At 44.6% G+C, this 57,671-nt stretch carries 41 protein-coding genes, 1 tRNA gene and 1 pseudogene; 28 read left to right on the top strand and 15 right to left on the bottom strand.

Features of this window, described 5'->3' with window-relative positions:
- The first annotated feature begins 6 nt into the window (after positions 1–6).
- On the top strand, positions 7–2,121 hold the full coding sequence (locus DWW91_RS16430; protein ID WP_046145279.1) for a VapE domain-containing protein: 2,115 nt from the start codon (positions 7–9) through the stop codon (positions 2,119–2,121).
- A gap of 278 nt (positions 2,122–2,399) precedes the next feature.
- Here DWW91_RS16430 and DWW91_RS16425 read toward each other — a convergent pair whose 3' ends face one another.
- On the bottom strand, positions 2,400–2,624 hold the full coding sequence (locus tag DWW91_RS16425) for a DUF4248 domain-containing protein (protein ID WP_046145278.1): 225 nt from the start codon (positions 2,622–2,624) through the stop codon (positions 2,400–2,402).
- 97 nt (positions 2,625–2,721) lie between these two features.
- Complete coding sequence (locus DWW91_RS16420; RefSeq protein WP_122328424.1) at positions 2,722–3,663, bottom strand: hypothetical protein; 942 nt, start codon at positions 3,661–3,663, stop codon at positions 2,722–2,724.
- A 218-nt stretch (positions 3,664–3,881) separates the two neighbouring features.
- Here DWW91_RS16420 and DWW91_RS16415 point away from each other — a divergent pair, with 218 nt between their 5' ends.
- The 3 genes from DWW91_RS16415 (at position 3,882) to DWW91_RS28335 (ending at position 5,382) form a co-directional block, all read left to right on the top strand.
- Positions 3,882–4,337 (top strand): HU family DNA-binding protein, encoded by a 456-nt coding sequence (locus DWW91_RS16415; protein WP_122328356.1) that lies wholly within the window; start codon positions 3,882–3,884, stop codon positions 4,335–4,337.
- A 21-nt stretch (positions 4,338–4,358) separates the two neighbouring features.
- On the top strand, positions 4,359–4,832 hold the full coding sequence (locus tag DWW91_RS16410; protein ID WP_122328355.1) for a glucosaminidase domain-containing protein: 474 nt from the start codon (positions 4,359–4,361) through the stop codon (positions 4,830–4,832).
- 424 nt (positions 4,833–5,256) lie between these two features.
- A complete protein-coding gene (locus DWW91_RS28335) occupies positions 5,257–5,382 on the top strand; it encodes a hypothetical protein (protein WP_255420034.1) in 126 nt (41 codons plus the stop codon).
- Positions 5,383–5,442: 60 nt separating this feature from the next.
- On the opposite strand, the gene DWW91_RS16405 is transcribed toward DWW91_RS28335, so the two are convergent.
- Complete coding sequence (locus DWW91_RS16405; RefSeq protein WP_122328354.1) at positions 5,443–6,612, bottom strand: 6-bladed beta-propeller; 1,170 nt, start codon at positions 6,610–6,612, stop codon at positions 5,443–5,445.
- A gap of 107 nt (positions 6,613–6,719) precedes the next feature.
- Positions 6,720–8,924 (bottom strand): sodium-translocating pyrophosphatase, encoded by a 2,205-nt coding sequence (locus DWW91_RS16400; protein ID WP_122328353.1) that lies wholly within the window; start codon positions 8,922–8,924, stop codon positions 6,720–6,722.
- A gap of 160 nt (positions 8,925–9,084) precedes the next feature.
- Here DWW91_RS16400 and DWW91_RS16395 point away from each other — a divergent pair, with 160 nt between their 5' ends.
- From DWW91_RS16395 to DWW91_RS16385, 3 genes are all read left to right on the top strand, one after another.
- Positions 9,085–9,924, top strand: a complete 840-nt coding sequence (locus DWW91_RS16395) for a patatin-like phospholipase family protein (RefSeq protein WP_007654675.1) — start codon at positions 9,085–9,087, stop codon at positions 9,922–9,924.
- 59 nt (positions 9,925–9,983) lie between these two features.
- Positions 9,984–11,678: an alpha-amylase family glycosyl hydrolase gene (locus DWW91_RS16390; protein WP_199722598.1), complete on the top strand. Its 1,695-nt coding sequence runs from the start codon at positions 9,984–9,986 to the stop codon at positions 11,676–11,678.
- 154 nt (positions 11,679–11,832) lie between these two features.
- Complete coding sequence (locus tag DWW91_RS16385) at positions 11,833–12,774, top strand: ribose-phosphate pyrophosphokinase (protein WP_007654670.1); 942 nt, start codon at positions 11,833–11,835, stop codon at positions 12,772–12,774.
- 83 nt (positions 12,775–12,857) lie between these two features.
- Here the strand turns inward: DWW91_RS16385 and DWW91_RS16380 are convergent, their stop codons facing one another.
- From DWW91_RS16380 to mnmA, 7 genes and pseudogenes are all read right to left on the bottom strand, one after another.
- A complete protein-coding gene (locus DWW91_RS16380) occupies positions 12,858–13,145 on the bottom strand; it encodes a transcriptional regulator (protein ID WP_007654669.1) in 288 nt (95 codons plus the stop codon).
- A complete protein-coding gene (locus DWW91_RS16375) occupies positions 13,130–13,759 on the bottom strand; it encodes a hypothetical protein (protein WP_122328423.1) in 630 nt (209 codons plus the stop codon). Before DWW91_RS16375 ends, DWW91_RS16380 begins: the two co-directional genes overlap by 16 nt.
- A gap of 80 nt (positions 13,760–13,839) precedes the next feature.
- Positions 13,840–16,212, bottom strand: a complete 2,373-nt coding sequence (locus DWW91_RS16370) for an outer membrane beta-barrel protein (protein ID WP_122328351.1) — start codon at positions 16,210–16,212, stop codon at positions 13,840–13,842.
- Between the two features lie 8 nt (positions 16,213–16,220).
- Positions 16,221–16,598: a DUF2141 domain-containing protein gene (locus tag DWW91_RS16365; RefSeq protein WP_010802090.1), complete on the bottom strand. Its 378-nt coding sequence runs from the start codon at positions 16,596–16,598 to the stop codon at positions 16,221–16,223.
- A gap of 321 nt (positions 16,599–16,919) precedes the next feature.
- A pseudogene (locus tag DWW91_RS16360) lies at positions 16,920–17,201 on the bottom strand (type II toxin-antitoxin system YafQ family toxin).
- A complete protein-coding gene (locus DWW91_RS16355) occupies positions 17,198–17,407 on the bottom strand; it encodes a hypothetical protein (protein WP_007654662.1) in 210 nt (69 codons plus the stop codon). Before DWW91_RS16355 ends, DWW91_RS16360 begins: the two are co-directional and overlap by 4 nt.
- A 53-nt stretch (positions 17,408–17,460) precedes the next feature.
- Complete coding sequence (mnmA, locus tag DWW91_RS16350) at positions 17,461–18,537, bottom strand: tRNA 2-thiouridine(34) synthase MnmA (RefSeq protein ID WP_007654661.1); 1,077 nt, start codon at positions 18,535–18,537, stop codon at positions 17,461–17,463.
- A 161-nt stretch (positions 18,538–18,698) separates the two neighbouring features.
- Between mnmA and DWW91_RS16345 the strand changes: the two genes are divergently transcribed.
- The 5 genes from DWW91_RS16345 (at position 18,699) to DWW91_RS16325 (ending at position 24,054) form a co-directional block, all read left to right on the top strand.
- Positions 18,699–20,732 carry a dihydrofolate reductase gene (locus DWW91_RS16345; protein WP_370449589.1) on the top strand — a complete coding sequence of 678 codons (2,034 nt, stop codon included), beginning with the start codon at positions 18,699–18,701 and terminating at the stop codon, positions 20,730–20,732.
- Positions 20,733–20,736: 4 nt separating this feature from the next.
- The gene (locus tag DWW91_RS16340) at positions 20,737–21,420 is read left to right on the top strand and encodes a DNA alkylation repair protein (RefSeq protein WP_007654657.1); all 684 of its coding nucleotides are present in this window, start codon (positions 20,737–20,739) and stop codon (positions 21,418–21,420) included.
- Positions 21,421–21,477: 57 nt separating this feature from the next.
- Complete coding sequence (locus tag DWW91_RS16335) at positions 21,478–21,951, top strand: Fur family transcriptional regulator (protein WP_007654655.1); 474 nt, start codon at positions 21,478–21,480, stop codon at positions 21,949–21,951.
- 20 nt (positions 21,952–21,971) lie between these two features.
- Entirely contained in the window at positions 21,972–23,243 is a 1,272-nt protein-coding gene (locus tag DWW91_RS16330; protein WP_007654654.1) for an adenylosuccinate synthase, read from the top strand.
- A gap of 124 nt (positions 23,244–23,367) precedes the next feature.
- Positions 23,368–24,054, top strand: a complete 687-nt coding sequence (locus DWW91_RS16325; protein WP_007654652.1) for a zinc metallopeptidase — start codon at positions 23,368–23,370, stop codon at positions 24,052–24,054.
- A gap of 178 nt (positions 24,055–24,232) precedes the next feature.
- Here DWW91_RS16325 and DWW91_RS16320 read toward each other — a convergent pair whose 3' ends face one another.
- Positions 24,233–24,433, bottom strand: coding sequence for a DUF6722 family protein (locus DWW91_RS16320; protein ID WP_122328349.1), 201 nt, complete (start codon positions 24,431–24,433; stop codon positions 24,233–24,235).
- A 172-nt stretch (positions 24,434–24,605) separates the two neighbouring features.
- On the opposite strand from DWW91_RS16320, the gene hisS reads away from it, so the two are divergent.
- From hisS to DWW91_RS16250, 14 genes are all read left to right on the top strand, one after another.
- Positions 24,606–25,961, top strand: coding sequence for a histidine--tRNA ligase (gene hisS, locus DWW91_RS16315; protein WP_122328422.1), 1,356 nt, complete (start codon positions 24,606–24,608; stop codon positions 25,959–25,961).
- A gap of 140 nt (positions 25,962–26,101) precedes the next feature.
- Positions 26,102–27,532 carry a glycoside hydrolase family 30 beta sandwich domain-containing protein gene (locus tag DWW91_RS16310; RefSeq protein ID WP_122328348.1) on the top strand — a complete coding sequence of 477 codons (1,431 nt, stop codon included), beginning with the start codon at positions 26,102–26,104 and terminating at the stop codon, positions 27,530–27,532.
- A 413-nt stretch (positions 27,533–27,945) separates the two neighbouring features.
- Positions 27,946–28,215 (top strand): co-chaperone GroES, encoded by a 270-nt coding sequence (locus DWW91_RS16305; protein ID WP_007654644.1) that lies wholly within the window; start codon positions 27,946–27,948, stop codon positions 28,213–28,215.
- Between the two features lie 33 nt (positions 28,216–28,248).
- Positions 28,249–29,889, top strand: a complete 1,641-nt coding sequence (groL, locus tag DWW91_RS16300; RefSeq protein ID WP_010802098.1) for a chaperonin GroEL — start codon at positions 28,249–28,251, stop codon at positions 29,887–29,889.
- A gap of 360 nt (positions 29,890–30,249) precedes the next feature.
- The gene (locus DWW91_RS16295; RefSeq protein ID WP_122328347.1) at positions 30,250–34,806 is read left to right on the top strand and encodes a DUF6383 domain-containing protein; all 4,557 of its coding nucleotides are present in this window, start codon (positions 30,250–30,252) and stop codon (positions 34,804–34,806) included.
- Between the two features lie 164 nt (positions 34,807–34,970).
- Positions 34,971–35,879, top strand: a complete 909-nt coding sequence (locus tag DWW91_RS16290; protein WP_044246026.1) for an AraC family transcriptional regulator — start codon at positions 34,971–34,973, stop codon at positions 35,877–35,879.
- Between the two features lie 60 nt (positions 35,880–35,939).
- Entirely contained in the window at positions 35,940–39,083 is a 3,144-nt protein-coding gene (locus tag DWW91_RS16285; protein ID WP_122328346.1) for a GH92 family glycosyl hydrolase, read from the top strand.
- Positions 39,084–39,374: 291 nt separating this feature from the next.
- On the top strand, positions 39,375–42,389 hold the full coding sequence (locus DWW91_RS16280; RefSeq protein ID WP_233584508.1) for a TonB-dependent receptor: 3,015 nt from the start codon (positions 39,375–39,377) through the stop codon (positions 42,387–42,389).
- Positions 42,390–42,405: 16 nt separating this feature from the next.
- Positions 42,406–44,040 carry a RagB/SusD family nutrient uptake outer membrane protein gene (locus DWW91_RS16275; protein WP_046145261.1) on the top strand — a complete coding sequence of 545 codons (1,635 nt, stop codon included), beginning with the start codon at positions 42,406–42,408 and terminating at the stop codon, positions 44,038–44,040.
- Between the two features lie 12 nt (positions 44,041–44,052).
- Entirely contained in the window at positions 44,053–44,982 is a 930-nt protein-coding gene (locus tag DWW91_RS16270) for a LamG domain-containing protein (RefSeq protein ID WP_122328345.1), read from the top strand.
- 170 nt (positions 44,983–45,152) lie between these two features.
- Positions 45,153–45,234: transfer RNA gene (locus DWW91_RS16265), tRNA-Leu, on the top strand.
- An 83-nt stretch (positions 45,235–45,317) separates the two neighbouring features.
- Positions 45,318–45,869 (top strand): RNA polymerase sigma factor, encoded by a 552-nt coding sequence (locus DWW91_RS16260; RefSeq protein WP_044214784.1) that lies wholly within the window; start codon positions 45,318–45,320, stop codon positions 45,867–45,869.
- A 46-nt stretch (positions 45,870–45,915) separates the two neighbouring features.
- Positions 45,916–46,302: a hypothetical protein gene (locus tag DWW91_RS16255; RefSeq protein ID WP_007654632.1), complete on the top strand. Its 387-nt coding sequence runs from the start codon at positions 45,916–45,918 to the stop codon at positions 46,300–46,302.
- 48 nt (positions 46,303–46,350) lie between these two features.
- Complete coding sequence (locus tag DWW91_RS16250; RefSeq protein ID WP_122328344.1) at positions 46,351–46,824, top strand: hypothetical protein; 474 nt, start codon at positions 46,351–46,353, stop codon at positions 46,822–46,824.
- Positions 46,825–46,919: 95 nt separating this feature from the next.
- On the opposite strand, the gene mazG is transcribed toward DWW91_RS16250, so the two are convergent.
- The 3 genes from mazG to DWW91_RS16235 form a co-directional block, all read right to left on the bottom strand.
- Positions 46,920–47,705, bottom strand: coding sequence for a nucleoside triphosphate pyrophosphohydrolase (gene mazG, locus DWW91_RS16245; RefSeq protein WP_044214783.1), 786 nt, complete (start codon positions 47,703–47,705; stop codon positions 46,920–46,922).
- 114 nt (positions 47,706–47,819) lie between these two features.
- Entirely contained in the window at positions 47,820–49,895 is a 2,076-nt protein-coding gene (locus DWW91_RS16240) for a cytochrome c biogenesis protein CcdA (RefSeq protein WP_122328343.1), read from the bottom strand.
- A gap of 25 nt (positions 49,896–49,920) precedes the next feature.
- Complete coding sequence (locus DWW91_RS16235) at positions 49,921–50,832, bottom strand: RluA family pseudouridine synthase (protein WP_007654625.1); 912 nt, start codon at positions 50,830–50,832, stop codon at positions 49,921–49,923.
- A gap of 1,447 nt (positions 50,833–52,279) precedes the next feature.
- Between DWW91_RS16235 and DWW91_RS16230 the strand changes: the two genes are divergently transcribed.
- Together DWW91_RS16230 and DWW91_RS16225 are read left to right on the top strand one after the other, a co-directional pair.
- Positions 52,280–55,480: a TonB-dependent receptor gene (locus DWW91_RS16230; RefSeq protein ID WP_122328342.1), complete on the top strand. Its 3,201-nt coding sequence runs from the start codon at positions 52,280–52,282 to the stop codon at positions 55,478–55,480.
- Positions 55,481–55,492: 12 nt separating this feature from the next.
- Positions 55,493–57,517 (top strand): RagB/SusD family nutrient uptake outer membrane protein, encoded by a 2,025-nt coding sequence (locus DWW91_RS16225; protein ID WP_122328341.1) that lies wholly within the window; start codon positions 55,493–55,495, stop codon positions 57,515–57,517.
- The last annotated feature ends 154 nt before the right edge of the window (positions 57,518–57,671 follow it).

Here is a 57,671-nt window from a genome sequence, read left to right as displayed (position 1 = left end):
CTTATTATGATAAACGTAACCTTATTCGCCGGATTTAAGAGATGTATGGGGGATATTCCCCTGATCGACGCCCTTTACGACATCCGCAATGGCAAGTATGCCACCGAAATTAACCGTATCCGCGCCTTTATGGACGCCGGAAATCAGGATGAAGCCGACATGCAGAAGAAAAAGCTGCCTGCCATAACCGTATCCGCTACCTATCAGAAACAACGGTTGCCGAAATATATGACAGGCTACAATCCGCTTACCATCCTCGATTTCGATGAATTGAACAAAGAAGACTTGCCGCGCCTGCTTGCCCTGGTGCGCGAAGCCGTCTATACGGTGGCCTGCTGGATCAGCCCGCGCGGACGGGGCATCAAGATCATTGTCTATCCGGCTGTCGGGACCGAACTGATCCCCGCAAACCATCTCGCTGTCTACAAGCTGGTGAAAGACTGGTACGAACGCCTGCTGGGTGTCGGGGCGGACACTTCGGGCAGCGATGCCGGACGGCTCTGCATCATGTCGTACGATCAGCAGCTCTATCTCTCTCCCCGTTTCGAACCCTGGCTGAAAGGGGAAGGCACTTTGCCCGCCGATCTGCCGCCGATAGAAGCCATAGGCGGAAAGACTGTGTCACAACTGATCTCTTCCGCCCGTAGAAAGGCCAGCCGCAAGTTCCCTTATGCCGAGGGCAACCGCAACAATTACGTGCACCTTTTTGCCGGCTACTGCAACCGCTTCGGGGTTGCCAGAGAGGAGGTCGAAGCCTATGCCGCAAAATCATTTGACGACCTGCCGGTCGAGGAACGCCGACAGGCAATCGACAGTGCTTATGCGCATACCGAACAATATGCTACGGAGAAGCCGGCGTTCCGTTTGCAGCGCGGAGACAGTTTTGTCAATCAGATACAGGAGTTTCTGACGAAATATTACAAACTTCGTCGCAATATCGTCAGACGTACGGTTGAATACCGGGACCTGAAGAAACACGATGCCTTTCAACCGGTCACCGATTATTGGGAGAATTCCGTCTGGTGTGCATTGCAGAAATCGGGCGTGTTTTGCCGCGTGTCCGACCTGCGTTCGGTGATCTATTCCGATTTCAGTCCCGAGTACAATCCTTTCAAGTCTTACTTCGATAACCTGCCGCGCTGGGACGGGACGACGGACCCTATCGGCCGCCTGGCAGCCACAATCGACACTACCCACCCCGAGTATTGGGAGAAATGCCTGAAGAAATGGCTGGTGGCAGTCGTAGCCTGTGCCATCGACGAGCGGCAGACCAATCATACGGTCTTGTTGCTGAGCGGTGCACAGGGGTTGGGGAAGACCACCTGGCTGCGCAACCTGGTGCCGCCCGTGCTTAGAAACTATGTCTTCTCCGGCAACCTCGATCCTACGGCAAAAGATTCGTCGTTGTTGATGAGCGATTGCTTCCTGATCATCCTCGATGAACTGTCGGGACAGAGCCGCGTGGAGTTGAACCAGTTGAAGGCCCTGATCACAAAAGATTCTATCCTCGAACGCCGCCCGTATGCCCGTAATGCGGAGACGTTCGTGCGCCGTGCTTCGTTTGCCGCCACGGTAAACGACAGCCAGATTCTGACAGATCGCACCGGGTCGCGCCGTTTCCTTTGTTTCGAAACGCTCCGGATCGATTATACTTCTGAAATAGACCATGCCGCCATCTATGCCCAGGCGCTGGCGCTCTACAAACAGAATTTCCGTTATTGGTTTGCCGAAAATGACATAACGGAAATAAACGACAACAACGAGCCTTTCCAGCAATCGTGCCCCGAAGCGGAATTGTTTTATACCTATTTCCGCAAGCCGGTCCGTTTCGAGCTGCCCCTCTTGCTCTCTGCAAGCGAAATCCTGTCTAAAATAGCGGAACGAACACGCTATTCCATGACTACAATGAGTGTTAATTTGCTGGGCAGAGTGTTAAAAAGCGGTGAATTCGAGTCACAAAAGAGACATGGAAAGCGGCTGTATGCCGTCATGGAATTGAGTAATGACCAGGTGGAAGCGCGTCGCAAAGGATTTGGCTATGATCCTTCGGATGAGGGCGAAGGTGGTGATAATAAGGAGGATGACGGTGGTGGACGCCCCGACCCGCAGCTTCCGTTTTAACTGATCGGGGGCAGAAAGGGCAGACAAAAAGGTGTTTTGAAAAACTTCTGTACGGTGTTACTTCTACGAAACATTCATAGAAGTAACAAGTGACATCTTATTATAAAGTTTTCAAAAATGCCTTTTTGTCTGCCCTTTCTGCCCCCGCCCTTTCTTTCTCCACTGGCTGCGGCAGTTGTTTTCAGGGGTTGCCGCAACGACATAAAACGACTGCCGCAGTCCCTGAAAACAGTTGCGGCAGTCCTTTGGGATGACTGCGCCACCCGTTCTCTTCTTTTTCAGGGTTCCCCTAAATGTTCGACGATGCATTCCACCTGGCGGGGTGTGAAACTCCTGACTCCGGGATGATACCCCAGTTCAACCAGTTTGGCTTTCAGTACGCCATGATAATTGATCCACCGCCAAAGTTGCAGGATCGCTCCCCTGCGGCTGAGGTGAGGGCTGTAGAGTGCCGCCAGTTCGCCTACTCCGTAGGCCCGTATCGTGAAGGTCGTTTGTTCCATAAAATGTATGGTTTTATTCTTCTAAGATACTAAAAATCAATGGATGCGGCAAATTATTTGTTCGTTTTTTAGCGAGTCGTGTAATCGAATAACTTCCTTAGAGTAAATTTTTTACATCCTGAAGGGATAAAGATAGTTTTTGTGCAATGTCTTCCGGCGAAATTCCGGCTTGCGTCAGCATTCGGACCATTTCCTGTAACATTTTATCTTTTTGTTCGAGTTCTTGTTTGCTTTGCTCGATCGCTTGTTTGCTTTGTTCGAGTTCCCGTCTTTTCTGTTCGAGTTCCTGTTCTTTCTGCATAATGTCAGTGTCGCGCTTTTCGATTTCGGAGAGGATTTCGTCTTCTACTTCCATGGAGCGGCGCACGTCAGGGGCTACACCGGCTTTAAGTAAGCGGGTAAGGATGACCTGCTCGTTGGCGGTGAAGATGGTTTCGTCTATTTCTAGCAGATGCTCGTCGCCGGGCGTACGGTAATTCTGGTCGAATACATGGAGCAGGCGCTCGAGACGATTGCGGGTACGACCTTGCAGGTAAGGAATCTGTATGATGATGCTGTCGTGGGTCAGACTTTCGATAAAGGGATCTTTCTGATCGATCTCCTGATCATCGTAATCCAGATATCGGCGGCGTACGTAAACGACCGGTTCTTTCAGGTCGCCCAGGATATGACCGAGGATATAAATGGAGATAATGGGCAGGCCGAAGCGTGACTCTCCATTGTCGCGCATGTTGTTTTTATCGAGGTAGTGCGTACCCAGATACTGGCGGAAACGAAGAGTTTCGGTAGCCAGCCATGTTTTTTGCAATTCGATAAGCACAAGGTGTTCTGTGCCGTCGTTGTCACGGATTTTGGCTGAGAAGTCCATACGGAACAGGGAGATACGGGTTTGTTGCATGGCTGTGTATTCATGTTGGCGCATCTGCAACTCGATGATATCTTTTTTCAATAGTGCGGAAAGCAGCAGTTTGGCTACCTTCTCGTCTTCCATCATAAACTTGAAGACGACGTCATAAATGGGATTGGCTATAAATGTCATATCATTCTGTTTTTTAGTACGTTGACAAATATACGATTTCTTTTCGGATTTGTTTCTACATAATACCATCTTCTTTTCATACGATTGCCCGGCGATATCTGAAATTATCTGAAATAAACTGTCGCTTCGTAACGTCCCGTCACCTATGGCTTCAACCTGCCTTTCCTCCGGTCGTATCTTTGATATGTAATTAATAATCAACTAAAAACAGTAAAGTTATGGCAGTACAGTATCATTTGGTTCTCCGGAAGAACCTCAGTAAAAATGTGGAAGCAGGGAAAGAGAAGCTCTATTATGCCCAGACCCGTGCGACGGGGACCTGCACGTTTGATGAGTTGTGTGATGCGGTGGCGGAGAGTTCGACCGCTTCGAGTGGGGATGTGAAGGTGGTGATCGACCGTGTGATCCGTTTCCTTCTGATGTTTCTGGGGCGTGGGGAAGTGGTCCAGTGTGGCGACCTGGGGACGTTCCAGCTGATCCAGACCAGTTCGGGAAGTGTTACGACCGATGATTTCTCGACCAATTTGTTGTACCGTGCCCGTCTCCGTTTCCGTCCCGGCGCCAAACTTCGTAACCTGACCCAGACTACGAAGGGGGAGCGCTTCAAATTGGAGGAGGCGAAACCTTCAACTCCGCCGGAAGGCGGTGGTAGCGACCGTCCCGAAATCGAGTAATCTACCTGAAACGGATATCATATGGATAAGCAATCGTTTACAACAAAGTACCTCCCCGCCGCCCGTATGGCGGGTGAGTTGTACGGCCTGAACCCGGTAGTCATCCTGGCGCAGGCTGCTATCGAAAGCGGGTGGGGAGAGAGCCGCCTGGCTACGTACTACAATAATTTCTTCGGGCTGACCGGCTATGGCGTTTCCAACGCTTACTGGCACGGGGGAAAGACGGACCTGGATAATCCCGGCGGCCTTGTGTTCCGCCGTTACGACCGGGCGGAGAACAGTTTTCTCGATTTTGCCCGCCTGATCGCCACCGCCTACAAACAGGCGGCCGCCGTCAGCAACTATCCCCGGGCTTATGCTCGCGAGATGGCCTACAGCAAATATATCAGTGAAGTAAACGGGGATAACCGCGAGGCGTATTGCAACATGCTGGAAAGCATTGCACGGTCGCTGGTCCCCATAGTGTATAACTTAAATAATAAAGCGTATGAGTGAGAAAGAAAATGGCAGTGGAAACAAGGTAAGAACCATCCTCCAGTTTATCATGGAGTTGTTGGGGTTCCTGTTGGGCAGGAAGAAGCAGTAGGAAGAGTAGGAAAGGTTTGGATATTATCAGATTTGAATGTTACTTTTCTCTTGATAGAAAAGTAACCAAAAGATCAAGGCTCAACCGGCTTCACTACTTCGACGAAAGACTCCACTCGAAAATCCGAAACTCGCTACGCTCAAACAACGGATTTTCTTTACCGTTCCGTCTTTCACCTACGCGGACGTTCACCCGCTTAGGCCTTTCCCAGGAAGCACAGCTTCCTCTTAGGATGGCCGAGACCGATACTTATAGAACAAAAACTTTCGGATTTAACAGGTAGTATCGGCCATCCCAGGAGAACGCAAAGCGTTCTATGAAAGGCCTCAGCTGATGAGCGTAAAGCGAAGCATCCGCAGAGAGCGTCCGGAGGCTGTGCTGTTTGAGCGAAGCGAGTTCACAGACGACAGCGAACGAAGGATGCGCAGTAGCGAGGCAGGTGCAGCCTTGATCTTTTGACTACTTTTCCATCAAGGGAAAAGTAGGTTCAATTATTTCTATAATTATCACATATCCCCTTTACTTCTTCACTTTCCCGACAAATAACACATTATTATCATTCTCATCCAGCGTCGCTGCCAGTTCCTCGAGTTTCTTTCTGTCCTGGCTGGGGCATTTGCCGGAGGCGAGATGTTTTTCTATCTGTTCGGCCAGCTGTCCCGGTTCCATATTCCGGATAAAATATCCCTGGTAGAAATTGTGGCCTGTTCCGGAGATGGGGAGGTTGCCGTAGAAGTCGTTTATCAGACGGAAATGGGAGGAAGCATTCTTCTTTTTATCAATCAGGATATCTCCGCTATTTTCCGGACCGTTTTTCCCCCAGAAATAATAATTGACCATGAAGTGATTCGGGAGCCGGTAGTATAGATGTATCGGTTTCTCTTCCGGATTCGGGAAAGTCATGGTAAATTCAGGTAATAACCGGTTGCCGACAGGATTGTAGATAAAAAGAGTGTCTATGCTGGTGTGGAAGAAATCGAACCCGTTGCCGTTTTTGTAAGAGAAAACTTCTCCGTTGAAGTCCGACACTGTCCTTTTGGCGGTTGCCGGGATCTGTTTCAGGATGTTTCCTTCCATATCCACTTGGAAAGCGAGCGGTTCCCCTTCCTGAAATGGCATGTGTACGACGGATAATGTGCCGTCCGCATTGAGCGATAATTTAGGTTTGTTGATCTGTCCCGGAAGCGGGATGTCTTTGATCCATTTGCCGTTCGTGCCGTACACCATGATCTTCCGGCCATAGAAAGGCGAGAGGAAGATACGGTCGTTCTTTTCGTCGATGACTTCATCGTAAATGGATATGGCATATTCTCCGGCCCCATTGCCTACGGAGCCGATGTCGTGCAGGAATTTACCCTCTTTGTCGAAGAGTTTGAACGGTCCGCCGCTTCGTTGCCGTACCCCGATATACTGGTCGGTGACGAGTGTGAACCAGGCTTTGAACATGGCGGAGTCAGAGTTGTCGAAACGTATGATGCGGCAGTCTTCGACAAATTCGCTGAGCGGCACGTCGATAGTGTCTTTCGCCAGGGCGAAGTCGCACACGGTCAGTTCGTTTCCGCCTGTTTCAACGGTGGTGATACTTCCGTCGTTCGTTTTCAGTGCTTTTTGTTTCTGGGTGAAAATGTTGCAGGCGGATAAACATCCCAGTAACAAGACGGAGGAGAGGAGCAGACAAGTTGTTTTCATACAGGATCTATTTAAAGTTGTTTACTATCAACAAAAATACGAATAGCTCGTAATTACGAACTATTCGTATGGAAGTATTTGATCCCGGTTAGATAATATTAACTGTTTCAGAACAAACTCCACGCTACAGTCAACCCCGCCATCACGATAGCCACCATGCTCATCAGCTTGATCAGGATATTGAGGCTCGGACCGGAAGTGTCTTTGAACGGGTCGCCGACGGTATCGCCGACAACGGTTGCCTTATGGGCTTCGCTGCCTTTGCCGCCGTGGTTGCCTTCTTCGATGTGTTTCTTTGCGTTGTCCCAGGCGCCGCCTGCGTTGGCCATGAAGATGGCCAGTACGAAACCTGTGCTTAGTCCGCCGATCAGCAGGCCGATCACGCCGGTCACACCGAATATCAGTCCGGTCACTATCGGGGCGATGATCGCCAGCAATGAGGGAACAACCATCTCATGTTGTGCCCCTTTCGTCGAAATCTCTACGCAACGGGCGTAATCGGGTTCCGCTTTTCCTGTCAGGATACCCGGTATTTCGCGGAACTGGCGGCGTACTTCTTCTACCATATGTCCGGCGGCGCGTCCTACGGCGTTCATCGTCAGTCCGCAGAACATAAAGGCCATCATCGATCCCAGGAACATGCCCGACAGTACTTTCGGATTCATCAGCGTCACATCGTAGTAGATCATAAAGTCGGAGAAAGAAGCCTTCGATACCTCCATCGTACGCCCGTCGGCAAACGACAAGACGTTTTCTCCCAGGCGCAGCAGGCCGATCTTGATCTCTTCTATATAAGACGCCAGCAACGCCAATCCCGTCAGGGCGGCAGAGCCGATGGCAAATCCTTTACCGGTGGCGGCTGTGGTGTTACCCAGCGAGTCGAGGGCGTCGGTACGTTTGCGTACTTCTTTGCCCAGACCAGACATTTCGGCATTTCCTCCGGCATTGTCGGCAATCGGGCCGTAAGCGTCGGTAGCCAATGTGATACCCAGGGTGGAAAGCATGCCGACGGCAGCGATGCCGATTCCGTAAAGTCCCATTCCTACATTGTTAAAGTCAAATCCCGAGGCAAAGAGGAAAGAGCAGATGATACCTACCACAACAGCCAGCACGGGGATAGCGGTAGAAAGCATTCCCAGTCCTAATCCGGAAATGATAACGGTGGCCGGCCCTGTCAGTCCCGCTTCCGAAACCCGTTTGGTCGGGTTGTAGGATTGTGAGGTGTAATATTCCGTTGCCTGACCGATCACGATACCCACCAGTAAGCCGATCACTACCGAGCAACTGATCCAGAACCAGTTGTCGAGGCCGAGCAGATAAAGTATCCCGAAGGTGGAAACAGCGATCAGCACCGAACTGAGGTTTGTACCGATAGCCAGCGCCTTCAACAACTGCCGGATATTGGCATCCTCTTTCGTCCTGACGGCAAAAATACCCAGGATAGAGAGGACGATGCCGACAGCCGCGATCAGCATCGGTGCGACTACTGCCTTATATTGCATTTCTATATTGCCGGACGAAACGAAAGCGGCGGCGCCCAGAGCGGCGGTCGCCAGTATCGAACCGCAGTAAGATTCGTACAGGTCGGCACCCATACCGGCTACGTCGCCTACATTGTCACCCACGTTATCGGCGATGGTGGCCGGGTTACGTGGGTCGTCTTCCGGAATGCCGGCTTCCACTTTCCCGACAAGGTCGGCTCCTACATCGGCAGCTTTTGTATAGATTCCGCCTCCCACGCGGGCAAAGAGCGCCTGTGTAGAGGCTCCCATGCCAAAGGTTAGCATGGTCGTAGTGATAATGGTCAGTTTATGGGTCGGGTTCAGGGCTTCATCCGGAATGAAAGCGTTCAGCAGGACATACCAGAAAGAGATGTCGAGCAGTCCGAGGCCGACCACCACCAGTCCCATGACGGCACCGCTGCGGAAAGCGACCTGCAATCCCTTGTTGAGTGATGAACGGGCGGCATTGGCTGTACGGGCGGAGGCATAAGTCGCCGTCTTCATCCCCAGGAATCCCGCCAGTCCAGAGAAGAAACCGCCGGTCAGGAAGGCGATCGGCACCCATTCGTTCTGTACGCCGAAGCCGTAAGCCATAATGGAAAACAAGATAACCAGTACAAGGAAAACCGAGGCTACTACCTTGTACTGTTGTTTCAGGTACGACATCGCACCTTCACGCACATAAGAAGCGATTTTAGCCATCGTTTCCGTTCCTTCACTCTCTTTCATCATTTGCCGGAAGAAGAACCAGGCAAATACCAGCGCCAGAACCGACGCTACGGGCACAATCCAGAAAATACTAGTTATCATAGTCGTTAGATTTAAAATGAATAACCACCCCTTAGGATCGTTATTTTGTTTCCCGTAAATGTAAGAAAAATAAAAACGTAGAGAAACTTTTTCGTAAATAATACTGTTTCATTCTAAAAAAAACAGCATATTTGTCACCGTAAAAGAGAGAAAACATACAATGACGCAAGAATCGAACCATAAGACCTATAGATTGGGATTGGCCTTAAGCGGCGGAGGCGCGAAAGGTTTTGCACACCTTGGGGTATTCAAATTACTGGAGGAGTGCGGACTGAAGCCGGATATCATCGTTGGGACGAGTGTCGGTGCGTTAATGGGTACTTTGTTTGCCGACGGCTATTCGGCAGACGAGTTGAAAGAACTCTTTACAGGCCGTGAATTTTCCGAATTTGCACAACTCCAGCTTCCCAAGTCCGGCTTGTTCGACAGCAAACGTTTCCGGTATTTCCTGAAACGCCATCTGAGAGCCAAGACATTTGAAGAACTGAAAATCCCTATGATTGTGGTAGCGACCGATCTGGATAACGGCGAAAGCCATGAGTTCGATAGCGGGCCTATCGTGGAGGCGGTGACTGCTTCGTGCAGTATACCGATCATTTTCAGTCCGGTAGTGATTAACGGGGTACATTATGTGGACGGCGGTTTGTTTCATAACTTCCCGGTTTCCATAATCCGCGACAGGTGCGAGCGGGTGATCGGGGTGAATGTCAGCCCGCTGGTTCCCCAGAAATACAAGCAAACGATATTTCATATTGCAGAACGTTCCTATCATTATATGTTCCGGGCCAATACGCTGGAAGATCGTGAGATGTGCGACGTGTTGATCGAGGCGGAAGAATTCGGCATGTATAAGACTTTTGATTTGGAGAATGTGGAACAGATTGCCCGTATCGGTTATGATGCAGCGATCCGCGCATTCGAATTGGTGATACAAGAGAATAAACATGAAACACTGGTGAAAGCGATTATGGCGCGGAAGAACAATATGCTTCTGCCATAGCTTTGTCCGGCGCTTGCCTGGATAACTTTTACCGATAATATTTAAAGTTGATAAAAGCGATGAAACAAATGGATAAAATGATCATTTATCAGGTATTTCCCCGTTGGTTCGGAAATCTGAAGTCTCCGTTGGCAAAGAACGGTAGTGTAAGGGAAAACGGAGTAGGAAAGTTCTCCGCCTTTTCACCGACGGCCCTGGCAAAGATCAAGGAACTGGGTACGACGCATATCTGGTACACCGGAGTGATAGAACATGCTACCCAGACCGATTATTCCGCTTATCAGATACGCAAAGACCATCCGGACGTGGTGAAAGGCAAAGCCGGTTCCCCTTATGCAATAAAAGATTACTACGATATAGACCCCGACCTGGCAGAGAAGGTGCCGAACCGTATGAAGGAGTTCGAGGCGTTGGTGAAACGTACGCACGATGCCGGGATGAAGGTGATCATTGACTTTGTGCCGAACCATGTGGCACGCGAATATTACTCGGATGCCCGCATGTCGTATGTCGAAGATCTGGGGCAGCATGATGATACGACCAAAGGGTTCGACCGCAATAATAACTTCTATTATATTCCGGGATGCCCGTTGCACCTGTCGTTTGCCGAAGCGCACGGGGATTACGATTATAGCGAGTTCCCCGCTAAAGTGACGGGAAATGACTGTTTTAGTCCGTGTCCGGGAAAGAACGACTGGTACGAAACGGTCAAACTGAATTATGGCGTGGATTATGTGAATGGCCGGATCTGTCATTTCAACCCGGTGCCCGGCACCTGGACGAAGATGCTGGATATCCTGCTTTACTGGGCGGATAAAGGCGTTGACGGTTTCCGTTGCGATATGGCGGAGATGGTACCGGTGGAATTTTGGAACTGGGTGATTCCGAAGGTAAAAGAAAAACATGCTGTTGTTTTCATTGCCGAGGTTTATAATCCGGCAGAATACCGTAACTATATTTTCAACGGTCATTTTGACTATTTGTATGATAAGGTAGGACTGTACGATACCGTGCGTGCGGTGATGTGCAATCAGGCTGCTGCCAACGCGATCTCTTACTGCTGGCAGAGCCTGGAAGGTATCCAGTCACATATGTTGAACTTCCTGGAAAACCATGACGAGCAGCGTATCGCCTCTTATTTCTTTGCCGGCGATCACCGTCCGGGTATCCCCGGCATGATTGTTTCGGCCATGATGAATACGAACCCGGTCATGATCTACAGCGGTCAGGAGTTGGGCGAGCCGGGTATGGACGAGGAAGGTTTCAGCGGACGCGACGGGCGTACGACGATATTCGATTACTGGAGCGTGGAGAGCCTGCGCAAATGGATCAACGACTGGAAGTTCGATGGCGCCGGTTTGACGCACGAGCAGCGTGAATTGCGTGAGAAGTATGCCCGGATACTGAACGTGGCGAAATCGGAGCAGGCCATTACTCAGGGGGCTTTCTTCGACCTGATGTATGCCAACTCGCGGAATCCGTATTTCAATTCGAATAGCCAGTATGCCTTTATGCGCAAATACCGTAACGAGGTCGTACTGATTGTCGTGAATTTCGATAAAAGCGAACAGACGGTGCGGGTAAAGATTCCTTCCGACGCATTTCTTACACTGGGTTTTGACGATAACAAGGCCGCTACGCTGACGGATTTGTTGACGGGAGAGACCAGTATCAGTACGCTGACGGCGGCGTGGCCGTATCAGCTGGTTTTGCCGGCTTATTCGGGTAAGGTTCTGAAGTTTACGTATAAGTGATGAGTCTTTCATTTCGTTAGAAAAAGTAACAGGGGCGGGGTTGACTCGCCCTTATTGTTGAAAGTTTTCCGAAGATAAAGGGATAATTGCAAATAAGTTTTGTACTTTTGCAGCACAATTCAAATCTATTTACTTAAGATAAATATTCGGAATAATGAGTGCACAAACTCCTTTCTTGGTGTTTTCGGGAACCAACTCCCGGTATCTTGCAGAGAAAATTTGCAATAGTCTTGGTTGTCCTCTGGGGCAGATGAACATTCAACATTTTGCTGACGGTGAATTTTCAGTATCTTATGAAGAGTCTATCCGTGGTCGTGACGTGTTCCTTGTTCAATCAACATTTCCTAACTCGGACAATCTGATGGAGTTGCTCCTGATGATTGATGCGGCTAAACGTGCTTCTGCACATTCTGTAATTGCTGTTGTTCCTTATTTCGGTTGGGCCCGTCAGGACAGAAAGGATAAACCCCGTGTGTCTATCGGTGCAAAATTGATCGCAGATATGTTGAGCACTGCCGGTATCGACCGTCTGATTACAATGGATTTACATGCAGACCAGATCCAGGGATTCTTCAATGTTCCTGTCGACCACCTGTATGCTTCTTCTATCTTCCTGGATTATATCAAGGGAGAACTGCCTTTGGATAACTTATGTATCGCAACACCTGACGTGGGTGGTACGAAACGTGCCAGCAGCTATTCCAAATATCTGGGATTGCCGATGGTTATCTGCCACAAGTCACGCCTGCGTGCCAATGAGGTAGCTGAAATGCGTATCATCGGTGACGTGGAAGGCTTGGACGTTCTTTTGGTGGATGATATGGTGGATACAGCCGGTACAATCACCAAGGCCGCTAACCTGATGATTGAAAACGGCGCTAAGTCTGTACGTGCAATCGCCAGCCACGCTGTTATGTCTGACCCGGCTTCTACCCGTGTAGACCAGTCTGCATTGACGGAAATGATCTTTACCGATTCTATTCCTTACGCAAAGAAATGCGAAAAAGTAAAAGTATTGTCTGTTGCCGATATGTTTGCTGAAGCAATCCGCCGTGTTTGCAGTGGCGAATCTATCAGTTCTTTATACGCTATTTAATTAGCAGGGATTAATGATATAAAAAGGCTGCCGTCGTATTGATGGCAGCCTTTTTTATTGGTATACGGTGACTGGCGGAGGGATTAGCTTCCTCCGATATAGTCTTTCAGGGCATTTACGTAATTCTCGAATGCCTGTCGTCCTACGGGTGTTATCCGGCAGGTGGTACGGGGTTTCTTTCCGACAAAGCTCTTTTCGACTTCTATGTAGCCGGCTTCGCTCAGTTTGTCTATCTGTACACTCAGGTTTCCCGCTGTCGCCTGCGTCTTTTCCCGCAGATAGACGAATTCAGCCTCCTCGACCGAAAGGAGGATGGATATCACGGCGAGCCGCAATTGTGAATGAAGTAACGGATCTAATTCTTTAAACATTGCTTCCTGGCTTTATTATTGACGATATGTCCGGGTATGATCATCATAAACACGAACGATAAACCGAAGTAAAGATACCACAAAGTTGTCGCTTTTTCACCCATTATCAGCATGGTTAGCATATAAATCGCTATGACAAAGGCAACCAAAGGGGTATAAATCATCCAGCGCCCCTGTACGATAATACCGGTGATAGATACTCCCAATCCGCAGTATATCAGGGATAACGGCAGCATAAGGATAAAGTCGACGTATCTGCCGAAAATGAACTCAATGGTGCCAGTTGTCAGGAAAGTGATGACAAACATCCAGCCCATTACCTGCCAGACCTGCATGATTACTTTGTCGGTATAGGTGATGACCCTCGGGGGCTGCTGCCTTTGCCGGTAAGACATGACGGGCCACATGACGAACATCAGCATCCATCCCCAGCTCCATATCATGTTGTGGGTAAGAGCGATCAGTGTAAACAGAATGATCGACAGGGCAGTTGTGAAATAACCCCACACCAGGAGGTAATTCCCCTGGCCGATCTCCATATTCTTTTTGCTGGAGTTTATCATCTGTGTGATGAGTTCCAGGCTTTCTTTCTCGTTTAAAAGTCTTTCTTCCATGATTTTATTTGTTTTTATATTGTTCGTACTATGTTTGTTCAAAGATAATGTCATTGTTTTTAACAGTCAATCATTCCGATCTATTTTTCGTTCAACCGGTTTCTTTCAGAGTTTACGCCCCGTTCGATTGTCGGCTTCTTGACTTTCCTGCCGCTGTTGAAGTTCCAGGTCAGTGTCGCTTTGAAGGTACGTCCGAGGTGTCCGCTTTTGAAGTGGCTTTGTGACGTGTAGGCTTCGATATGGCTGGCAAAGTCATTATAGCGGTTGAAGATATTATCGGCCGAAACAGTTATCAGAAAGTGGTTGCCGGCCAGCTTCTTCCGGGCAAACAGGCTGACGATGTGCCGGGGAGCCACTTCGCTGTTTCCTGAATACAGGCGGCTGGCTCCGTTGTATTGTCCTTCGAACGTGATGTCTTTCGGCAGCGTGAAGGTTGCGGTCGCGTTTGCGAATGCCAGGTAATGGTGGGCAAATGCGGCTTTCTCCGTCATACGGATATCCTGGCGTACACCGACGAAATTGGCTGCCAGGTTAAGCCATGGGCCGGGTTGAACCGGGATACTGGCGGCAACGAACCAATGGTTTTCGACGTCATGGTTTTCGTAGGTGATATACGAAACGTCCGGGTCGACGGCATCTACCTTGCAGAATTCGCGGATCAGGTTGCGGTGCAGGCTGCCTCCGATTGTCAGCGTGTAACGGTAATTATAGACAAGGGTCGTGCTGAAACGGTGGATATAGGTCGGTTGCAGGTAGGGGTTGCCTATGTTGTAGCTGTAATCGGAAGTCTGGAGCCGGTTCGGGTTGAGCGTATAGAAGGCCGGACGTTCGATGTTGCGCGTGTATTGTCCGACCAGCATCCAGGTCTTCAGGTTGTTGAAGGCATAGGTGGCGCTCAGGCTCGGGAACAGGTCGAAGTAATCCCGTTTAATCCGGTCGCTCTCGTTCGCGGTCCGGGTATATTCACCCCGCAGTCCGGCTATGAACGCCCAGCGATTGATTTCTGTTGAAAAAGATGCATATACTCCCATGATGTTTTCCTTGTATTTGAGTGCGTAGCCGTAAGCCGGACTGATACTCCATTGTTGGTCGGCCGAGAGATCTTCGTAGCAGGAATTATCGTCCATGAATGTATGCGTGTACTTCAGGCCGGTGTTCAGCGACATTCCTTTCCGGAAGTATTTATTCATTGAAATATCGGTGGTGACGATCTTGTAGGTCGCATCGCTGTTACTTCGGTACGTACTGTCTGTATCCCGGCCTGCTGCCTTTTGTACGACATAGTAGTTGTTTTTCCCCGTTGACTTTTTGTCGGCATAATCGACAATCCATTTGAGCAGGGAGCCTTTGTCGTCGAGTTTATGCAGGTAGTTGGTGGTAGCGGATAAAGTGTTGTAATCATCCTTCTGGTTATAATCGCCGGTGCTGTTTATTAGCCATTCCTGCTTGGTCAGTTCCGTTTCGCTGTAAGAGTTGCCCTTAGACAGCTGTCCGACATATTCTATCTCCGCTCCGATGCTGTTGACGGTATCGATTTCGAAGATGGCTCCGATGTGTCCCGTACCATAGTCCGATCGTGTGTCGAACCTGGAGAGGCTGGAAAAGCGGTTGTCGTTGTCCGGATATTGCCTGACGGATGTCATCATGCTCTCATTCTTCGGTGTGAAATTGCCGGAGGCGGCAGCGTTTACGGTCCATTTCCCGAGACGTGCATTGAGTGTTCCGGAAGGCATGTAACGGGTAAGGGTAGAAGATAAGGCGGTCCCGGCCGTGACACTCCCCTGGATACCGTTCGTTTGCCGCCGACGGAGTGAGATTAGGATGATTCCGCCCCGTGAGCTGGCTTCATATTCTGCTCCGGCTATCGGGATGACTTCTATTCGCCTGATATCTTCCGATTTCAGCGAACGAAGGTAGGTGAGAAGTTCTTCGCCGGTAAGTTTTATTTCGCGGTTATCGACGAATACCTTTGTGCCCTGTGCTCCGTTGATGGAGATATTATCTTCTGCCAGCCATACGCCGGGAGCCTGCGACAATAACTCGGTTCCGTCTTTCCCGGTGGAAGGGGAGACGGACAGGACGAAGCGGTCTGCTTTGCGTTCGATATTTTTTGCCTGTACCACAACCTCTTTCAAGGCATAGGAAGAAGCCTTCAACGAAAGGGTGTCGTGCATGGATGCGGGCAGCAATAATTCTTTTTGCAGCGGCTCATATCCGATACACCGGACGATTACTTTATATGTTCCTGCTTTTGCTTCCATAGTGAAATTGCCCTTGTTGTCGGTTGTCGTACCTGCTTTTTGAATCTCATCCTGCAAGAGGACGATTGTCGCGTATTCAACTCCGTTTCCCTGCCCGTCGGTAATGTGGCCGGAGTAAATCCTGCCGTTGCCGGCTTCCGGGCCATAGCCGGAAAGCCGGTAGCAAAGAAGAGTGTAAAGAATAACAGCCATTTCATGTCTTACTCGTTTGCCGGGTAATATAATTTCAGTTTGACCGTCTCTTCTTCCTGTTGCGTTTTACACTTTTTCATGGCATATCCTTCAGCCGGCTTTTTGTCTTCGGTGAAGTCCATTTGGTAATTGCCGTTTTCGTCATGGAAGACTGAGATATCGAACTGTTCCCATTCGACGTTTTTAAGCGTGATAGTTGCTTCTCCTTTCTCCGGTTTGGCCATGCCGTATACCGGTTTTGTCTCTTTTCCTGATTGAGCCATGACGAGGATTGTTCCGTTTTCTCCGCGTATGTTACTCACTTTGACGATGATTGTCCGTGCTTCGGCAAGATTGCAAGTAAAGAATATTGCCAGAATAAATAGTATGATTCGTTTCGTTTCCATGTTTTGTTTACTTTAAAAGTAAATGTAAATAAGTTTATAATATAAACCATATATGGATTAAAAAAGTGCAAGGAGCTGCGCATGTCTCACCTACACGCTGCAAATATAAAATGGTTTATGTTATAAACCAAATTAAAGGCGAAAAAAATGAAACAATAGGGTGAAATAGTTGAAATAAAGGCGGTATACCGGGAAAATGGTTGCGGCAATTGTAAGAAATAGCTGCCGCAGTGGTAAAAAACAGGTGCTACAATCATATAAAACGACTGCGGCAACCATTCGAGATAGTTGCCGCAGTCATTCTAATTTTGAATTTTTCTATTAAAACAGATCGGCATGAGTGCCGGTATCTGTAAACAGAAGCATAAGTTCCGTATCATTTTGATTCCAAACCAGTAATCAGTCGGATTGAATATGACATTCCCATAAGCCTTCGTATTTGCCGCTTAATTTATGCGGGTGATATTCGGGTGGGAGGGTACCAGTTGTTTCAAGGAGTTTAGAGACTTTTTCAAATAAAGAAATATTGTATCCTCTTTTCTTACAGAGTTTCAAATCTTTCTTGAACTTACCCGTATAATTGAGTGTATATTTCTTATTCATCCGAAGATTTGTTTCATCATATCTTCTGTGCTTTCAGCATGATATACTCTTCCGGCCTTCACATCTTCCAATGCTTCATCCAGGCCGCATTTCTTTTCTTTGCGGACTTTGATGCTTCCTCCCATACTTTTAACCAGTGAGCGTATGGCGGATGCGTATTTTTCGGGAATGGATATCTCGAATGTTTTTAATGTTGTTGCTTCCATAGTCGTATATATTATAGTCTGATACAAAGATAAATATAATTATTGACAAAGACTTATTTTTCTTCGTCAATAATCATGCCGCTACCCAGGCAGAGATGATGATCCTTGTCGTAGACAACACCGTACTGGCCGGGAGCGATACCCTGTATTTTGTTTTCCGATTCGATACGGTAAAGGTCACCAATACGGCGGATACGTCCCGGTGTGAAATCGGGGGTATGGCGTATCTTGAAGGTGATTTCTTTTTCATCGGTAAATTCTCCCCACGGATCTTCGGTGATGAAGTCGAAACCATGCAGGTTGATTGTCTTCCCGTATTGCGTTTCCGGGTCGTAGCCGTTGGAGACATAGATGATGTTGCGCTTGATATCCTTCTTGATGACGAACCACGGACCGCCACTCAGGCCCAGTCCTTTCCGCTGGCCGATGGTATGGAACCAGTAGCCGTTGTGCTTGCCTAGTACCTTGCCCGTTTCCAGTTCGACGATTTTTCCGACACGTTTGCCCAGGTAACGCTCGATAAAGTCGTTGTAATTGATTTTACCGAGGAAGCAGATACCCTGGCTGTCCTTGCGCATGGCGCTGGGGAGCTTTTGTTCGGCGGCGATGGCACGGACTTCCGCTTTCATCAGGTGGCCGATCGGGAACATCAGCTTCTGGATTTGCAGGCGCGTGATTTGTCCCAGGAAATCGGTCTGGTCCTTCACCGGGTCTTTGGCGGTGGAGAGCCATACTTTTCCGTCTATCTCGGTCGTTGTGGCATAATGGCCGGTGGCGATTTTATCGAAGTCTTTCCCCCATTTCTCTTCGAAGCAGCCGAACTTGATGAATTTGTTGCACATCATGTCCGGGTTGGGGGTGAGGCCGCGCTTCACCGAGTCGATCGTGTAGCTGACCACTTTGTCCCAGTATTCGTCATGCAGGGATACCACTTCCATGCGACAACCGTATTTGCGTGCTATGTAAGATGTAATTTCTATATCCTCTTCGGCGGGGCAGTCGATATATCCGTCTTTATCTTCCATACCGATACGGATATAGAAGATGGTAGGATCATATCCCGCCTCCTTCAACTGATGGACAACTACGGAGCTGTCCACACCTCCTGATACTAATGCTGCTATTTCCATTCTTTAATAAATATATCGGTTGCAAAGGTACAAAATATTAGGGTGATATTCCTATGGCTTCGATTTATTCGTTACCTTTGCGGGAGAGCCTTTCGTTGTAATACTTCAGAAAAAACAAAAGAATTAGTATAAATAAAATGAGAAATACAATTGTATCGCTTATGACAGCAGTGGCATTAACTGCCTGTGCAGGCCCGAAAGAAAAGAATGTTCAGGCGCCGCAGGAGGATTTTAATTATGTGGTAGACCAGTTCGCAGACCTTCAGATATTTCGGTACCAGGTTCCGGGATTCGAGTCTCTTTCGTTGAAACAAAAACAGTTATTATATCATCTGTCGCAGGCTGCGCTGATGGGGCGCGACATATTCTTTGACCAGAATTGTCGTTATAACCTGCCGGTTCGCCGCGCATTGGAAACGGTTTACAAGGAATATAAAGGAAATCGCGAGGATGAGCAGTTCAAGGCCCTGGAGACGTACCTGAAACGGGTATGGTTCTCAAGCGGCATCCATCACCATTATGCAGAGGATAAGTTTGTTCCCGGCTTTACCCCCGAATTCTTTCAGAGCTGTCTGGAGCAGGTGAATGTTTCTGAACTTCCTTTGCGTGAAGGACAGACTCTGGAGCAGTTTGTTGCAGAAATCTCTCCGGTGATCTTTGATCCGGCTGTATTGGCTAAACGTACCGTACAGAGCGGCGACCGGGATCTGATCCTGGCGTCTGCCAATAACTACTATGGCGGCGGTATTACCCAGAAAGAGGTGGAAGATTATTATGCCGCTATGAAAACGGGTAAAGACACCATCACCCCGATCTCTTACGGACTCAATAGCCGGCTGGTGAAGGAGAACGGAAAGATTGTCGAGAAGGTATGGAAAGTAGGAGGCCTTTATTCGGCCGCTATCGAACAGATTGCAGGCGAATTGCAGAAAGCCGTTCCTTTTGCCGAAAACGATACCCAGAAGGCTATTATCGAAAAACTGGTTGAATACTATCAGACCGGTGACTTGAAGACATTCGATGCCTACTCCATCCTTTGGGTAGAGGATACGACTTCGGAAGTGGATTTCGTGAACGGTTTTATCGAAACGTACGGTGATCCGCTGGGTATGAAAGCCAGCTGGGAGTCGACCGTAAACTTTATCAATAAGGAAGCGACCAAGCGCACGAAGATTATCAGCGATAACGCGCAATGGTTTGAAGATCATTCTCCGGTCGACAAACGCTTCAAGAAGGAAAAGGTAAAAGGGGTGAGTGCCAAAGTGATCACCGTATCCATGTTGGGAGGCGATTGTTATCCGGCAACGCCGATCGGCATCAATCTGCCGAATGCGGATTGGATTCGCCGCGACCACGGCTCAAAGTCCGTTACGATTGAGAATATAACCGAGGCTTACGACAAGGCGTCGCAGGGCAATGGCTTTAATGAAGAATTTATCTGGAGTGATGCGGAGCGTGAAGCCCTTGCAAAATACGGCTTCCTGACTGGCAATCTGCATACCGACCTGCATGAATGCCTGGGACATGGTTCCGGCAAACTTCTGCCCGATACCGAATCGGGCGCACTGAAAGCCTACGATTCCACTTTGGAAGAAGCACGTGCCGACCTCTTCGGCCTTTATTACCTGGCCGACCCGAAGCTGGTTGAATTAGGTCTGGTTCCGGATGGCGAAGCCTATAAGGCCGAGTATTATAAGTATATCATGAATGGCCTGATGACACAGCTTGTCCGTATCGAAGCCGGCAAAGATGTAGAAGAAGCTCACATGCGTAACCGTCAGTTGATCGCCCGGTGGGCCTATGAGAACGGTAAAGCCGATAACGTTATCGAATATAAGAAGCGTGACGGCAAGACATATGTCGTTGTAAACGATTATGCCAAACTCCGCAACTTGTTCGGCACCTTATTGGCAGAAGTGCAGCGCATCAAGAGCGAAGGCGATTTCGCCGCCGGAAAGAAACTGGTGGAAGACTACGGTGTGAAAGTAGACCAGACCTTACACGACGAAGTGCTTGCCCGCTATGCCAAACTGAACCTGGCTCCATACAAAGGTTTTGTGAACCCGGTGATGAAAGAGGTAAGGAACGACAAAGGCGAAGTGACCGATATCGTTCTCGATTATACTGAAGGATACGCAGACCAGATGCTTCGTTACAGCCAGGATTATTCATTCCTGCCATCTTATAACGATTAAAGATATGTTACAGGACGAACTAAAAGAAATACGTACCCAACTGCGCATGGCAATGAACGGTGTCATATCCACCAGCATGCGCGAAAAGGGCATCGATTATAAGCTGAACTTCGGTGTCCCTCTGCCCGAAATAAAGCAGATAGCCGCTCGGCACGAACCTGGTTCGGATCTGGCAGCCGCTTTGTGGAAAGAGGATATCCGCGAGTTTAAGATACTGGCATCCCTGTTGCAACCTGTGGATGATTTTCCTTTTAAACAGGCGGAACAGTGGGTGAAAGAAATACCCTATCTGGAAATAGCGGAACAATGCAGCCGTAATTTGTTCTGCAAATTGCCGTATGTCGATAACCTTCTGCTCGGGCTGATTTTTAATGTGGAAGACGAATATGCCCGTACGGTGGCTTACCTTATCTGGATGGAACTGTTCAGGGTAGGGAAGACGGTGGTTGCGCCGGTGAGAGCCGCATTCATTGTGGAATGTATGCGGACGATTGCCTGGCCCGACTTCGGCGCTTCCTGGAAAGAGAAGCAGGCAGCGATAAAAGCAATGAAATTTTACGGTCGCCAGTCGGCCGATCATGCGAAACAAATGTTGAGTGGTTTCGATGACTTTCCGGAGTTTATGAAGACACCGGAAGGGCAGGAAATCTATAATGATTTAAAATTTGAATTTGAATATTATAGCTAAGGCTTTGCGTTTAAAATAAATGCGCTAACTTTGTCGGTCGCGTAGAGTCGCAACGAAATGGATGAGAAGAAGTACATAGAGATGAAGCAGTCGTTTACGGAGTATCTGACTGAGAAAAAACTACGAAAGACGGAGGAAAGATATGCGATCTTTGAATGCATCTGTCGCTTCGCCGGTCATTTCGATATGTACTCCCTTCAGGAAAAGTTGGAAGAGGCGAACTTCCATGTGAGTAGGGCAACGCTTTACAACACGTTGGATGTGCTGGAAGACGGCGGCCTGATCGTGCGGCATCAACTCAACGCCCAGTCGGTTCAGTACGAACTGCGGGCATTGGCAGAAACGCACCTGCACCTGGTTTGCATGAAGTGCGGGGCCATTCGGGAAATGAAAGACAGCGTGCTGAAAAAGGAGGTCAACAATCTGAAGATATCCCGTTTCACACAGGAATTTCATGCGCTGTATATCTACGGGATATGCAGTAAATGCAAGTTCAAGCTTCAGCAGAAGAATAGTAAAAAAGAATATTAACAGCCTATTATAAAGATAAAATGAAAGTAGATGTTTTATTAGGATTGCAATGGGGTGACGAAGGCAAAGGAAAAGTTGTCGACGTGCTGACTCCTAACTACGATGTGATCACTCGTTTTCAAGGAGGTCCCAACGCAGGACACACACTGGAATTTAACGGAGAAAAGTATATCCTGCGTTCTATTCCGTCAGGTATTTTCCAGGGTGGAAAAGTGAATGTTATCGGTAATGGAGTCGTTCTCGACCCGTTATTGTTCAAACAGGAAGCCGAAGCGCTTGCTGCCAGTGGTCACGACCTGACCAAACAACTTTGTATTTCCAAGAAGGCACACCTGATCCTGCCTACCCACCGTATGCTGGATGCTGCCTACGAAGCTGCCAAAGGTTCCGGTAAGATCGGTACGACTGGTAAAGGTATCGGCCCGACATATACAGACAAGATCAGCCGTAACGGTCTCCGTGTAGGTGACTTGCTGCACAACTTCGATGAAAAGTATGCTGCCGCCAAGGCACGCCACGAAGCAATCCTGAAATCACTGAACTATTCGTATGATATCAAGGAACTCGAAGCCCAGTGGTTTGAAGCATTGGAATACTTGAAGCAATTCAACCTGATCGACAGCGAACATGTGGTAAACAACTTCCTGAAAGACGGTAAGTCTGTCCTGGCGGAAGGTGCACAGGGCACTATGCTGGACATCGACTTCGGTTCTTATCCGTTCGTGACATCTTCCAACACGATCTGTGCCGGATGCTGTACGGGACTGGGTGTCTCTCCGCGTAATATCGGTGAGGTATACGGTATCTTCAAGGCATATTGTACACGTGTCGGTAGCGGTCCGTTCCCGACAGAGTTGTTCGATGAAACAGGCGATCAGCTTTGTACGTTAGGACATGAGTTCGGCTCTGTAACAGGACGTAAACGTCGTTGCGGCTGGATCGACCTGGTTGCCTTGAAATATGCTGTTATGATCAACGGTGTAAGCCAGCTGATCATGATGAAGAGTGACGTGCTCGACAGCTTCGAGACCATCAAGGCTTGCGTAGCCTACAAGATCAATGGCGAAGAAGTGACGGAATTCCCGTTCGAGATCGACGATACGATCGAACCTGTATACGTTGAACTGCCGGGTTGGAAGACTGACATGACAAAGATGCAGAGCGAAGACGAATTCCCCGAAGAGTTTAACGCATATCTTTCATTCCTTGAAGAAGAGCTGGGAGTACCTGTTAAAATCGTATCGGTAGGACCTGACCGCGAACAGACAATCATCCGGTATACAGAAGAATAAACCTCACATACTAATACAAAATGGCAGAAGACCACCTCTAATCAGGCTAATCTTCTGCCATTTTTGTTTTTGGCAGACTTTTTGTAAGAGATATCTTGTATAACAATTAATTATTTGGAACATTATGAGCATGTATTGGATCATATTTATTGGTTTTGCCTTGTTAAGCTGGCTGGTATCTTCCCGACTGAAGAACAAGTTTGAGAAGTATTCTAAGATTCCTATGCCTAACGGTATGACCGGAAAGGATGTGGCTGAAAAGATGTTGCGCGATAACGGCATCTACGACGTGAAGGTGATCTCTACTCCCGGACATTTGACAGACCATTACAATCCTGCCAATCAAACGGTGAATCTGAGCGAATCTGTATATTATAGTAATAGTATCGCTGCCGCCGCTGTAGCCGCCCATGAATGTGGTCACGCAGTACAGCATGCAACGTCTTATGCCCCGCTGAAGATGCGGTCGGCGTTGGTACCGGTGGTTAGCTTTGCTTCGAATATCATGACCTGGGTATTGCTGGGCGGTATGTTGCTGATCCACCAGTTCCCGCAGTTGCTGTTGTTCGGTATCATCCTGTTCGCATCGACAACGTTGTTTAGTTTCATTACGTTGCCGGTCGAAATCAATGCCAGCCAGCGTGCGTTGGTATGGTTGAGTCGTGCCGGGATAACGAATGTCTCTACGCATGGTATGGCCGAAGATGCTTTGCGCTCTGCCGCTTATACTTATGTGGTGGCTGCCTTAGGTTCGCTGGCTACATTATTATATTATATAATGATCTTCCTGGGAGGAAGAAGCCGCGACTAAGCGAGTACCGTATCAGATAAAAAAAGCAGCCCGGGTCGTTCTGAATGACTTGGGCTGCTTTTTTATTTCTTCTTTTTCTTCGTTCTGTGAAATTTGCCTTCCATATAAAGTGCCCAGATTAAAAATCCGAGTCCCATTCCCATAAACAGTAAACAAACAAATATAAAATCAGGCATAACTAATCCTCCTTCAGTTTAATGAATAATAAGCCTAAAACTAAAACAAATCCACCCGAATAAATAAGCGCATTATGTCCCTCAAGATCTTTTAATAATGTTGTGATGACAACTCCTGTTGCCATGTATTTGGCGAAGTCGATGCAAAAACTACCAAGTTCACCGTACAATACTTTCTTTTGTCTTGTCTTTTTCTTTCTCATAGCTATACGTTTTGTTAAATATGTTGCAAACATAACAAAAAGAAACAGACAAAACAATGAACCTATCCAATAAATAACGAATTTGAAACAAAATACCTACCTTTGCATTCCGAATAATAATTTAATATATAAAAGTCGGTTAGCTCCGACGATAAAGAAGAGCAAACAGTATATGCAGAAGCCGTCTATACCAAAAGGTACCAGAGATTTTTCGCCCGAAGAAATGGCGAAACGTAATTATATATTCAATACGATTCGTGAAGTATATCATCTGTACGGATTTCAGCAAATAGAAACTCCGGCCATGGAGAACCTGTCGACCCTGATGGGCAAGTATGGCGAAGAAGGTGATAAATTACTTTTCAAGATATTAAACTCGGGAGATTGTTTCTCAGGCATTACCGATGAAGAACTGCTGGAACGTAATCCGGTAAGATTCGGCGTGAAAGCCTGTGAGAAAGGATTGCGTTACGACCTGACCGTTCCTTTTGCCCGTTATGTGGTGCAGCACCGCAACGATATAACATTCCCTTTCAAACGTTATCAGATACAACCCGTATGGCGTGCCGACCGTCCGCAGAAAGGACGTTACCGTGAGTTCTACCAGTGTGACGGTGACGTGGTAGGCTCCGATTCACTGATTAACGAAGTGGAACTGATTCAGATTATGGATGAGGTGTTCCATCGTTTCGGTATCCGCGTTTGCATCAAGATGAACAACCGTAAGATATTGTCGGGTATTGCCGAAATTATTGGTGAAGCGGATAAGATTGTTGATATAACAGTGGCTATCGATAAATTGGATAAGATCGGCCTGAATAATGTAAATGAAGAGTTGCGTTCCAAAGGCCTTTCCGAAGAGGCGATTGCCCGCTTGCAACCGATCATCATGCTGTCGGGTAGCAATCGTGAAAAACTGGCCGTCCTGAAAGAACAGTTGGCAACTTCCGAAATAGCCGTGAAGGGTATCGAAGAAATGACCTTCATCCTCGACCGTATCGACCAGCTGCCTATGCATGCGGAACTGGAACTCGACCTGACACTGGCCCGCGGTCTGAACTATTATACCGGTGCCATCTTCGAAGTAAAAGCGCTGGATGTCCAGATAGGAAGTATCACCGGTGGCGGACGATATGACAACTTGACCGGCGTATTTGGCATGGATGGCGTTTCGGGTGTCGGTATCTCTTTTGGGGCAGACCGTATCTTTGATGTGCTGAATCAGTTGGACCTGTATCCGGCCGATTCGTTGAAGACAACACAGTTACTGTTTGTCAACTTCGGTGAGAAGGAAGAAAGTTATCTGTTACCGATTATCGCCCGGGTTCGTGCCGCCGGTATCCGTACCGAACTTTTCCCCGAATCAGCCAAGATGAAGAAGCAGATGGGGTATGCCGATACGAAGAAAATCCCGTATGTCGCTATCGTTGGCGAAACGGAGATGAGCGAAGGCAAGATCAACCTGAAGAATATGATTACAGGCGAACAAACACCTGTCACTGTAGAAGAACTGATTGCAAAGTTCTGATATAAATAAGCAGCCTTGTCCCCGTGCTTGACACGGGGCTGCAAAGGTGCTGCCTGAATAAATAGGCATATGACCTGTTCTTTTGCAATCCCGTGTCAAGCACGGGAACGGGTTTATGCTATCCTTAATATTACTGTCTCATGAAAACATCTCTTTTAATTCTCGCATTCGCTTTAGTCCTCTCTTCCTGTTCTGTTCAGCCAAGAGCATCCTGGATAACAACTACGGAAAACGAACCGTGGCAGGAGCAATCCGACCTGGTCTCTACCTCTTCGGATACGATTCCGACGATCGACGCGGTTATCCATACCCATAAGAAAGGACAGAAGATAGACGGTTTCGGTGCCTGCTTCAACGAGCTGGGCTGGATTTCCCTGAGCAAACTCGATCCGACAGTCCGCGAAGAGATCATGGAAGAACTCTTCTTTCCGGAGATAGGGGCGAATTTCACCATCTGCCGTATGCCGGTGGGTGCCAACGATTTCTCCCGCGACTGGTATTCCTATAATGAGACCGAAGGCGATTTCGAAATGGAATACTTCACCATCGCCAACGACCAGCAGACATTGATCCCCTTTATTAAAGGCGCACAGAAATACAATTCCGACCTGCGTATCTGGGCCTCTCCCTGGTGTCCTCCTGCCTGGATGAAATATAATAAGCATTATGCCTCCGCCTATACCGGCGAAGCCTACAACGAGAAGTACCGCAACGGCCTGCCTGCCGATAAGGTCGGTTATGAAGGAACGGATATGTTTATCCAGGACTCCCTTTACCTGCAATCGTATGCCCTTTACTTCTCCAAATTTATCGAAGCCTATCGTGAACAGGGCATCGACATTTTTGCCGTCATGCCGCAGAATGAGTTCAATTCGGCACAGATATTCCCTAGTTGTTGCTGGACGGCTGCTTCGCTGGCTAACTTCGTCGGCAACTATCTAGGTCCGGCTATGAAGGAACTGGACGTGAAAGTGATGTTCGGCACCATGGAACGTGCCAACGAAGCATTGGTGGATACCATCCTGACCGACCCGGTAAGCGGCAAGTATATCAGCGCAGTCGGTTTCCAATGGGCGGGAAAAGGAGCGATCAAAGGTATACACGAACGTTATCCCGATATGAAACTCTATCAGACCGAGCAGGAATGCGGCGACGGAAAGAATGACTGGAGCGGTGCCGTTTACTCCTGGAACCTGATGCGTCATTACCTGGATAACGGTGCGTCGGCCTATATGTATTGGAATATCTCGCTGGATAAAGGCGGTATCAGCCGTTGGGGATGGGCGCAAAACTCCCTTGTGGTTGTCGATCCCGATACAAAAACCTTCCATTACACTCCCGAATATTATGTAATGAAACATTTGAGCCATTACGTCCAGCCCGGTGCCCGTAAACTGGAAACCTCCGGCCAGTTCAGCAATCTCATGGCCTTCGTCAACCCCGACAAAAGTATTGTTGTCGCTTTGGCAAACGAAGGAAATGAGGACCGCCAGGTATCTGTTGAAATCGACGGTCGCGTCTACCAGCCTGTACTACCGGCTCATTCCATCGCAACACTGCTGATAGACTAATTTGAAATATACTATATATTAATGTAAGGGACGGCAGATTCTAACTCTTTCGTCCCTTATTTTTTTACTTTTGAGCATGCTCGGAATTGATTTTTAGCATGGTCGAAATCTATTTTTAGCTAGCTGAAAATTAAATTAAGGCATGCTCAAAAGAATAAAAGTTTAGGACTTATCAGTTAAAAGACCGTGACTTATGAACTACTTTCCCGTTACTTTTGTTCTAGTCGGGAAGCATGTGAGGCGGAATGTATAGTCATCCTGTCAGTCATGTCGGCGCATCTAAACGTCTGTTTATGCAAAATTGGCAGTCTTTTCCCTGCCAATTAATTTGGCACAGATTTCGCATAGGAATAAGCGTGAATTAGAAAAACACATGTAAACATAATATTATTAACAATTAAAAATATAGTAAGATGAACATTAGACCATTAGCAGACAGAGTGCTTATTAAGCCGGCTGCAGCAGAAGAAAAGACACTTGGCGGAATCATTATCCCGGATTCAGCAAAAGAAAAACCTTTAAAAGGTGAAGTTGTTGCCGTGGGTAACGGAACAAAGGATGAAGAAATGGTTGTGAAGGGTGGCGATACTGTACTGTACGGAAAATATGCAGGAACAGAAATCGAACTGGATGGTGAGAAATATCTTATCATGCGTCAGTCTGACATTTTAGCTATTATCTAATTCATTAAACGGAAATAATAAAACAATATAATCATGGCAAAAGAAATTAAGTACGATATGGATGCCCGCGACCTTTTGAAGAAAGGTGTGGACGAATTGGCAAATGCTGTAAAAGTAACATTAGGCCCGAAAGGCCGTAACGTGATCATCGAAAAGAAATTCGGTGCTCCTCACATCACAAAAGACGGTGTAACGGTAGCTAAAGAAGTAGAACTGGCTTGCCCGTTCGAAAACATGGGTGCTCAGTTGGTGAAAGAAGTTGCTTCCAAAACAAACGACAATGCAGGTGACGGTACAACTACTGCTACTGTATTGGCACAGTCTATCATCGGTGTAGGTTTGAAGAACGTTACAGCAGGTGCTAACCCGATGGACCTGAAACGCGGTATCGACAAAGCCGTTGCCAAAGTGGTTGAAAAGATCGCTGACCAGGCTGAAGAAGTAGGCGACCAGTTCGAAAAGATCGAACACGTGGCTAAGATTTCTGCTAACGGTGACGAAATGATCGGTAAACTGATTGCTGAAGCTATGCAGAAAGTGAAGAAAGAAGGCGTTATCACAGTGGAAGAAGCAAAAGGTACTGAAACTACAGTTGACGTAGTAGAAGGTATGCAGTTCGACCGTGGTTACATCTCTCCGTACTTCGTAACCAACACAGAAAAGATGGAATGCGAGATGGAAAATCCGTATATCCTGATCTACGACAAGAAGATCTCTGTATTGAAAGACTTGCTTCCTATCCTGGAACCGGCTGTTCAGAGCGGTCGTCCTCTGTTGATCATTGCTGAAGATATCGACAGCGAAGCATTGGCTACATTGGTTGTAAACCGTCTGCGTGGTTCTTTGAAGATCTGTGCAGTGAAGGCTCCGGGCTTCGGCGACCGTCGTAAAGCTATGTTGGAAGATATCGCAGTGCTGACTGGCGGTGTTGTTATCTCTGAAGAAAAAGGCTTGAAGCTGGAAGGTGCTACAATGGATATGCTGGGTACTGCCGAAAAGATCACTGTAGACAAAGATACTACAACTATCGTTAACGGTGCCGGTGACAAAGCAGCTATCCAGGCTCGTATCGGTCAGATCAAAACTCAGATCGAAAACACTACTTCTGACTACGACAAAGAAAAACTACAGGAACGTCTGGCTAAGATGGCAGGTGGCGTAGCTGTTCTTTACGTAGGTGCTCCTTCTGAAGTGGAAATGAAAGAAAAGAAAGACCGTGTGGATGATGCTTTGCATGCAACTCGTGCTGCTATCGAAGAAGGTACAGTTCCTGGTGGTGGTGTAGCTTACATCCGTGCTATCGAAGTACTGGAAGGCATGAAGGGTGAAAACGAAGACGAAACAACTGGTATCGAAATCGTAAAACGCGCTATCGAAGAACCGTTGCGTCAGATCGTTGCTAACGCAGGTAAGGAAGGTGCCGTTATCGTTCAGAAAGTAAAAGAAGGTAAAGGTGACTTCGGTTACAATGCCCGTACAGACAAGTATGAAAACCTGTGCGCTGCCGGTGTAATCGACCCTGCTAAGGTAACTCGTGTTGCTTTGGAAAACGCAGCTTCTATCGCTGGTATGTTCCTGACAACAGAATGTGTAATCGCAGAGAAGAAAGAAGATACTCCTGCTATGCCTCCGATGAACCCGGGTATGGGTGGCGGCATGGGTGGCATGATGTAATATCTTCCCATCAAGATAAAACCGGAAACGGCTGCTTCCCGAAAAGGAGGTGGCCGTTTTTTTGTTATATATAATAATGTATAGGGAATATTGCAGGAAATGAAGTGCTAATGGTTGGATATGTCCTTAAAACCGTCCCCTTTGTACGATTTAAGGTAAGAATCGGATAAGAAAGCATGGTTAAAGGGAAAAAAATATAACAAAAAAATAGTGCAACAAAAAAAGATATGTATATTTGCATAAGAATTTAGGTGCAAGGTATGCACAGATGAATGCGACGGTAAGTAGTCGTCAGAACTTTATTTTGATAGAAAGATTTATTTGAACTTTATATTTTATTACTAATTAAATTATTTGATTATGAACAAAAAGTTTTCTACTTTGTTCGCCGCGTTCCTTGTGGCAAGCAGTAGTTTTTCAATTTTTGCTCAAAATGCGGTCCCAGCCTGGTACAAGACAGGTGATGCTTATAAGGCTGCATTTGAAGATCCTACTGAAGCACAATTGAAAGCCGCTGCGAAATTTAACCTTCTCGATGGAGATGCGTTAGTAAATAAAACTCATCCGGTTAATATTTGGAAGTATACTTTACCTTTGAATAAGGTGGCTGATGCTACTCTTCTTCCTGGTATGTTTGTTTCTTTCGATTCTGAGGCTAGCCCTGTTGCAGGAGGTGATTTCCTGTCAACTGGTGAGTTTTATGACAATGTCAATAAACCTCATTACGGTATTACAACAGTAAAGGATTTTAACTATCTGGGTGTTAGACCAACCAGAGAAGTTAAGAGTCGTGTTGAATTCGTATTTGATACAAGAGGCTTAACAGATGCAACAAGTTTCCATTTCTGGATTAGCCGTTTAGAAAACGCTAATGTAAACCGTAATCTGTTATGGAAGATTGAAACAGCTGAAGTTTTAGAACTGGATGGAACTACTCGTGGTGAACTTCCTTATGACGAAGTTTATGACGATGGTTTTAAAATTGACAAGAATGGTGTAACTGTAGGTGCTAATACAACACCGGAAGCTTACCAAGTTATGTTCAATGCAACTGGTGCAGGTAAAATTAATATTGATAATGCTATTATCCGTGTTGTTCTTGAATCAGAATACTCTAAAGCTGATGACAGCGAAACATCTGATACTTTGGAACCTGTAACTTTGTTCGGTGACATTAATCTTGATTTCATTCGTCCTCACGTAGAAATAGATTATGAAACAGAAAAAGAATTCCGTGTAGGTGTTAACCGTTCTACTGAATGCGAAGCATCTGAAATGGATGTTAAGATCTGGAAGTTCAATGATAAGATGGCTGGTGCTGAAACTCCTCATCATGTTCAGGCTACTTATTTGAAGCTGAATGTGAAAGCTCCTATCGTTCTTGAAAAGATTGGTAATGTTGCTGTAACTGAAGGTAACTTCTCTCAGGCAACAGAAGCTGACGGAAGTAGAAGTTTCTATGTACGTGCAGGTTTGTTCAATGAATACAATCCGGTTGACTGGTCAAATGTAAAGGTTGTTTATCATGTAGAGCCGGGTACTGTGAAAGACCAGTGGGCTTTGGCTGACTATGTATTTGCTACGACTACTGCATCCAGTACGGATACAGCGTTTGTAAGACATAGCGTAGATGCTCGCGGTACATTCAAATTCGGTGACGACTTAGTCTTTACAAAATACGAAGAAGTTCTTGAAACATCTATTGATTTCACATATCTGCCTAAGTTTATTTTAGATTGTGCAGAAGGTCCTGGCCCTGCACCTGCGAATGCTGTAAGAATGGCAATTGATAACTCTTGTGATGGTGGTGCATTAAATCTTGAATTATTAACTCCGGCTGATCCGGGTTCTACCGACAGATGGGAAGATAAGATTGAATTCTTGGGATTCAACTGGTACTTCGAAGGTGAATTAGTTGAAGGATTTAAACATACAAGATGTATTCCGGAAGCTGCTATCGATTGTTTAGGTAATCTGAATGAAGGTTGGACAGTGAAAGCTGCTTTCCACTTTGCATCAGGTAACATGAACATCGATCAGGATGGAGCTTATAATATTGAAGAAAAATGGGGCTTGTCAGCAACATTGAATACTCAGGATGATTGCGAAGGTTATTCAGGACAGGATTTGATCAATCTGGGTGAAGCTTATTATCCGGGTGTTCTGACTACATCTGCTCGTACTCAGCACGTATGGACTAACTGGAGAGGTATTGAAACAGATAAGGGTGTTGTTGGTTCTGTAACCGGAACATTGGCAAACATTATGAATATTTCTGCTGGTTTGATCTCTGCTGCTCAGGATTGCGAATGTCCTGTAGGTGAAGCTGTAAAGGGTGGTGCTGAAGTATTTGCAGCTCCTTACTTTACTAATAAGGATTCTTATGTATGGGGTATCGGTGGCTCTTCTCGTAACCATGTTGTTCATGTTTACGCAACAGGTTTGAAACCGGATGCTGACGACGCTAACTATACAACTATCCGTCTGTACAAACAGTCTATGAGAATTGGTGAAGCGAAAGTAAAACAGGATAAGAACTTCTATTTCTCAACAGAATATGCAAACGCTGTTTGGAATCGTGGTGATGTTGGTGGTCTTGAACCGCAACCTGGTTCTGTATGGCGTGGTGAAAGTGCTGGTGACACATTGTATATTCGTGTTCCCTACAAACAAGCTAATCTGGATGACCTGAAAAATAACGGTATTCCTGTTAAGGTTAGATATACACCTCAGTCCAGAACCGATTGGGTTCCGACAGAAGAAATCCTTACAGATATGGCTCAGTTCGGCCTGTTGACAAATGATTCAGGTGATGGTAAAGCTACTCACGAAGATTGGGAAAAAGAATTGACAGGTTTCAACCAATTCAACGTAGTTGGTACTGTATTCAAAGGTCTTATCTCTACATTGACAGGTGACAAACCGGTAGGTGCTTATACCAGCTTCCTGGGTAATATCCAGAATCTTGACCAATTTGAATGGGGCGAATATGACTCTAACGTATTCCGTGATCTGTATACTAAGAACTATGGTACTTATTATCTGGGCCAGGATCAGTGTTATGAAGTGAAAGACGGTACTTTCGTTATCGCAGGTTTGAACCTTGTTGCTCCGGTAACTGTAGAAGCAAGCAAATCTAACAAGATTGGTGCATTCGATCACGATACAACTGTTGTTATCGGTACTTTGGACGGTGGCAAATTGATTCCTAACAAATACGGTGAGTTACTTGCTTACGTTAAGTCTACATTCAAACCGTCTGACAAGGCTGGTATCGTTCCTGATACAATTCATTCAGCAGTTGATAACAAAGACTTCATCTATAATTATGTAAATGACACGGTTCGTCTGTATCCGATGCAGATCAAAGACCAGATCAGCTGGACTTATGTATACGGTTTGGATGAAAAGTATGCTTACAAAGAAGTAGAAAACAATAATGGTCAGAGCAATGGTTATATCAGCTTGTTCGATATCTACGGAGCTTACCGTAATGATACAGTAGCTGCTAATATCTATGGTGATGTTAAACAACCTGAACTGTATTTCGCAACTACAGCTGATACAAAAGCTGCTAAGTTGGCTAAGTTAGACTTCGGCGCTGTTACATTCATTGAAGATGACATTGCTGCAACTAAACAAATTTATCTGATCGGTAAAGATCTGCCTTCAATCGATCCTACTGAAGAGGTATCTAAAGTAATTGCTATTTCTCCTGCTGGTGCATTGATCGCTTCTACTGAAGGTAAGAACCAGGCTGAATATGTAAGCGAAGCTATTATTCCGGTTTCTGTTGATCTGTTGGCTGATAAGAGCGATCATGATTTGGTTGCAGACGTATTAGCAGCAAGCACATTGTGCAACTGTACAGTAGATCTTCCGGTTAATTATTCTCCGGTTCTGGCTGCTCCTGTAGTTGATACTAAATATTTGTCTGACAACATTAACGGTAGCAAGGCTGAATTCAGATGGTCTGCAGTTCCGGGTGCTCACTACTACAAAGTAGAACTTGGTCAGTACGAAAAGCAGAACACTTCTAAGAATATCTTTATCTCTGAAGTGAAAGCTGAAGAAGGTACAATCATGGTTGAATTGTTCAACGGAACAGGTGAGGTTATTAATCCGTTGCTGCACCACAACTATAAGCTGACTATCATGAAGAATGGTGTTGAATATAAGACAATGGATGTTATTTCAACAAATACTCAGTTGAATGAGGCTTATAAGGCAGAAGCATTTAGCGTTGACGCTGATTTGAGCCCGGCTAACACTTATACAGTTCTGTTGAAAGAAGGTGGCAAGCAGATCGATATCTTCGAATTCACTAACACAACTCGTTTGTCTCGTGACGAAAAAGACGGTCTTGAAGAAAACACTGGTGCATTCAATAAGAATGACTGGAATCCTGACTTCGGTTCTCTGCCGGTAGCTAGCTACATGGAAGAATCTGACAAATGGGACTTCCTCTTTGTTCAGGGTATTGAATCAGAAGAAGTAGGTCCTACTTCAACTTCAATCAGAGCAATCAACTTGCAGCCGAAGACTGAATATGCAGTACGCGTAACAGCTTATAGCTATTCTCCTTCAATTGTAAAATCTGCTTCATCTGACATCGCTGAGTTCGGTACTTCAATCTTTACTGAACCTGTTACAGGTGACATGCAGTTTGACGAAGATTCTTACAGCCCGCCAGTAGGCAACGAAGACATCACAGTTGATGGATTCAACGTATTCGGTGGCGTAGGTTCTGTAACAATCCAGGGTGCAGCTAATAAGACAGTTGTTGTAACAAATGTATTAGGACAGACAATCGCAAGAACAGTTCTTTCTTCTGACAATGCTACAATCTCTGCTCCGGCAGGTATCGTTGTAGTAGCTGTTGAAGGCGAAAGCGCAGTTAAAACTGTTGTTAAGTAAATAAGATACCCGAAAGACTGAAAAGTCCGAAAGTATTAAAGATAGAAACTCCGTCGGGAAACCGGCGGAGTTTTTTTGTATCTTCGCATCGTAAACCGACCGTAAGTTCCCGGTTAGAGAAAGCGAAGGTTTTCTTTATTGGAACAGGTCTTATGATTAAAGCCATGATAAAGATTAAGGAAGGATTCAAAGGAGAACGTTTTGTTTCCCTGCCGGACGAATTACTGGATTCGTACAGCAGCGAACCGCTTATCGGAAATTTGTATGTTAGGAAAATCGGTTTCTTTCCGAAGGTAAAGTATCATTATGTACAAAAGGACCAGGGCTCTAAATATGCGATGCTGATCTATTGTACGGAAGGAAAGGGTTGGTATACTATTTATGGAAAGACTTATACGGTCGTTGAAAACCAGTATATCATTATCCCACCCGATGTCCCTTATTCATTTGGAGCGGACGAGCATGATCCCTGGACCATCTATTTCCTTCATTTTAAAGGAAAACTGTGTAAAGAGTTTGTCCCGTCCTACAACATGCCCAAAGATATTTTGCCGGGAGAACATTCGCGACTTCAGGACAGGATACGGTTATTCGAGGAGATATACAGTTGTTTCTCTATGGGATACACAAAGGAATATATGATCTATTCCAGTATGTGCCTTTATATGTTCCTGAGTTCGTTCATATATCTGGAACAGTTCCGTTATTATAATTTACCTACTCATAAAGAATATTCATTCTCATCGAAAGTGATCCACTATATGCAGGAAAATGTGGAACGAAATCTGACGCTGGAACAATTAGCTACTTACTTTAAATATTCTCCATCACATTTCTCAATGCTTTTCCAAAAAGAGACGAGAATGTCACCGATTAATTATTTTATTCGGTTGAAGATTCAGAAAGCCTGTCAGTATATAGTGCTTACTAATCTTAAATTGAATGAGATATCTATTAAACTGGGATTTGAGGAACCAGCCTATTTCTCGCGTATCTTTACAAGAGTGATGGGAGTCTCTCCTTCCGTATATCGAAAGAAAGAATCAGAACATAGTATAACTCAATCAGAATAATATGACTTGCGGGACTCGCTGAAGATCGCTTCTTTTGCTGCATAAATAATCTTTGCAGTTATGAGAAAAAGAATACTTTTGGCAAGTTGTCTGTGTGTACTGGCTGTAACCTCTTGTACAATACCTGACAATAAGGGACAGATTTGGAATATAGGTGTCCCTGATAGTTCTACTGTTGAATTGGCATTGGGACCAGATCGGTATAAAGATTTTCTGGCTAATGACTTTGGTTTTGAGGATCGATATTTCTTGGTCGGGAAGAGTGATGTAAAAAAATCATTCCCTTATGTTTTGCCCGGTCCGGCCGATCAATGGGGCGGAACTTGGTCTACCGCAGGTTTAAGGACACATGACGTGAATATTCTTTTCGGATTGGAAAATATTCCGGAAAAAGGGGAGTGGTCGTTGATCGTTGATTTGGCTGATAATTCTCCTCATAAACCTCCTTTGTTAAAAGTCTTGATTAATAATAGTCAGGAAGAGAAGATTCAATTGACTTCAGGAGGAAGCGATGCTTCTATTACAGGGAATATGAGTCAGGCGAAACCTATTCATCTGTCTATTCCGGTGAAGAAAGGAGTATTACGTGAGGGAGGAAACAGCATCACGCTTTCCGTATTGGAAGGTTCGTGGCTTTTGTTTGATCATGTCGGTTTGCAAGGTCCTTCACGTGTGCGGTTGGTGAATCCGGAAAAAGCATTCGTTCGTTCTGTAAAGGCTGCCGATTATGAAGTGGCTACCGATAGTGGAAATAAGCAGCCCTTGCTCGTTGATGTGGAACATTTGGAAGGACAGCCGGCTCTTGCTGTCGAATTGGATGGAAAAGAGATATTTTCAACTGTGCTGGATACAGCACGTTATTGCCTGGAAGTTCCGATGCCGGCTGTTGCATCTTCGCAGATCAGTACTTTCGAGGTTCGGGCAGATGGTAAATTATTACAGAAAGGAAAGGTGGAACGTAAGCCTCAGCCTCTTCAGACTTTAGCCCGGTATGTAGATACTCGTATTGGCACAGCCCATTCCCGTTGGATGATTGCACCTGGTCCCTGGATGCCTTTCGGAATGGTAAAACTGAGTCCTGATAATCAGAATGCCGGTTGGCAGGCCGGATATCAGCCTACTTTCGAGAGCGTAGGATGTTTTAGCCATATACACGAATGGACGATGGGAGGGCTGGGTATGATGCCGACGAATGGACCGTTACAAACGATTGTCGGTGATGAAACTGACCCGGATTCAGGCTATCGTTCCCGGATAGATAAACTGACGGAAGAAGCTCCTTTGGGTTATTATAAGGTAGACCTTACGGATTATGGTATTAGAGCTGAGTTGACTGCCACGACTCATTGCGGTTTTCAGCGATATACTTTTCCTTCCGATAAGGATAGTGCCCGGGTCTTGGTTGATCTGCATATCCCGGCTGAATATGATTACCAATTAGAGGATGTTGAAATAAAAAAAGTCAGCGATACTCGTATCGAGGGTTACAGTCATCAGTTGTCTAAATATGTATGGAGTTCTGATGCAGATCAGGAATATACCCTTCATTTTGTGATTGAGTTTGACCAGCCTATAGAATCGATGGGTGGTTGGATCAATGAGAAGAGGGAAAAGACGGAACATCTGGCAACCCAAAATATAAAGAATGCCGGTGTCTGGTTACAGTTTGATGCCAAAAAATCACCGGTAGTACAGGCGCGTTCAGGTATTTCTCTGGTCAGTATAGCAAATGCTGCTGAAAATCTGGAGAAAGAAATCAGTTCACCTTTTGGCTGGCAGTTTGATCTGGTCCGGAATAATCAGGTAAATGTATGGAACGATTTGTTTGACCGTGTGTTGATCTCGACAAATGACCGTTTGGAGAAGGTGCGTTTTTATACTAATATGTATCGGGCATTGTGTAGCCGTAATATCTGGAGCGATGTAAACGGAGAATGGGTATCTGCCGATGAAAAGGTCCGTCGGTTTTCAGATCCGGATGATGTGGCTTTGGGATGTGATGCTTTTTGGAATACGTTCTGGAATCTGAATCAGTTTTGGAATCTGGTGACGCCGGAGTGGAGTAATCGTTGGGTAAAGTCACAATTGGCGATGTATGATGCGAATGGTTGGTTGGCTAAAGGTCCTGCTGGCATGGAATATATTCCGGTAATGGTCGCAGAACATGAAATACCTTTGATTATCAGTGCTTGGCAAATGGGTGTTCGTGGTTTTGACGGAGAAAAAGCTTTTGCTGCTGTTAAAAAGATGCAGACTACCCCGAGTCAGAAAGTCTGTGGTGGTTATGCGGGAAATCGTGATTTGATGCCCTATCTGAAACACCGGTATGTTCCGGCAGACCTCGGACGTTTTTCTAATACACTGGAATATGCTTATGACGATTGGACAGTATCTCAACTGGCTGAGGCATTGGGGAAAGAGGAGGATGCTAAACTATTTGCAGAACGGGGTTCGTGGTGGAAAAATGCGATAAATCCGGAAACCGGTTATGCTCAAATGCGGAATAGTGATGGAAGTTGGAGTAAAGATTTTGATCCTTTCCATTCAGGTGCGAACCATCATTATGTGGAGGGAAATGCCTGGCAATTGACTTATTTTGTTCCCCAAAATGTTCCGGCTTTGGCTGAAATGATAGGAAAAGACCGTTTTGTTGAACGTCTTCAATGGGGATTCGGAGCGAGTGAACCTTGGCGTTACAATGCACCCAACGATCAGTACTGGGATTATCCGGTAGTCCAGGGAAATCAACAGTCCATGCATTTTGCCTTTTTGTTTAACTGGGTGGGACAACCTTGGTTAACTCAGAAATGGAGTCGTTCTATAATTGAACGTTATTACGGGGGCGGAATGGCAAATGCTTATCTGGGAGATGAAGATCAGGGACAAATGAGTGCCTGGTTTGTGATGGCTGCTCTAGGGCTCTTCCAGACAGATGGTGGTTGTAGCATCGAGCCTGTTTATGAGATCGCTAGTCCGTTATATGAAAAGGTTGTCATTGATTTGGGTGAACGTTTTGGCAGAGGGCAAACATTTACGATAGAAGCACATAATGCTTCCCGTGTCAATAAATATGTTCAGAGTGCTGTTCTGAATGGCAAGCAACTCCAGTCTTTCCGTTTTCCGGCTTCCGAATTGTTAAAAGGAGGTACTCTCACATTAGAAATGGGACCGACACCGGATTATTCCTGGGGAATAGAGCGGTAGTCTGATTTATTTAACTAAATTCTAATTAATAATATAGTAAGATAATATAAGAATATCGGAGTATTTTATTATGAATTTGTAAAATGGAATCTTTTACTTTGTCTTTAAATAAAAGGGGAGAGCACTCGTAGTAGGCTTTAATCCCGGATAAATATTATGACAGATATAAAAGGTTTGAATATGTTGTTATATGTTTGTATTTGTTGCCTTGTGTTAATATGCGTGGTTTGTGATATAAATAATATAATCTTCTTATCTAACAATATTTATTGCTAATTAAAAATAAAGAGTATGAAACAAGTTAATCAATTGTCTAAACTTTTCGTTCAGGATTTGAATCGAAGAATGAAAATTCCAATGATTCTAGTCATGTCGGTTTTGGTTCTGCCGGTTGCTGCGGAATCAAAACATATGTTAACCCCCCCCCCCGTGTTAAAAACAGACAATTATGTGTCTGGAATCGTAAAAGATATTAATGGGGAGCCCTTGTTTGGTGTCAATGTTAGTGTAAAAGGGAGTACAACCGGAACCATTACTGATGAGGAAGGCGCTTACTCTTTTGCTAATCTGAATCCCAAAGACATACTAGTCTTTTCCTATTTAGGAATGTTATCCCAGGAGGTAACAATTGGAAGTCGTACTGAGATCAACATTGTGATGGCGGAAGACGTTATCGGATTGGAAGATGTTGTTGTCACAGGTTATACTTCTATGAAACGTAAAGATATAACAGGTTCGGTGGCCTCTATCAGTTCAGAAAAGATTGGCAGAATACCAGCCAACGATATTACGACCAGCCTTGTAGGAGTTCCGGGTATACGAATGGATGGTAGTTCCATTCGAATCCGTGGAACACGTTCCCGAAATGCCAGTAATGACCCGTTGATTGTGTTGGACGGGATACCTTATAATGAAACGCTGGCTTCAATAAATCCCGGTGATATTGAATCGATTGATGTATTAAAGGATGCTTCTTCTACCGCTATATACGGGGCAAGAGGTGCTAATGGCGTAATTCTGGTTACAACCCGGCAGGCGAAGAAAGGTAAAACGATTGTTTCTTATGATGGGTTTGCCGGAGTCGGAGTAAATGATTGGGGCTCTTTCGAAGTGATGGATGCAGATGAATATATTGCATTCAAACGTGAAGCATACCGAGCTGCCGGAACATGGAACAGCGAAGCTGATGATGCTAAAGCTTTTTCCGGAGCAGAACTGTCCAATATGGGAAAAATGAATACGGACTGGACGGGCGAATACTTTAACCGGAAACGTTTCTGGACCAACCATCTGGTTACTATTTCTTCAGGAAATGACAAAACTCAGTATAAAATCTCATTTAATTACCGGAATGACGATAGTCGTTATAAAAATAATAACTACAATAATTTTTACCTGACTACCGATTTATCTCATCAGGTATTGCCTTTTATGAAAGTCGGAATCTCTAACCGTGCTTATTATACAATTAAAAATGATAAACCGGATGTGTTCGGTACGGTAATCAGGATGTCTCCGTTGACGTCGGTGAGGGATGCTGATGGTTCTTACAATACCTACCCGTTTGGCGATCCTTTTGTAAAGAATCCGTATCTGAATGAAAGCGATGAAGTCTACAAGGATAAAACGGAAGAATGGAAGATCTTTTTCAGGATTTTTGCAGAGATCAATCTGGCAAAAAACTTTACTTATAATACGAATTTTGCCTATAATCCGGCTTTCTCTTCCAGAGGATATTATTATGATGAAAGAAGCGTTTCTTATCAGGATACACGGAATGTGGCCAGTATGACTAATAATCGGCAAGCCGACTGGGTGTGGAATAATATTCTGAATTATAAGCTGGACATAAAGAAACATACGATTAATTTATCCGGAGTACTGGAGATGCAGAACAGGCAAACTGTTAACTCGAGTATGTCGGGTAAAGAACAGGAATCTCCTGCTTATTTGTGGTATAACATGGGGCGTCTGGTTGATTCGAAAACATTGTCTTCAAGTTTTACCCGCTCCCAGATGGTATCTTATATTGGACGTGTACAGTACGATTATAATGATCGTTATATGTTGACATTTTCAGTCAGAGGAGATGGGGCTTCCCAGCTTTCAGAAGGGCATAAATGGGCAACTTTCCCGTCAGGAGCCCTCGCCTGGAGAATTTCTGAGGAAGATTTCATTAAGCCGATCGATTGGATCACTAACCTGAAACTGAGAGCAAGTTATGGTTTGACAGGCAATTATGCAATTGCTGCTTATGCGACAGCCGGAACTCTTTATGGTACATATGCCAACTTTAAAACAGAATCCGGTGAAATTAATTATCCGGGTCTGGAACCTGATACCCGTCCGACTCCCGACTTGAAATGGGAAAAGAATAAGATGCTTGATATCGGATTGGATTTCGGTTTTCTGGATGGGCGTATTTACGGATCTGTTGACTGGTATGACTCCAGAAGTTTTGATTTGCTTTATTTGAAAACACTTCCTTATACGACAGGATTTAACCGTGCCTGGGATAATGTGGGAGATACCCGTAACCGGGGATTGGAGATTTCTTTGTCGGGGATTGCTGTTAAGAAAAAAGATTTAGAATTGGGGGCGACGCTTACTTATTATAGAAATAAGGAAGAATTGGTTCGCCTTCAGGATCCTGAGATGAAAGAGGATATCAATAACGGACTTTTTGTTGGCTATCCGGTAAATGGTGTATTCTACGATTATAAGCAAGTGGGTATTTGGCAACAAGAAGAAGCGGGCCTTGCAGCACTTTACGGACAGAAACCGGGTGAAGTGAAAGTGGCTGATTTGGATGGAAATGGGAAGATTGATGGGAATGACCGTATGATTCTGGGTACGAACAGACCTGACTGGGTTGGCGGACTTCAGATCAATGGACGATGGAAAGACCTGGATTTCTCAGTAGATTGTTATGGTGAATTCGGAGCTTTGGCGAGAGATACTTATAGTACAGATTTCTGGTCATCAGAAATGGGACGTTGGAATACGGTGAAAGTTGATTACTGGACTCCGGAAAATCCGACTAATTGTAATCCTCGTCCGGTAGCCGGTCAAAGTGTTAAATATCTGAGTGCAGTGGGCTATCATAAAAATAACTATGTTAATATCAGGAATATTACAGTCGGTTATACATTACCGAAAACATTGTTCAATGATAAAAGTGTAGTAAAAAAACTACGTGTTTATGCAACGGCAAATGATCCTGTTCATTATAGCAAGTTCATAAATTCCGGTGGTATTTCCTGGTGGGAAGCATTTTATATTTTTGGCGTAAATCTTCAGTTCTAATAATAAACGAATAAGTATGAAAAGAATATTTATATTGGGTTTGGTAGCCATATGTATGTCTACAATAGGGTGCTCAGACTTTTTAAAAGAAGAATCGTACGGATCTACAACTGATATTTTTGGTGAGGAGAATGGTATTAAAGCATTGGTGTATCAGTCCTATACAAAGATAAACAATCTGTATGGCGGTGGTGGGCAATGGCCTGCTTTTACAGAACATGGGGCAGACCTGTTCCTTCGGGGAGGGAATTTTACGGATATGGGAGTCTGTGATTATTATGGTTTGGATGCAACAAACGGAAATGTGTCCTGGTTGTGGAACCACTGCTATAAGGCGATGGCAAATATCAATCTTTTTTTTGAAACGATAGACAGTACGCCTTTTGCCGATGAAGCGGAAAAAGATCAGTATAAAGCGGAAATGATGGTTATGCGTTCTATGTTCCTTTGGATAATAACTGAAACATGGGGAGATACATATCTGCCTCGTACGACGGATGTGGATGAAGGGATGACGGCTAGTCGTTCGCCCCGTGCGGATTTTTACAAAGAAATTATTTCGGGATTGGAAGAGGCTGTCAAGCTGTTACCGGATCGGCGGACTTCCGAATATGGACGTATAGATATGCCTTCTGCTAAAGCATTTTTAGCTCGTATGTATCTTTATAATGAACAGCTGGATGAGGCAGCCGATATGGCGTCGCAGGTTATTGATGGTTCTTATGGTTTGGAACTTTCATCTTCCCTGAAAGATTTATGGGATGACAGTAAACGAAATAAAGAGTTTATCTGGACAACAGAGTTTGTGGAAGACGAGTCTTTTAAACAACCAAGCTATTACTGGCAACATTTTGCCATGTTTATCGACCGTTTTGCCGGTGTGAAAACAGAATGCGGTTGGACTGGTTATGGTGGCTGTGGTGCAGTTCCTACATTATATTATATATCATTATTTAATCATGAGGCTGATTTGCGCTGGTCCGACTTACATCAGTGGGTATGGTTGTATAATGATCCGACTGATGATACTTCGGCATTTCCCAATATGCAGACCTTGTATAAGGATACGGCATTATATCTGAGTATTGATCCGATCTCTGCAGAGGAAAAAGTACGTATGGCAAAATGTTATACTGCTTTCGATGTAAATGACTTGTATGATGCAAAAGGTATTCCGACCGATCGTAAAACATTTATCGGTATGACAAAATTCGATGATCAGACACGTCCGGGTGATATGTCGACCAATTCAGATAGAAATTATCCTGTATTACGCTTAGCTGAAATGTATTTGATCCGTGCAGAAGCGAAAATCAGAAGTACAACGAAAAAAGATTTGCAGGGTGCTGCTCGGGATATCATGACAATTAGAAGCCGCGCTACGAAATCCGGTCATGAAAAGGAAATGGAAGTAACGGAAAAAGATATGACTGTCGATTTCATTCTGGATGAACGTGGAAGGGAGCTGGCTGGAGAGTTTCAGCGTTGGTTTGATCTGAAGCGCCTAGGTAAGCTGGTTGATCATATTAAGCTTTACAATCCGGATGCAGCAGGTAATATAAAAGATTTTCATAAGGTTCGTCCGATACCACAGACTCAATTTGATGGTATGCCCGATTGGACGACGCTGGGTCAGAATGATGGTTATTAAAAATGTATTTATATGAGAACAAAGTATATATCAATGATATTTTTGGCAAGCCTTATGTTGATTTGCTTGTCGTGTAAGGATGAGGATGACTCTTTAGCCCGAAGTGGTTTGATCGAATGTATTCAAAAAGCGGAAACTTCTATCTCTGAGTCGGTGGAAGGAAATGAGGAAGGTTGTATAGCTCCGGGTTCTAAAGACATTTTACAAACCCGTATTGATTGGGCCTATTTTATCCTTCAGAATTCATCATCGGATGAAGCCTATACCAATGCATTGAAGATATTGGATGATGCTATTGCTGCCTTTTATGCTAATACGGTAAAAGCAGGTGTTCCTCTTTTCGGATTAGGTTCTAAAATGAATTTGGGACCAGTCGGCGATTGGAATGTGACGGAAAGTTTTTCTATAGAGTGTCGGGTGAAATATAACGAATTTGCCGGTGGTGATCAGAATGTTATTTCTTGTGAGAGTGGTAACTCGGGTTGGATGCTCAGAAGTAGTGGAAATGTTATACAGTTTTATATTAACGATGGTAACTGGACTGGTTGTCAGACTTCTTCTTTAGAGTTGAACCGTTGGTATCATGTGGCTGCAACTTACCAGAAGGGTGGCGGAATAGCTTTGTATCTGGATGGGAAAAAGGTTGGTAACTCATCTTGTGGTACTTTACAGGTAACTCCGAACGCTGATTTGCAGGCAGGTACGGCTCCATCTTATTCTGATCGTTATATGAGAGGATATATTCAGGATTTAAGTCTATGGAAAGATGTACGTACGGCAGAAGAAGTTGCTGCGGATATTAATTGTGATTTTAGTGGGACAGAAGACGGTTTGAATGCTTATTGGCCGTTAAATCTGAATCTTGGAACTTCCATAACTGATAAAACTGGTAATCATACGGTTAATTTAGTAGATGTCGTTTGGGAGAATCCGGAAGAATAAACGAAGATTGTCTGTGTTCCTATCATGGGAACACGGACAATGAATATTGACTATAAAAACTGAAAATTCAAATAATAGGAAAAAAACAGCATAGATATTTTGCAGTATAAAAAAAAACACTACCTTTGCACCGCAATCACGAGAGATTGCTTACCTGAAAGTAATGAAATGCCCAGGTGGCGGAATTGGTAGACGCGCACGTTTCAGGTGCGTGTGTCGCGAGGCGTGCAGGTTCGAGTCCTGTTCTGGGCACTTCCGAAAAGCGGACAACTGTAAAGTTGCCCGCTTTTTTTATATCCGTACTTTTTTGTATATTTGAGCCAAATATGGAGAGGATGCAGCAATATACGGAAGATGAAATCGTAGAACAACTACGGGATCCGGCCCGGCAAAGGGATGCTTTTGCCTGGGTGGTGAATCTTTATGGGGAAAAGTTATATTGGCAGATACGAAAGATGGTACTGAGCCATGACGATGCAAATGATCTTTTGCAGAATACTTTTCTGAAGGCCTGGACGAATATCGATTATTTCCGGGGAGAGGCGAAGTTGTCTACCTGGCTGTATAAGATTGCCATCAATGAATGTATTACTTTCCTGAACCGCCAGCGGAATATGAATAACGTCTCGATCGACGATACCGATGTCTTTTTGCTGGAACGTCTGAAGGGAGATGACTATTTTGACGGTGACGAGGCACAGCTGAAATTGCAGAATGCCATCCTCACTTTACCGGAGAAACAACGTTTGGTGTTTACCATGAAATACTTTGACGAGATGAAGTATGAAGATATGTCGGATATTCTGGGAACCTCTGTCGGCGCCCTCAAAGCCTCTTATCATCATGCAGTCAAAAAAGTCGAGGAGTTTTTAACAAAAGACATTTAAACCTTTTGGGGCGAAGCTCGTCAAAGGTGTATTAAAACGGAAGTGTATGGAAAAAGAACAAAACAATCTGGAACGTTTTAAAGGAAAGAATCCTTTTACTGTGCCCGACGGGTATATGAAGGATCTCACGGCTAATATAATGAGCCAGTTACCTGATAAACCGAAGGCTGAGGCGAAAAAGGTCTCCATGATGGACCGTGCCCGTCCGTGGTTGTATATGGCTGCTGTATTTGCCGGACTGGGGTTGTTCTTTAAAGCAATAGTCGGTTTCGACGGTGAAAAGAGCCAGTCTGATACATTGTTAGTACAGTCTAAAGATGCATCGGAAGTAAAAACTGCTATCATGGAAGCAGAGAATGAAGAATACCTGGAGTATCTGGAGGCCCAATATACGGATTATCTTTTAGCAGAAGAATTGGGCAATTACGAATAAATTGACGAAAAAAAGAAGTTATTAGCATATTTTTGTAATAATAGTTGTATGAGCAAAATATTTTTTATTACATTTGTGGCGATTTCAGTTTTGTTCTCTTCGAAAGTGTTGGCGCAGGGAGAAAAACAACAACATCGACATTTTGATAAGGAGGCCTTTCTGGCAAAGCGAAATGCTTTCATTACAGCTGAAGTAGGCTTGACACCGGAAGAAGCAGCAGCTTTTATACCGTTGTGTAATGAGTTACAACAAAAAATGTTCGAAGTTGGCCGTGAATGCCGTAAGCTGACGAAGGATCTGAAGCATAAGAATCCACCGACTGAATCCGATTATTCGAAAGTGAATGATGAATGTCTCGGAGTGAAGATGAAGGAAGCGGCTTTGGAAAAAGAATATTACGAGAAATTCAAAAAGATATTATCGCCTGAGAAACTTTATAAATACCGGCGGGCAGAATATAAGTTTGCACGGAATTTTATGAAAGGACCGGACGATAGGAAAGATGAAAACAAGAAAAAATAAAATATTATCATTATTTGTGTTTTTTGTTTAGATTTAGTTTTGGCGTTTAAGTTAAGGGAGGGGTGGCGACGTGATGTCGGTTCCCCTTTTGTTTTTTATAAACCTTTCGATTTGGCTTCATCCCATATCTTATCCATCTCTTCCAAAGACATTTCTTTCAGTGAACGTCCTTCTTTGATGGTATGATCTTCCAGATAGTTGAAACGGCGGATAAACTTCTGGTTCGTGCGTTCCAATGCGTTATCCGGGTTGATCTTATATAAGCGGGCGGCATTAATAAGGCTGAAGAACAGGTCTCCGAATTCACCTTCCATCTTATCTGCATCCATTTTGTCGATCTCGGCCTTCAGTTCGGTAAACTCTTCATGAACTTTATCCCATACCTGGTCGCGCTGTTCCCAATCGAAACCTACGTTGCGGGCTTTATCCTGGATACGGTGGGCTTTTACGACAGACGGGAGGGAAGCGGGGACACCTTCCAGTACGGTTTTGTTGCCACCTTTTTCTTTCAGTTTTATCTGTTCCCAACTCTGTTCTACTTTCTGGGCCGTATCGGCGGATGCGTCACCAAATACATGCGGATGGCGGAAGATGAGCTTCTGGCAAAGGCTGTCGCATACGTCTTTGATGTCGAAGGCTTCTTTCTCTTCGCCTATTTTTGCATAGAAGACGATATGCAGGAGCAGGTCGCCCAACTCTTTTTTGATATTGTTATTATCGTCTTTCATGATTGCGTCGCACAATTCGTATGTTTCTTCGATTGTGTTGGTACGCAGACTCTCGTTTGTTTGCTTCCTGTCCCAGGGACATTTCACCCGAAGCTCATCCAGAATGTCGAGCAGTTGCCCGAAGGCTTCCATTTTTTCTTGTTTCGTAGACATTGTAATAATATGCCAATAAGTTAATGTGCCGATATGCCAATGTGAAAATGAAGAAACTCTGTCGGTACAGGAGCTTTCTTAATTGGCACATTGGCATATCGGCACATTGATTAATTATTTATTTTGTTCTTTGAACGTTTTCAATCCGTTTTCAAGGAATTGTATGTATTTCGATACATCTTCGTTGAAGGCATAAGACGGGCCGAGCGGTTTGCCTTCGTCATTCAGCAGAATGTAGAAAGGCTGTGCGTTGGCTCCGAACTTACTGCGCTGGAGATAACTCCATTTATCGCCGATTGTTTTCAGTTTGCGGACTTTGCCATGTTCTTCGATTTCGATCGGATGCGGCAGTTTAGTCTTGTCGTCTACCATCAAGGTGATTAGTACATAATCGTTTTCGAGTATCTGTTTCACCTTCGGATCTGTCCAGACGGATGCTTCCATCTTGCGGCAGTTTACACAACCGAAGCCGGAAAAGTCGATCATCACCGGTTTATTTAGGAGTTTGGCTTTGGCCATGCCGCTTTCATAATCGTCGTAGGCTGCATGGACTTCATCATCATACAGGCTGAAATCCTGTGTGTACAAAGGAGGAGCGAAGGCGCTGATCGATTTCAGCGGAGCACCCCAAAGTCCGGGTACCATATAAACTGCGAATGCGAATGAAATGATTGCCATAAACAGACGCGGAACAGATACATATTTCACATCGCTGTCGTGGCTGAATTTGATTTTGCCCAGCAGATAGAAACCTAACAGAACGAATATCACAATCCATAACACGATAAATACTTCACGATCCAGCAAACGCCAGCCGTAAGCCAGGTCGGCTACGGAAAGGAACTTCAAAGCCAAAGCCAGTTCAAGGAAACCAAGTACTACTTTTACGGAGTTCAGCCAACCGCCTGATTTAGGCATACTTTGCAACATATTCGGGAAGATGGCGAACAGACTGAACGGAATAGAGAGTGCCAATGCAAACCCGAACATTCCGATAGCCGGACCGACTGCCGTTCCCATAGATGCAGCCTGAACCAACAATGTTCCGATAATCGGACCGGTACAGGAGAAAGATACCAGTACCAGGGTGAACGACATAAAGAAGATACTCAATATACCAGTGGTAGAATCCGCTTTGCTATCCAGTTTCGTTGTCCATGAAGCAGGTAGAACCATTTCAAATGCTCCGAAGAACGAAATGGCAAATACAACCAGCAACAGGAAGAATATAATATTGAATATAGCGTTCGTCGATAAGTCATTCAGTGCGCTAGCCCCGAAAATACCCGTGATAAGTAATCCCATCACCAGGTAGATTACAATAATGGACAAGCCGTATGTCAGTGCATCGCGAATCGCTTTCTTCCGGTCTTTCGTACGTTTCAGGAAGAAACTAACCGTCATCGGGATCATCGGCCACACGCAAGGTGTCAGCAAGGCAATCAATCCGCCGAGGAATCCGGCGAAGAAGATGAACAGCCAGGAGGTATCGGTTGCCGTAACGGTCGTATCGCCAAAGGCTTTCAACTCGTCGATAACCGGTGTCCATAAAGCAGCATCGTTCGTTAATGCGTTGGTTATCTTTTCCGGATTGACGATTACTTTTTCTTCTTTTGCAATCGGGTCGGGTGTTGTCAGGGTTTTTCCTTCTTCCACTACGAGGTTTGTATCCGGCTGTTCTTTTGTAACATCTTCTTTCTCCACGACAGGCGCTTCGGCAGGCAATGTCAGTTTCGTGTTTTTACTGTCGAAAGCAAAACTCTCACGGTCGGGTGGCAAACAGGTTTCGTCGTTGCAGACCATGAATTCGACTTCCCCTTCGATTTTAAACTTCTTCGGGTCGAGTATTTTTACCTTTTGTGTAAAGGTTACGGCACCGGGGAACCAACGGAGGTCCATGGCAAACTGTTCGTCGTAAACGACAGTCGGCTTAATGTTGGATACCGGTTGTCCGATCAGTTCGGCCCCCTGGAGTGTCTCAAAAGTAAACGAGGTTGAAACAGGTCCCCCCTCGGGCAGGTTCATATCGTACAGATGCCAGCCTTTTTCAATGGTGGCGGTGAATACGATTTCTTTTTCGGCAGTTTTGGAGTCCTCCAGTTTTATTTTCCACTTGACAGGCTGATGAATTTGAGCCTGTACGGCCAGTGTTACGAACACCAGCAATAAGATACTAAAGAGTTTCTTCATACTATGTCTATATTTCTGTCTTAGTTTATTTAGCTAATGAAACGAAAGCATCCGGGATACGTGTTTCGAAACGCATTTCTTCCCCTGTCTCCGGATGAATAAAGAAGAGCCGTCGGGCATGAAGCATCAGCCGTCCGGCGGGATCAGTATCTGCGCCGTACTTATAATCGCCGGCGATGGGATGTCCGATAGATTCCATCTGGACACGTATCTGGTTTTTACGTCCTGTCTCCAGGTCGAGTTCCAGTAAAGAATAATGGCCGTTGCTGTGCAGCACATGGTAACGGGTGATGGCTTCCTTTCCGTCGCCTTCGGCTGTTACATATACCTGCATCTTGGCATTTTCAACTAGGTTCGAGACGATCAGGTCATGGTCTTTCTCTGGGCGGCCTTCTACTACGGCAACGTAAGAACGTTGGGTGATGGCCGAGTTCCAGTTCGACTGCAATGCTTTCTGCACCCGTTGGTTCTTGGCAAACATCATCAGTCCCGAAGTATCCCGGTCGAGCCGGTGGAGGACAAAAATCTTGCTCCGGGGATCATTCTTCTTGACGTAATCGCTGAGCAGATGATAAGCGGTACGTTCCTTTACACGGTCGCTGGAAACGGACATGAGCCCGCTTTTCTTATTGACAACGATCAGGTCGTCATCTTCCCAGACAATATGTAACAAGGGGTTGCTGAATTCCACCTTTCCCCGTTCGTAACTGATCTCGACTTCGTCTCCCGGCACTAAAGGAGCGTTGAACTGGGAGGTAACCTTCCCGTTTATCAAGATTTGTCCGTGGCTGAGTAAAGCCTTGACGGAACTTTTGCTCTGTTCACTTAGCAATGCGAACAGGAAAGGGAGCAATGTATTCTCTTCCTTCACCGTTACTTTGCGTCCGCGAGGGGCTTTTTTGAGATTTGTGTCTTTGTAACCTGAGCGTCTTCCCATTTTATTTAATAAATAATTTACAAAGATACTGGCATTTGCGGAATGTTGCAAGCCGTGTTTGTATATCTTAGTTATTAATATGTAAGGGATACCTTATTTTGTGATTTTTTTCACAGTCAGCACGTGTTTGTTCGCGTCTTTCCTCCCGTCCTAAAATAAGTTGACAAAAAGATAAATAAGGCTGGACTTCTCTATTATAATACCAGATTTCCATTATTTGTGAATTTAATTTTAAAATATGTACATTTGTTTCACCAAACAAAATATTGACAATGATTACAAATGATGTTATTGGGATTTTTATAGAAGATACTAGTTTATGTTAACTTTATGAATATTATCTTTTCTACTGCGATAGCTAGGAAAGAATACCATGAATGCTAATTAGTTTGTAGTAAATAGAATGTAATTTGTTTCTACAGGTTAGTTATATAAAGAAAGGCGTTGCTTGTGAAAGCAGTGCCTTTTTTTAATAAAGAAGTGATAATAACTGAATGTTTGTAATGCTTAAAAATCAATATTTATGTGATGTGGTTGTTGTAATAATAATTTTACATATCTTAAATGTCGGGTTATGTATTATATTAAGATAGTATTAGTTTTTATTTTTATTGGAAGGGATGTTTGCCCCTCTTATGTCGTAAGGTGTGGAACATGATGTATTGCTGGATAAGTTAGAGATTTCCCCACTATAGTGGGGACTTTTCCCCATATTGGTGGGGCATATTCCCCATGCTTGTGGGGAAAAATCCCCATAGGCATGGGAAAAGTGGGGAAATGCATATTTTCCACTCCTTTCTTTCGTAATCGTGCAATATATTCTCGCCTGGATAGCCAGGAACTCATCCCTCCTAAACTGGTATGATGCTCGTGACAAACATCTCCGTTTTTTCACCCCTCACTCTTTCTTCACTGCAATTACCTGCTTTATAATATGTTATAGACGGTGAAAGGTGAAAGTAAATTTATAAAACTCCATTGGGAGATAGATTTTTCTAAAAACGAGGGCTTTTTGGATCTCCAAAAGTCTTTGCTGTTGGCTTTTCAAACAATTTGGTGCGGTTGCCCTGAAATTTCAAGAGATAGAATATAATAAGGAATACCATAGTTCTGGTAGAACTATTTTTGTTTTCGGTGCAAATATATATATTATTTTTAAATATATCACATTTTAACCTTTCAAATATTTAAAAAATAAAATAGCAACAGAAGGTATATTTAAAAAACAAAAAGAAAATCAGCTTTTATAATAAAATCTAATCATACGTTTTTAAAGTAAATGAAACAGGCTTGTAAACTTTGTGGGTATTGAAAAATAAGGACTGAGTTCTACCAGAACTAATATAAAAACAAATATAAATATGATTGGCGTCAAAGTTTATAATCTTTTGATTAACATAAGTTATTCCTTATAGTTAACCTAGTTTTAATAATTAAAAGTAATGCTATGCTAAAAAAAATGCAAACCGTTGGTGTTTTGTTGCTTTCGTTAGCCTTTTCTTATGGAGGGCAACTTCATGCTATGGAAGTGAGTGCAGCAACAACTATTACTCAACAAACAGACAAACTTACAGGGACTATTGAAGATGAGTTTGGGCCTGTAACCGGTGCTTCTGTTGTCGTAAAAGGAACTACAAATGGAACTGTTACGGACATGAATGGTAATTTTGAACTATCTCATGTTAAAAAAGGGGATTTGATCCAAATTTCTTTTATCGGTTATGTTACCCAAGAAGTGAAGTACACAGGACAAAGCCCTATTAAAATTGTACTTAAGGAAGATACACAAACACTTGATGAAGTGGTAGTTGTAGGTTTTGGTACACAGAAAAAGGTTAATTTAACTGGGTCGGTCAGTATGGTGGATGCAGAAGTGCTCGAATCTCGTCCGGTTCAGAATGTTTCGCAAGCTTTGCAAGGTGTAGTTCCCGGTTTGAACTTTTCTGTAAATTCAGGTGGTGGTACGCTTGATAATGAAATGAATTTCAATATTCGTGGTGCTGGTACTATCGGTGACGGTTCCGGTTCGAAACCATTAGTATTGATTGATGGTATTGAAGGTAATATGAATACTGTCAATCCGAATGATATCGAATCGGTTTCTGTTTTGAAAGACGCTGCAGCGTCTTCTATTTATGGTTCGCGTGCATCGTTTGGTGTGATTTTGATTAAGACAAAAGGTGGAAAAGCAGGTAAAACCAACGTAAGTTATTCTGGTAATGTTCGTTTCACAGATGCTTTGCAGATACCGGAAATGATGGATTCTTATCAGTTTGCACAATATTTTAATGCAGCAGCTGCCAATGCTGGTCAGAGTCCGGTATTTAGTGCTGATGTCATGCAGCGTATTCAGGATTATCAGGCTGGTAAGATAACAACCGTTTCTACTCCCAATTCTCAAAATAAGTGGGAAATGTATAGTGGGGCTAATGCTAATACAGACTGGTTTGCTGAAGTATATCGTAATTGGGCGCCTTCACACGAGCATAATTTAAGTGTAAGTGGCGGTACGGAAAAACTGACTTACCGTGTCAGTGGTAGCTTCTTGGATCAGAATGGTTTGATACGCCATGGATCGGATAATTTCCAGCGATACACATTGGATGCTAAAATAACAGCTCAATTGGCAAAATGGGTTACTTTAAATTATACAAGTAAATGGACACGTGAAGATTACGATCGTCCGACTTATATGACGGGATTGTTCTTCCATAATATTGCTCGCCGCTGGCCGACCTGTCCGGTATATGATGATAATGGACATTTAACCGAAGGTATGGAGTTGACCCAGATGGAAGAAGGTGGTGTACAGACACAGCAAAAGAATTATTACACTCAACAAATGGGTTTAAGATTCGAACCGATCAAAGATTGGACAATCAATATTGATGGGAATATGCGTACGCATACAAACAATCAGCACTGGGCAGTGTTGCCAGTTTATGCATACGATGCTAATAACCAACCTTATGCCATAAGCTGGGATGGCGGAGCTTCTTATTCACCGGGAGCCAGTCGCATTTCGGAAAGCAGGTATACAGAAGATTATTTTACAACAAATATTTATACGGATTACCAGAAAACAATCAATGATCACTTCTTCAAAGTGATGGTTGGGTTTAATGCCGAATTAACGAGAACAGATAATCTTTATGGACAAGGAGATAAGATCATCTCTCCGGAAGTACCTACAATAAATCAAACTACATCTGAACAAAAAGTGGGTGGCGGTAAAGCCGAAAATTCAGTTGCCGGTTTCTTCGGACGTATCAACTACAATTACAAAGATCGTTACATGGTTGAGTTGAACGGGCGTTATGACGGATCTTCCCGTTTTATCGGTGATCAGCGCTGGGGATTCTTCCCTTCTGTATCAGCCGGATGGAATATTGCCCGTGAAGAATTCTTTGGTAGTCTGTCTGATATTTTCAGCACATTAAAAGTAAGAGGTTCTTGGGGACAGTTGGGTAATACGGATACAAATGATGCTTGGTACCCATTCTATCAGACTATGCCGGTAGGAACAGCTAATGGCCGTTGGTTGGTAAATGGTTTGAAACCGAATGTAGCCGGATTACCATCAATCGTAAGTTCATTGAAGACCTGGGAAACAGTTGAAACCTGGGACGTTGGTTTGGATTGGTCTTTATTGAATAACCGTTTGACCGGATCATTTGATTACTTTACACGTTATACGTATGATATGATCGGACCGGCTCCTGAATTACCAAGTGTTTTAGGGACAACTCCTCCGAAAATCAATAACTCAGATATGAAATCATACGGTTTTGAGTTGGAACTCTCATGGAGAGATCGTATAGGTGATGTTAGTTATGGAGCTAAATTTGTTTTGTCTGATGCAAGACAGAAGATAACTAGATATCCGAATGAATCAAGATCATTAGATATCGCTCATTACAGCGGTAAAATGTTGAATGAAATCTGGGGATATACGACTGTGGGTATTGCTCAGACTCAGGAACAGATGGATGCTCATTTGGCTAACAATAAACCGAGTTGGGGATCGAGCTGGAGCCCAGGTGATGTGATGTATAAAGATTTAAACGGTGATGGCGTTGTTAACACAGGCGGTAATACGGTAGATAATCCGGGTGACCGTTCTATCATCGGTAATAGTACACCACGTTACAATTTCGGTTTAACTTTGGATGCAGCTTGGAAAGGTTTTGACTTTTCTGTATTCTTCCAAGGTATCGGTAAACGTGATTATTGGTTGGATGGTCCGTATTTCTGGGGGGCAAACGGTGGTATGTGGCAATCAGCCGGTTTCAAAGAACACTGGGATTTCTGGCGTGGTGAAAATGATCCGTTGGGTGCTAATTTGAACGCTTATTATCCGCGTGCCAGCTTTGATGGAGGTAAGAACCAACAACGTCAAAGTGGATACTTACAGAATGCGGCTTATATCCGTATGAAAAATATACAGTTAGGTTATACATTACCTCAACAGTGGATTTCTAAGGCCGGTATGTCTTCTGTCAGATTATATATTTCAGGAGATAACTTACTGACTATTTCTGATATTACCGGTGTATTTGACCCTGAAACATTAGGTGGAGATTGGGGAGACGGTAAATTGTATCCGCTGTGTAAAACGATTTCTGTAGGTCTGAATGTTAATTTCTAAATAATGAGGATTATGAAACTGAATTTAAAAAAAATATATATTTTTCCTATAGTGGCAGCTTGCGGTATACTGACATCGTCATGTAACGATTTTTTGGATAGGGAACCGATTTCAAGCATTACTCCTGCACAATATTTTAATTCTGCTGAAGAATTGGGAGCTTATGCTATCAATTATTACACCTCTCTTATTGCAACAAATGATGCAGCCTATAATGCCGGGCCTTTGAATGTTGACGGTGATACGGACAATATGGTAGTAGGTGAAGCCAACACAGGCTATTTTGCAGCAGATCGTTGGTTGGTTCCTTCTTCTGGTGGCCCTGATTTTAGTCTGATCCGTGCTATGAATTACTTCCTTGAACAAGTATTGCCGAAGAAGGAAGCTGGTGTTATCTCCGGTGCAACGGAAGATATTAACCATTATATAGGTGAAATTTATTTCTTGCGAGCTACTGCTTATTTCGACCGTCTGTGCACCTATGGTGACTTCCCCATCGTTACAACTGTACCGGAAGATAAAACAGAAGAACTGGTGGAATTCAGCAAACGTGCCCCCCGCAATGAAGTAGCCCGTTTTATTCTGGAAGATTTGGACAGAGCCATCTCTTTGTTAAAACCGGGTACGGCATTCAACAAGGTGCGTATCGGTAAAGAAATGGCACTTTTGGTGAAATCGCGCGTAGCTTTATACGAAGCGACATTCGAGAAATACCACAAAGGTACGCCGCGTGTACCGGGTGAATCCGGATGGCCGGGAGCGAACATGGCTTACAATGCAGGCAAAACATTTAACATCGACAGTGAAATCGACTTCTTCCTGACTGAAGCAATGAGTGCAGCGAAAGAAGTAGCAGACAATCATAGTCTGGTACAAAATACAAAAGTGTTGAATCCGGCAATCAACCAGATTTACGGTTGGAATCCTTATTTTGAAATGTTTTCAATGCCTGATCCAAGTTCTTTAGATGAAGTCTTGATGTGGCGTCAGTTTGATTCAGACTTAAGTATAACACATGGTTTCATGGCTTATATCATGGAAGGTGGTAATAACGGTATGACAAAAAGTTATGTAGATGCATTCCTGATGGAAAACGGTTTACCGATCTATGCTGCCAATTCCGGATATAAAGGTGACGTAACAATTGATTTGCAAAAAGAAGGACGCGACGGACGTTTACAGTTGTTCGTGTTTGGTGAATCAACTGTTGTAGTCAATGAAGATTCATTAAATCTTTTTGAAGCACCGACAGTTGTGGCATTGACCGAACACCGCGACCGTACTGGGTTCCGTCAGCGTAAACACTATTGCTATGATTTTTCACAGATTCGTAATGGCGTACGCGGAACTAACGGTATTGTAGTAGCCCGTGCCGCTGAAGCGTATTTGAACTATCTGGAAGCTTCTTATTTGAAAAACGGATCAATTGATGGGACGGCAGCATCTTATTGGAGACAGTTGCGTGAACGTGCTGGTATAGATCCTGATTTTAATAAGACTATTGCAGCAACCGATCTTTCAAAAGAACCGGACTGGGCAGTTTATTCCGGTTCCGAAAAAGTGGATGCGACTATGTATAACATTCGCCGTGAACGTCGTTGTGAATTTATCGGCGAAGGAAGAAGAAAGGGCGACTTGATCCGTTGGAGAGCATTTGATGCCTTATTCCCTGAAAATATGGGTAAATATATTCCTGAAGGTGTCAATTTCTGGACGCAAATGTATAAGGATGAAGCTTATTTGAAAGTCGATGAGAAAGGTAACGTGACTGACGAATCCGCCTTGATCGAACAGGCTGAAGGCAAGGGGGATGCCAATATCTCAAACAGAAAGGATAGCAAATACATCCGCCCATACCGTGTAATCAAAGAAAACAATGAAGTTTGGGATGGATATCAGTGGAGAAAAGCTTATTACTTATCACCATATTCTGTTCTTGAGTTGACATTAGCTTCTCCTGATTCAAAATTGGAAACGTCTAATTTGTATCAGAATCCTTACTGGCCGACAAAGGCAAGTGCACCGGCTTTGGAATAGTATATTCAACATAATTTAAATAGACCTTAATTACCCTGCAAGTATTCGGGAGAACTCTTGCAGGGTTTTCTTGCATTTAATTTAATCTTGATTTTAAAACTATATATCATGAAACATCCATGAAATAAATTTCGTCCAAGAGAATGTAAATAGG

The sequence above is a fragment of the Parabacteroides sp. AF17-3 genome, assembly GCF_003635445.1.
Taxonomy (GTDB): Bacteria; Bacteroidota; Bacteroidia; order Bacteroidales; family Tannerellaceae; genus Parabacteroides; species Parabacteroides goldsteinii.
The sequence above is the reverse complement of the archived record's forward strand: the minus strand, read 5'-3'. Positions and strand labels throughout refer to the sequence as shown.

Excerpts from the sequence above, each read along its gene's own strand:
- DWW91_RS16430 (WP_046145279.1), top strand. The coding sequence starts at position 7 with ATGATAAACGTAACCTTATTCGCCGGATTTAAGAGATGTATGGGGGAT.
- DWW91_RS16425 (WP_046145278.1), bottom strand. The coding sequence starts at position 2,624 with ATGGAACAAACGACCTTCACGATACGGGCCTACGGAGTAGGCGAACTG.
- DWW91_RS16420 (WP_122328424.1), bottom strand. The coding sequence starts at position 3,663 with ATGACATTTATAGCCAATCCCATTTATGACGTCGTCTTCAAGTTTATG.
- DWW91_RS16415 (WP_122328356.1), top strand. The coding sequence starts at position 3,882 with ATGGCAGTACAGTATCATTTGGTTCTCCGGAAGAACCTCAGTAAAAAT.
- DWW91_RS16410 (WP_122328355.1), top strand. The coding sequence starts at position 4,359 with ATGGATAAGCAATCGTTTACAACAAAGTACCTCCCCGCCGCCCGTATG.
- DWW91_RS28335 (WP_255420034.1), top strand. The coding sequence starts at position 5,257 with ATGAGCGTAAAGCGAAGCATCCGCAGAGAGCGTCCGGAGGCTGTGCTG.
- DWW91_RS16405 (WP_122328354.1), bottom strand. The coding sequence starts at position 6,612 with ATGAAAACAACTTGTCTGCTCCTCTCCTCCGTCTTGTTACTGGGATGT.
- DWW91_RS16400 (WP_122328353.1), bottom strand. The coding sequence starts at position 8,924 with ATGATAACTAGTATTTTCTGGATTGTGCCCGTAGCGTCGGTTCTGGCG.
- DWW91_RS16395 (WP_007654675.1), top strand. The coding sequence starts at position 9,085 with ATGACGCAAGAATCGAACCATAAGACCTATAGATTGGGATTGGCCTTA.
- DWW91_RS16390 (WP_199722598.1), top strand. The coding sequence starts at position 9,984 with ATGAAACAAATGGATAAAATGATCATTTATCAGGTATTTCCCCGTTGG.
- DWW91_RS16385 (WP_007654670.1), top strand. The coding sequence starts at position 11,833 with ATGAGTGCACAAACTCCTTTCTTGGTGTTTTCGGGAACCAACTCCCGG.
- DWW91_RS16380 (WP_007654669.1), bottom strand. The coding sequence starts at position 13,145 with ATGTTTAAAGAATTAGATCCGTTACTTCATTCACAATTGCGGCTCGCC.
- DWW91_RS16375 (WP_122328423.1), bottom strand. The coding sequence starts at position 13,759 with ATGGAAGAAAGACTTTTAAACGAGAAAGAAAGCCTGGAACTCATCACA.
- DWW91_RS16370 (WP_122328351.1), bottom strand. The coding sequence starts at position 16,212 with ATGGCTGTTATTCTTTACACTCTTCTTTGCTACCGGCTTTCCGGCTAT.
- DWW91_RS16365 (WP_010802090.1), bottom strand. The coding sequence starts at position 16,598 with ATGGAAACGAAACGAATCATACTATTTATTCTGGCAATATTCTTTACT.
- DWW91_RS16355 (WP_007654662.1), bottom strand. The coding sequence starts at position 17,407 with ATGGAAGCAACAACATTAAAAACATTCGAGATATCCATTCCCGAAAAA.
- mnmA (WP_007654661.1), bottom strand. The coding sequence starts at position 18,537 with ATGGAAATAGCAGCATTAGTATCAGGAGGTGTGGACAGCTCCGTAGTT.
- DWW91_RS16345 (WP_370449589.1), top strand. The coding sequence starts at position 18,699 with ATGACAGCAGTGGCATTAACTGCCTGTGCAGGCCCGAAAGAAAAGAAT.
- DWW91_RS16340 (WP_007654657.1), top strand. The coding sequence starts at position 20,737 with ATGTTACAGGACGAACTAAAAGAAATACGTACCCAACTGCGCATGGCA.
- DWW91_RS16335 (WP_007654655.1), top strand. The coding sequence starts at position 21,478 with ATGGATGAGAAGAAGTACATAGAGATGAAGCAGTCGTTTACGGAGTAT.
- DWW91_RS16330 (WP_007654654.1), top strand. The coding sequence starts at position 21,972 with ATGAAAGTAGATGTTTTATTAGGATTGCAATGGGGTGACGAAGGCAAA.
- DWW91_RS16325 (WP_007654652.1), top strand. The coding sequence starts at position 23,368 with ATGAGCATGTATTGGATCATATTTATTGGTTTTGCCTTGTTAAGCTGG.
- DWW91_RS16320 (WP_122328349.1), bottom strand. The coding sequence starts at position 24,433 with ATGAGAAAGAAAAAGACAAGACAAAAGAAAGTATTGTACGGTGAACTT.
- hisS (WP_122328422.1), top strand. The coding sequence starts at position 24,606 with ATGCAGAAGCCGTCTATACCAAAAGGTACCAGAGATTTTTCGCCCGAA.
- DWW91_RS16310 (WP_122328348.1), top strand. The coding sequence starts at position 26,102 with ATGAAAACATCTCTTTTAATTCTCGCATTCGCTTTAGTCCTCTCTTCC.
- DWW91_RS16305 (WP_007654644.1), top strand. The coding sequence starts at position 27,946 with ATGAACATTAGACCATTAGCAGACAGAGTGCTTATTAAGCCGGCTGCA.
- groL (WP_010802098.1), top strand. The coding sequence starts at position 28,249 with ATGGCAAAAGAAATTAAGTACGATATGGATGCCCGCGACCTTTTGAAG.
- DWW91_RS16295 (WP_122328347.1), top strand. The coding sequence starts at position 30,250 with ATGAACAAAAAGTTTTCTACTTTGTTCGCCGCGTTCCTTGTGGCAAGC.
- DWW91_RS16290 (WP_044246026.1), top strand. The coding sequence starts at position 34,971 with ATGATAAAGATTAAGGAAGGATTCAAAGGAGAACGTTTTGTTTCCCTG.
- DWW91_RS16285 (WP_122328346.1), top strand. The coding sequence starts at position 35,940 with ATGAGAAAAAGAATACTTTTGGCAAGTTGTCTGTGTGTACTGGCTGTA.
- DWW91_RS16280 (WP_233584508.1), top strand. The coding sequence starts at position 39,375 with ATGAAACAAGTTAATCAATTGTCTAAACTTTTCGTTCAGGATTTGAAT.
- DWW91_RS16275 (WP_046145261.1), top strand. The coding sequence starts at position 42,406 with ATGAAAAGAATATTTATATTGGGTTTGGTAGCCATATGTATGTCTACA.
- DWW91_RS16270 (WP_122328345.1), top strand. The coding sequence starts at position 44,053 with ATGAGAACAAAGTATATATCAATGATATTTTTGGCAAGCCTTATGTTG.
- DWW91_RS16260 (WP_044214784.1), top strand. The coding sequence starts at position 45,318 with ATGCAGCAATATACGGAAGATGAAATCGTAGAACAACTACGGGATCCG.
- DWW91_RS16255 (WP_007654632.1), top strand. The coding sequence starts at position 45,916 with ATGGAAAAAGAACAAAACAATCTGGAACGTTTTAAAGGAAAGAATCCT.
- DWW91_RS16250 (WP_122328344.1), top strand. The coding sequence starts at position 46,351 with ATGAGCAAAATATTTTTTATTACATTTGTGGCGATTTCAGTTTTGTTC.
- mazG (WP_044214783.1), bottom strand. The coding sequence starts at position 47,705 with ATGTCTACGAAACAAGAAAAAATGGAAGCCTTCGGGCAACTGCTCGAC.
- DWW91_RS16240 (WP_122328343.1), bottom strand. The coding sequence starts at position 49,895 with ATGAAGAAACTCTTTAGTATCTTATTGCTGGTGTTCGTAACACTGGCC.
- DWW91_RS16235 (WP_007654625.1), bottom strand. The coding sequence starts at position 50,832 with ATGGGAAGACGCTCAGGTTACAAAGACACAAATCTCAAAAAAGCCCCT.
- DWW91_RS16230 (WP_122328342.1), top strand. The coding sequence starts at position 52,280 with ATGCTAAAAAAAATGCAAACCGTTGGTGTTTTGTTGCTTTCGTTAGCC.
- DWW91_RS16225 (WP_122328341.1), top strand. The coding sequence starts at position 55,493 with ATGAAACTGAATTTAAAAAAAATATATATTTTTCCTATAGTGGCAGCT.